The sequence below is a fragment of the Parasaccharibacter sp. TMW2.1890 genome (assembly GCF_023337645.1).
Taxonomy (GTDB): domain Bacteria; phylum Pseudomonadota; class Alphaproteobacteria; order Acetobacterales; family Acetobacteraceae; genus Bombella; species Bombella apis.
This window is the reverse complement of sequence record NZ_NWUV01000001.1, coordinates 461,372-519,042: the sequence shown is the minus strand read 5'-3', so window position 1 is coordinate 519,042 and position 57,671 is coordinate 461,372. Positions and strand designations below refer to the sequence as shown.

Sequence of the window (57,671 nt, the reverse complement as noted above, 5' to 3'; positions counted from 1 at the left end):
AACAGGCAGCCCTGCGGGTGAAACTTTCACACCGTGGCATCACACGCATGTTCCGTGTCGCCCGCACGATTGCCGATCTGGACGGCACGGAAACCGTGCAGAAACACCATGCGGCAGAAGCTCTCTCCTACCGCACCCCGCTCTGAAGATCAGGAAGACAGTCCATCCAGCCCACGGGCCAGATCAGCCTTCAAATCCGCCACGTCCTCCAGCCCGACCTGAATACGGAAGGCTGCGCCCTTCGGCAAACCCTCTTCATGATGTCGTGTCAGTCCCCCGGATGTCGGCAGGACAAGACTTTCATACCCCCCCCAACTGGCTCCAATGCTGAAGAGGTTCAGTCCGTTCAGCATGGCGACCATGGCTTCCTGCGTGATCCCTTCAACCAGCTCCACACCGAACAGACCACTGGCATCCGTGAAATCACGCTTCCATATCTCATGCCCCGGACAGCCCGGCAGGGCTGGATGCCGCACATGGGCGACCTCCGGGCGACTCTCCAGCCAGAGGGCCAGCTCATAAGCGGAGCGGGCCTGCTGGGCCAGACGGACAGCCATGGTCTTCAGGCCACGCAGGGTCAGCCAGCAGTCATCCGGGGCACCGCAGGCTCCCAGCTCGATGGCGGCACGGCGCAGGGCCTGCCAGTGTTCCTGCCGCTGGACCGTGATGGACCCGAGAATCACATCCGCATGGCCGCTGGGATATTTCGTCAGGGCCTGAATGGACACATCCACCCCATGCGTGAAAGGCTGGAACGCCCCGATCCCCCATGTATTGTCCAGCAGCAGCCGTGCCCCGGCTCCGTGTGCCAGACGGGCGATCCGGGGAACGTCCTGCACCTCGAACGTATGACTGCCCGGGCTTTCGGCAAAAACCACGGCCGTGTTGGGCCGGAGATGCGCCCGCAGGGTGGCTTCATCCGCACGGGGCGGATAAAAGCCGGTCTCAACCCCAAAACGGGCCAACATTCCCAACGCAAAACGCCGTGTCGGACCATAGACGGAATCTGGCAGAAGCAGATGGTCCCCGCTCTTCAGGAACGCCAGCAGAGCCACGCTACAGGCTGCCAGACCGGAATTGACAACCTGCGTATGGCTTCCGCCTTCCAGGGCTGCAATCACCTGTTCCAGCCTGTGCTGGACGGGGTTGCCCATGGCGCCATAAACAAGCCTGTGATCGTAGGCATGAACGCCCTGGGCCTCCATGTCCTCAACCGTCGGGAACACGACCGTTGAACCACGCTCAACCGGCATGTTGACAAATCCGCCTTCCCGACCCGGCTGCTGACGCCCGGCGTGGGTCAGAAACGTTGCAAATTTCTGCCAGCCCTCACCAATGACAGACCCTGCCCCTATGGTCCTGCTCCTGCTCTTCATACCTGTCACTCCTGCTATCCATGCGGGTCGGACAGACATTTTCCCTTCTTCACGAAGAGACGCAACCCCCCTTCATGAAGCCCCCTGCCGTACAGCTTTCTCCTGTAAAGAAGGCCGGTATCTGGCATGAAGGTTCCATGATGTTCTTTACCGCCAAAACGGTATAGACTGCCTTCTCCCTTTCAGGCCTGTGCAGATGGGTCTTGTTTCTGTTGATTATCAGGTCATTACAACAATGCAGGACCCGACATTGCCGTTTGCAGTCCCCCATGCCCTCCGGCTGGTGAGCTGGAACCTTTTTCATGAGGATGGTGCCACGCTGGAGGATATCCGCCTCCTGCTGCGGGTTACGAAGCCCGACATACTGCTCATGCAGGAATGCCGCCCCTTCATCAACCGTCTGCCCGACCTCATAGGGGGGCATTTCAGCCGTCTGGCTTCAGAGGGACGGGTCCATGGCACCGCCTGCTGGAGCCGCCATCCCTTTCTCTCCTCCCCACGGCTGCACATGCTGCCGCCCGGTCTGGCTGCCCACCGTTCTGCCCAGCTGCTGGAATTTGATACAGGGTTTGGGCCGTTCGGCCTCGCCAATGTCCATCTCTCCCACGGTCCCATCCTCAACCGGCGTCAGCTGCGGCTCATCCGGGAGGAACTGCCGGAACGGGCCATCATCATCGGAGACTTCAATCAGGTAGGCCCCGCCATGCTGCGGGGTTTCAGGGATGTGGGACCACGGGAGCAGACCCACCGGATGCTCGACAGGGTGCCCCTGCGGCTGGACCGCTGCCTTGTCCGCGGTTTCTCCCTGATGGAACGGCGGGTCTATCCCCGTTTCGGATCAGACCATCGCCCCATTGCCGTCACCCTGCAACCAGAGGCCGTAAGCAGCAGCCTCACCCTTCCTGATCAGAGATAAGGCAGGAAGAGACAGCAGGCCGCATTCCGCAAGCGGACCGGCAGGGACCATGAATCAATTTCAGCAAGCGTCAGCTGATGGCTGCAATGGCCAAGGATGAACTCTTCCAGATGACCTGCCGTCTCCGCACCATGCAGGGTCAGATTGCATTCGAAATTGAGACGCAGGGACCGTCGGTCCAGATTGGCACTGCCAACAAGGCTCCAGGCCCGGTCCACTGTCATGAGCTTGGAATGGTTGAAAGGCGGATCCCCCAGCCAGACCCGGCAACCCGCCAGCACCAGGTTCCTGAGGCGGGCATTGCGGGCATAATCCGTCACCGGATGGTTGCTGTGACGGGGAACAACAATATCCACCCGCACCCCACGCAGGGCAGCCAGCCCAAGCTCTGTGGCAAACCGGTTATCCGGGATGAAATAAGGGGTCATGAAGCAGACATGGCTGCGGGCCAGAATGACAGCCTGAAGAATGGTATATTCAATCTTCTCAACATCCATGTCCGGCCCTGACGTCACGACACGGGCCGGAATACTGCCACCCGCCACAGGCACCGGAAAATAACGCTCCCCTTCCAGGGTTTCCCCAGTCGTGAAGGCCCAGTCCCTCACGAAGACCTCGGAAAGCTGCTGGACCACGGGACCTTCCAGCTGGAAATGCGTATCCGCCACCGGGATGCGCCGCCCTCTGGGCTGGTTGAGCAGATTTTCCGCTCCAATATTCAACCCACCCATGAAGCCTGTCCGGCCATCCACCACCAATATCTTGCGATGGTCCCGCAGATTGATGAACGGCATCCGCCACGGCCAGAGAGAATGCATGAACCGGGCACAGGGTATGTTCTCCCGCTTCAACCTCTGGATGATCGGGCTGTAGAGATAGCCACTGCCGATACCATCCACCAGTACACGGACCTCCACCCCACGCTGCCGGGCCTCCGCCAGAGCTGCCACGAATTTCCTGCCGATTCCATCATCCCGAAAAATGTAGGAACAGAGCAGAATGGAGTGCTTTGCCCGGGCAATGCTTTCCAGCATCCTCGGATACGCATGGTCGCCATCATGCAGGCAGGTCACGCTGTTCCCCTTGAGCAGGGGCAGGCCAGTCAGTCCATCCAGCATCTTTACCAGAGGTGCCATGAAACTGTCGGCAGCATCATGGGTCCATGTCGCCAGAAAGGCCGTCTCCTCCGGGCTGACATCTTCCCGCAGCTTCTGCGCCCGGCGATGGACACGATTGATCCCCAGGCAGAGATAAAGCAGCGACCCCAGATAGGGCATGACCCAACAGAAACCTATCCAGCCAGCGGCAGCAGCCGTATCCCGTTTGGTGAGCAGGATATGGCCTGTTACCAGAAGGGAAAGACTGACATGCAGCAGCCCCAGCAGGAAGGTGTATGAAAAAAGCGCTGCCATGTCCTCTCCTCAGCATGGTCCCATTAATCAGCCCGCCCCCACCTGTAGGCGGAGACGGCCGGCAGGCTGTTTCAGGCTTGTCCCGCCTATCGGCGCAGCATCCATTGTGGTGCTGCCCGCCCGACAGCGCCCCGGCGGCCAACCAGCGGGGCCAGATCAGCCGGGGACCGGACCTTCTGCCCCTCCTGCCAGACGAGGCCCTCTTCCAGAGAGAAGAGACGGATATGGCTGATCGCCACGCCATCAGCCAGTTTCTGGAGGCTGACACCCCCTCCCTTCGCCACTTCGGCCACCTGCTCAAGCGGGAAGATGAGCGCACGTCTGGCTGTTGTCAGGCAGAGAACATGCGTCCCCTCAGCGGGCAGGGCAAGCCATACCTGCGCTCCATCCCGCACGTTGAACACCTGCCGCCCTGTTCTCTTCTCCGCTGCAAGATTGCTGGCGGCCACCTGCATCCCCCGGCCATCGGTACTGGCCAGAAAATACCGGGCATCATCCTCACCAAGAACAAACAGGGCCACAGCCTGATCATCCTGCGCCAGATCAGCCAGTGTCCGCACCGGCTGACCAAAGCCACGCCCCCGGGGCAGGTCCGCCACCTTCAGCGTGAAAGCTCGCCCCCCGGCTGCCATCAGACAGAGACGGTCCGTACTCTGACACTCGACATGCCAGGCCAGTCCGTCCCCTTCCTTGAAGCGATGGTTCTCCACATCATGCCCATGCCCCTTGACGGCACGAACCCAGCCCTCCTGTGAAAGAAGCACCGTGACAGGTTCCCGTTCCACCGCCAGAGCGGCAGAAGTATCAATGCTGACCGGGGCCTCACCCATGACCGTGCGACGCTGGCCATAGGGTCCACCTTCAAACAGGGCCTGCATCTTCTGGAGATCTTTCCCGATCCGGCTCCAGCGCCGCTTTTCAGACCCCAGCAGAGCCTCCAGTGACGCCTGCTCTTTGCCCAGACCGTCCCATTCCTTGCGGATTTCCATTTCTTCCAGCCGTCGAAGGGACCGCAGACGCATGTTCAGCACATGATCCGCCTGAAGCTCACTCAAGGAGAACGCTTTCATGAGGGCAGGCTTCGGCTCATCCTCTTCCCGGATGATGCGGATGACCTCATCAAGATTGAGATAGACCTTCAGGAAGCCATCCAGAATTTCCAGCCTTTTCAGGACGGCATCCAGACGATGCTGCGTGCGGCGGACCAGCACGTCATGCACATGCTCCAGCCAGGCCTTCAGGGCCTCCTTGAGGGACAGCACGCCGGGGATTTTCCCCTGGCTGAGAACGTTCATGTTCAGGCTGAAGCGGCTTTCCAGCATGGTGTGCCGGAAGAGCGTTTCCATCAGCACATCAGGCTCGCAACTGCGGGTTCTGGGTTCCAGAACCAACCGGATATCCGTTGTGCTTTCATCCCGTACATCAGCCAGGAGAGGAAGTTTCTTCTCTTCCATCTTCCTGGCGATATCTTCGATCAGTTTACCCTTCTGCACCTGATAGGGAATTTCCGAGACGATGATGGTCCATGCGCCACCACGGCCCTTCTCGACCGCCCAGCGTGCCCGGATGCGGAAGCTGCCACGCCCTGTCTCATAGGCCTGGGCGAGCGTCTGGCGGTCTTCAACCAGCAGGCCACCGGTAGGGAAATCCGGCCCCGGCACGACATCCAGCAGCTCCTCCGTGCTACAGTCCGGCTTCTCGATCAGTAACCGGGCCGCCTGATAGAGTTCGGCGGCATTATGAGGAGGGATGCTGGTGGCCATACCCACGGCAATCCCGGCCGCTCCATTGGCCAGAAGATTGGGGAAAAGCCCCGGCAGGACGACCGGTTCCTGATCCTCATTGTCGTAGGTCGGACGGAAATCGACCGCATCATCGCTGATTCCTTCCAGCATGATGCGGGCCGTTTCGGTCATGCGGCTTTCGGTGTACCGCATGGCAGCCGCACCATCGCCATCAATGGACCCGAAATTGCCCTGTCCTTCCACCAGCGGATAACGCACGGCAAAATCCTGCGCCAGACGCACCAGCGCATCATAGACGGATGCATCCCCATGGGGATGGAACTTACCGATGACATCACCCACCACACGGGCACATTTCTTGAAGCCGGAACTCGGGTCCAGCTTGAGCTGCTGCATGGCATAGAGCAAACGGCGATGCACCGGTTTGAGCCCATCCCGTACATCCGGCAGAGAGCGTGACGTGATGGTGGACATGGCGTAGGCCAGATAACGCTCACTCAGCGCCTCAGCCAGCCGTGTATCTTCGATATGCCCGGCGAGATCGCCCGTCATAAGGTCTCCTGCTTCATGTTCGCCTCTCTGATGGAGGCAGGTTAGACACGCTCTTCTTCCTCCTGTCCAGAGGCCGCATCCTCAGCCAGTCGGTACAGGGCTGTCATCAGCCGGTCCCGTGCAGCGGGCAAAGGACGATGGCAGGCAGCAAAAACAGCCCGCTGAAGAAAATGGCCACTCAGCCTTGCCCCAGCAAGCCAGTCTGCCGGCTTTCCTTCCTCTTCATCATCCAGAAGACAGGACGGCAGAGGAAGAAGACGATCCTTCCACTCCCCAGCTCCCTCCTCACTTACGGCACGCCCCGTGCGGGGAGACACATAGGCCAGCCCCTCCCGCACGCCCGTAACGGCACATTGGTCCAACGTCAGGCCATACCCCAGCTGCTCCAGAAGAAGCAGTTCCCAACGCAGATAAAGCGCCACGGGTGGCAGGGCGGCGGACACGCTCATCACCCCCATGAAATGGGCCAGAGACGCAAACAGCGCCTCATGTGGCTCCCTCTCTGGCAGGGCTTCACTACACAGGCCACAGGCACTCCCGAGCAGGGACAGAGATAGAGGATGGTCGAGGAGGAAAGACGCTGTGGGCCGCACAAGCTCCGCTGTCATGTAACCCAACTGTTCTGGCAGGCGGGCCTTCCAGCGGGCCACGACCAGACTGCCCTCCTGCCAGAGCGCCGCCTGCCGCCGGGACTGCCCGCCACGCACCAGAGCATGAAAAACCCCCCGATGCCGGGTCAGTGCACGGACCAGCAGACTGCTTTCCCCATGAGGAGAAAGCCGCAGGATGATGGCCGGATCTTCCCACTCCATACCGTTACCCTCAAGACAGAAAAAGGGGCCCCGCCATATTGGCGAAGCCCCTTTCTTCTAGCAAGAAACCGTTAAAGGCTTATTTCTTCTGGCCAGAAGCCGCAGCCACCTCGGCAGCAAAGTCCGTCTCAGCCTTCTCGATGCCTTCACCCAGCTTGTAGCGGGCAAAACCAACCAGCTTGGCACCAGCCTTCTTGACGACTTCCTTCACGCGGCTCTCACCGTCATGCACCCAGACCTGCTCCAGCAGAACCACTTCCTCGTAGAACTTGCGGATACGGCCTTCCACCATCTTCTCGATGATGGCTTCCGGCTTGCCGGAGGCACGGGCCTGGTCTTCCAGCACCTTGCGCTCGTGAGCAACGGACGCAGCGTCCACGCCATCCACATCCAGAGCCGTCGGGCTGGTGGCAGCAACGTGCATACCGATCTGACGGCCCAGTGTCAGCAGAGCTTCACTCTCGGAAGGAGCCTCGACAGCAGCCAGCACACCGATACGGCCTACGCTGGGGCGCAGGGCACCGTGAACGTAGCTGGCCACGACACCAGACGGCACGCTCAGCACGTCCACGCGACGCAGGCTCATGTTCTCACCAATGGTGGCGACCAGATGGGTCAGCTCATCAGCAACGGTGCGGCCAGACGGCATCTTGGCAGCCTTGACGGCCTCCAGATCACCACCAACCTGCAGAGCCACCTTGGCGATGTCTTCCACAGCCTGCTGGAAGGCATCATTGCGAGCCACGAAGTCCGTCTCGGCATTGACCTCAACCATGGCAGCCTTCTTGCCATCAACGGCCACACCCACCAGACCTTCAGCCGCAACGCGGCCAGACTTCTTGGCAGCCTGGGACAGACCCTTCTTGCGCAGCCAGTCGATGGCAGCCTGCATGTCGCCATTGGCTTCCGTCAGGGCCTTTTTACAGTCCATCATGCCTGCGCTTGTTGTATCGCGCAGCTCACGCACCATTGCAGCAGTAACTTCTGCCATATCTCTTCATCCCCGATAAAACACCCATGCAGCCGGAAAGTCTCCACGGCTGCATGAGCTGTTCATGTCACAATATCCACTGTCCGGCCACTCCATGAAAGACGGGCCGGACTGTCCGCATGGCCCTGTGGCCAAAAGCCGGAGAGGCTTATTCAGCCTTCTCTGCCACAACGGTTTCCTCAACCGGCAGCTCTGCGGAAGCGCCAATGTCCTGCCCGGACGCAGCCAGCTCGGCAGAAATGCCATCCAGCACGGCACCGGAGACCAGGTCGCAATATGTGGCGATGGCACGGATGGCATCATCATTGCCCGGGATCGGGAAAGTGACACCCTTCGGGTCGGAGTTGCTGTCCAGCACGGCAATCACGGGGATGCCCAGCTTGTTGGCTTCCTCAACAGCCAGCTTCTCCTTGTTCGTGTCGATCACGAACAGCAGGTCCGGCAGGCCACCCATATCCTTGATACCGCCGAGGGAGCGTTCCAGCTTTTCGCGGTCACGGGTGATGTCGAGGACTTCCTTCTTGGTCAGGCCGGTCGTGTCGCCAGCCAGCATTTCGTCAATGCCACGCAGACGCTTGATGGAGCCGGTGATGGTCTTCCAGTTCGTCAGCATCCCACCGAGCCAACGGTGATTGACGTAGTACTGGCCGCAACGCTGTGCTGCATCAGCCACCAGATCGGCAGCGGAGCGCTTCGTACCGACGAACAGAACACGTCCACCGGAAGCCACGGTGTCACGCACCTGCTTCAGGGCGCGGTCCAGCAGCGGAACGGTCTGCTGAAGGTCGATGATGTGCACCTGGTTGCGGACACCGAACAGGTACGGTGCCATGGCCGGGTTCCAGCGACGTGTGTGATGACCGAAATGAACACCAGCCTCGAGCAGCTGGCGCATCGTGAACTGTGGCATTGCCATAGTCTGAAACTTTCTTTCTCTGGTTTGTCCTCCGCATGGCAACGCCCCTTGGTGGCAAGGGACACCAGGCAATCCGGGCCATGCGTGCGAAATATACCTCCCGCCCCACATGGAAACGGCAAATACGGCCCTTCTCTAGAACAGGCCGGACGGAAACGCAAGTACTCCGACGACGCCTTTCAGACCCGTGCGAGCGGAAGTGTTTCCAGAAAATCAGCCATGGCCTGATGGGCACGGGCAGCATCACGCCCCAGGCCGATCAAGGCGCCAATCTGCACGGGATGCCTCAGGATGGACCCCAGCAAAGCCGGCACGTGGACCCGCCCGTCCTTCAGGCCTTCCCGGGCAGCGGGGGGAAGGTCCCTGCCCGCATCGTCACAGATCACCCGCAGAACCGCAAAGGGCAGGCCAGACCGGGCTACGAGACCACTCTCCATATCCACGGCGTGGCACCCCGTCCGGGAAAAAAGGTCAGCTTTCTCCCTGGCCGTGCCGATCATGACCGGGCTGTGCAGGATGCCACCCCGGACAGCCGCCTGGGCCGCACCGAAACGGGCACTCAGGGCGGGATCAGCCCTGTAATGCTCACCATCAGCCTGCACATATTCAGCCACCTGCACACTCCCCGGTGGCAGGACAGCATCCAGCGCCCCGGAGCAGCCAAAAGACAGCAATGCCGTCACACCTTCATCCTGAAGAGCCTGAAGAGCCTGCTGTGCCCCGGTCTCACAGGCATGGCTCAGGGCGATCTTCGCCCCGGGGAAAAAACGGCGGGCCAGCCGTGCTTCCTGCCTGAGCCCTGCCAGGACCCCCAGCATCAGAAACCGAACTCCACCTGCCCGGAATTGCTATCAGCCAGATTGCGGTACCGGGACAGCGCCATGAGCGGGAAGAACTGCTTGTAGCCATGATAGCGCAGGTAAAAAACCTTGGGGAAACCAACGGCATTATACGGCGCCTCGTGCCATTCACCCTGATCATCCTGCGCCTGCATCAGATAGGCCATGCCACGGCGGACAGCCTCACTATCGTGGCGACCAACAGCCATCAGCCCCAACGTTGCCCAGGCCGTCTGGGTCGGCAGGCTCTCCTTGTAGAGGCCCTGTGGGGCCCCCTCATAGCTGGCGCAGTCCTCACCCCAGCCGCCATCATCATTCTGTACGCTCTCCAGCCAGGCAACGGCCCGACGCACCATCGGGTCATCATGACTGATGCCAGCAATGTTCAGGGCACAGAGAACGGACCACGTGCCGTAAATGTAATTCGTCCCCCAGCGGCCGAACCAGCTGCCGGATTTTTCCTGCTCGGAGCGGATATAATCCAGCCCCTTGCGGATCACCTCACGATCTTCCGGATGACCCAACTGGGAGAGGAACGAAATGCAGCGTGCGGAGACATCCACCGTCGGTGGGTCCAGCAGCGCACCGTGGTCGGAGAATGGAATGTGGTTCAGCACCTCCATGTTGTTGTCAATGTCGAAGGCACCCCAACCACCATTGCTGCTCTGCATGCCAATGATCCATTCCCGGGCACGCTCGATGGCCGTACGGTTCTCTTCAGGGTCGATCCTGTGCAGCAACATGCCGACAACAGCCGTATCATCCACGTCCGGATAATAATCATTCTCGTACTGGAAAGCCCAACCTCCCGGACGCAGGGTCGGCGCATTGATGGCCCAGTCCCCTCTGACATCCAGAATCTGGCGCTCCCTGAGCCAGGCAGCGGCCTTCTTCAGGGCAATCGCCGTCTCGGCCGGCATCACGCCCCTGGCACCGGTCGAAGCCTCCAGCATGGCAAGACCGGAAAGCCCCGTATCCCACACAGGCGACACGCAGGGCTGGCAATAGGCCTCATCATCCTTCACTACCAGCAGGCCCTGTACCGCCTCCCATGCCTGGACAACCCGTGGATCATCATCCGGCACCCCCAGGGTCCGGTACATCATGATCACATTCGCCATGGCAGGATAAATGGCACCCAGTCCACCGCCACTCAGCCGCTTCTCGATAAAATCGATCGTGACACGGATGGCCTTCTCATGAACGGAACGGGGAATGAATGGAACCAGCGGCCGGATGAGCTTGTCCAGACCGGTAAATACCCGCCCCCAGACCGACCGGTACGGACCGCGTATCCAGTCCCTGATGGTGGCTGGCGGTCTCCTGAACAGCTCCTGCACCCGCACGCCACGGGGATTCAGGGCCAACGGCCTGTAAGCTGCCAGAATGAGCAGCGGCGCTATGACCGCCCTGGACCAGTAGGACATGTTCCAGACCGAGAAAAACGCCTTGCGGGGCAGCAGCATGAGCTCCACTGGCATGACGGGCACGGCATCCCACGGAACTTCCCCGTACAGGGCCAGCTGGATGCGGGTGAAGACGTTGCTCCGCTCTGCCCCGCCATGATGCAGGATGGCCGCACGGGCCTTGCGCATGTGGGGGGCTTCCGGATCATCCCCGATCATCTTCAGGGCGAAATAGGCCTTCACGCTGGCGGAAAGATCAAACCGGCCATCCGTATAGAGAGACCAGCCCCCATGCTCACCCTGTGTCCGTCGCAGATAGACTCCGATCTTCTGCTCAAGCTCCACATCAATGCAGTCAAGGAAATGGCGCAGCAGAACATATTCCGACGGGATGGTTGCATCGGCTTCCAGTTCAAAGACCCAATGACCGTCACTCTTCTGACGCTTGCCCAAGGCAGTATGGGAAGCCCTGACAGCCTGCTCCACCACCGTGGCATCCATGTTATGACGGAACAACGTCTTGTTCACTGACCTCTCCTCCAAAATCCTCGCACAGCAGGGCTTGTGCCTGTCCACATGTGCGGAGACCATAAACCAGTTCTTCAGGTACACGCCGCTCCGGCAGACGCCGTGCGAAAACCAAGCGCTCCCACCGCCACCAGCCCGGACTGTATGGCACCCTCGATCGTGGAAGGCAGACCAGTATCCGTCCAGTCCCCGGCAAGAGCAAGATTGGGATGAGCCGTTTTTGCTCCCGGCCGCTTTTTATCCTGTTCCGGTGTGGCTGCAAAGGTGGCCCGCTTCTCCCGGATCAACCGGGCAGCCGGCATGTCCTGCGGCAGCGGGGTCTCAACCAGCGGGTCCAGGGCCTGATGCAGTTCCGCCCATATGTGCGCCAGCATCTCGTCCTGGCGCCAGTCCGCATAGCGGTTGGCCGCACTGACCGTGACGGACAGGACCTCATCATGCAGGAAGACCCACTCCGCCACACCACCAACAAGCCCAAGAAAACCAGCCTGCTTCAGAGCACCACGAGGCCGCAGAGGCTGCTGGAGGCGATAATGGGCATTGGCAATGCTCTCGAACTCATCCGGCCCTTCCAGCCCCGGCAGCAACCCGACCGCCACCGGTGACGGAACGGCCAGGATGACCGCATCTTCTGCCCCCAGTCTCACAGGGCCACTGGATGTCTCCAGCGCACTCACACGCCCTGATCCATCCTCAAACGCAAGGGCAGAGACGCGCGTACCCGTAAGCACCTGAGCATGAAACTGCTCCAAGTAATGCAGTGCGGGGGTCACAAAACTTTCCGAAAGCCCTCTGGCGGCCATCCACGGGCAACAGGCCTGTCCCCCTTTGGCCAGCGTCCGCCGTACAATGTTACCCAGCAGACGGGCACTTCCCCGGTCTATGCCCGTATTGAGGCCGGAGACAGCCAGCGGCTCCAGCAGGCGCCGGGCAAACTGCCCCGGCAGGAGACAGTCTGCCACGCTGGCCTGATCACCAGCCTTCATCAGGCGGAACAGAGCCCTCACCTCCCCAAGGCGCATACCGGGCACACGGCTGCCCCGCCGCAGCAGCCAGAAAGGCAGACGCCCCGGCGAGAGGCGCAACGTCCAGGAAAGGCCCGCCTCCAGATCATGCCACGGGAAAACGGGAGCCCCCGGCCCCTGCAACGTATCCCGGGCACCCAGACGGTCGAGATAGCGGAACGTGGCAGGATTGGCGGAAAGGAGCAGATGATTGCCATTATCGATGACCGTGTCCAGCGCCCTGTCATGAAAGGACCGGGCCCGCCCCCCACAGGCCGGACCAGCCTCATAGACGGTCACCTGCGCCTGGGGTGCCAGCTCCACAGCAGCGGAAAGACCCGCAAGTCCTCCACCAATGACATGAACATGGCTCACAATGACACTCCAGCCGCCGCCAGCAGCATGGCCAGCTTCTTGCGGACGGAACAAACCCGCAGGGGGGCCTCCGGGTTGCGCCAGCCACGGCGACAGAGAGCGGCCAGCGTGACCCGGTAGGAGGCCGCCATGATCCGGGCCGGGCGCACCGTGGCTGCCGGGCACTGTTTCATCAGGGCCGTAGCCCGGCGGAAATGATCTTTTGCCCGTCCCGCGAGGATACGGCACAGCCCATCCAGCCCAACGGCATAGAGAGCCTCGGCGGGATCAGCCGGCACGCTGTAACGCCGCAGCAGTTCGGCTGGCAGGTACAGCCGTCCACGGGCTGCATCTTCGGCAATGTCACGCAGGATGTTCGTCAGCTGAAGGGCACGGCCCAGATGGTAGGCAAGCCTGTCTCCCTGCTCCTCCGGCGTGCCGAAGATGCGCACGGACAACCTGCCCACAGCAGACGCCACCCGGTCGCAGTACAGGTCCAGCGCAGCCTCATCAGGAGCCACGACCGGTTCACCACAATCCATGAGCATCCCATCAATGATGGCGATGAAATCATCCTGCCTGAGCCCGAACTGCCTGATGGCCTCAAGCAGGACACGCTCCAGCGCCGTATCGGCCTGCCCCTCATACAGGGCGGCAATACGACCTTTCCAGCTCTCCAGGGCGGAAGCAGGGTCATCATGAGGGGTGTCGCCATCGGCGATGTCATCCACGACACGACAGAAGGCATAGATGGCAAACATGCCATCCCGCCGCCCGGGAGGCAGGATTTTCATCCCCCGTCCAAACGACGTCCCTGACCGGTTGACGATCTCTTCCACCTGTCTCAGGTCAGACGGAGCACATGGCAGACCCTGAGACGTATTGTGACGAACAGAGACCATAACCTTCCTCATATCCCTTCAATGGCCGCAGCCAGAACCGTAACCACAGGCCGATCACAGCCTGCCCTCTTCTAGCGGCAAAGTCTGCCGTGGCAAAGGGCCAGCATGAAACCCGCCTCAGCGCAGGTAACGCATGGCCCGGCCCAACGCCCGCAGACCATCAGACTTTGTCAGCGCCACCCGTTCGGCTATCGGGTCCTGCCGGTGCAGACGCTCTGTCAGGCGGCGGCAGAGTGCCACGATCACGGCGGCCTCCAGCCTCATGCGACGGTCTTTCACAAGTGCGGGAAGACATGCGGCCTCCTCATTCAGGGCATCAACATGAGCCAGCATGCGATCAAACACGCGCCGTACACCCGGCTTGCTGCGGGCAAGGATGAGGTCCTTCAGGCGAACATTCTCTTCCTGCAACCACGGGAGAGGCACATAACAGCGGTTCAGCTGCTTCAGATCACTGCTGACATCCTGCATGTGATTGACAATCTGCAATGCCGTGCAGAGCGCATCCGACGGACCGAAGGTCTCTTCCCCTTCACCATGCAGCATCAGCAGGAAGCGCCCTACGGGATTGGCCGAATAGCGGCAGTAATGCAGCAGCTCCGACCAGTGTTCATAGCGTGTCTTTTCCGCATCCATGATGAAGGCCGTTATCAGGTCGCTTCCCAGCTCCAACGGCAGGTTGCGCTCCTGAAGAACCGTCCGGAGGATGACCGCACTCCAGGCATCAGCCCGGCCAGGCGGGGGCTTCCGCTCGCCGTGCAGGACCTCACGCAGGGCTTTCAGCCGGACCACCTTCTGAGCGGGAGACAGCCGGGTATTGTCCACCATGTCATCCGCCACACGGGCAAACCTGTAATAGGCATGGACGGCGGGCCTGTGTCCCGGAGATATCAGGAAAGACCCGACGGGGAAGTTCTCATCCTTCATGCCCTTGCTGGAAGAAACGTCCTGTTTTCCCCAGATATGGGCATCCTCCTGCGCCATGGCCCCACCAGACTGTGGCATCATGATTCTGCTCCTTCATACGACCGCCCGCGCCAGCTGACACCTTTGCCCCGATAATGATTCACTGCGGAGCCGACGGTTGCCATCATGTAGAAGGCAGCCACCAGCGGCAATGAGAGGACGCGCCACCATGACAGGTTGAACCAGCGCAGGGTCGGCATGAACGTAATGCAGCTGAGCGCATATGCACAGCCACCCACCACGCGGTTTTTACCACGGCCGAACAGAAGAAGGCGAACCGGCAGAAACCATATCAGAACCATGCCGGCCAAGGCTTTCAGAAGGTTCCAGGGGGAGAATTCGAGCTGGACATAAGCGTTGCGGGCGATCATGTGCCATATCTCGCCCAAGGTCTGATAGGTGCGGATGGACCATGCCTGTTCGCTGCACCCAAGATAAAGCCGCCCTCCGGCCTCCTTGACACGGGCACCGAGCGTACAGTCGTCGATCAAGGCATCCCTGAGGGTCTGTATTCCCCCTATCATCTCCAGCATCTTGCGGCGGATCAGCACCGTCCCCCCGGCAGCTCCAGCCACTGGAGACTGCGGGTCAGCGATCCTTCGAAAAGGATAGAGCATGGCAAAGAAATAGACGAAGGCCGGAACAAAAACCTTTTCCCAGAAACAGGCGCAGTTCAGCTTCACCATCTCGGAAACCATGTCGATATTTTCGCTCTGGGCTCTCTCCACCAGAGAGGAAACATGGTCTTCCTTATGGACAATATCGGCATCTGTCAGAAGGACATAGCCATCAGCAGGAAGGAACTCCAGAGCCTCTTCCTGCCCCTGCCCAACGGCCCAGAGTTTGCCGCTCCACCCCGCCGGGTGGGGCTTCCCATCCAGAACGGTCAGGCGTCCTTGCGGGTCTGGCACACGGCGGGCAATATCCCCCGTACCATCAGTACTTTCATCATCCACAAGGAAAACATGATAGCGCCCCTGATAATCCTGCCCCAGCAGGGAAGACAGGCAGGCACTGATGGAGGCTGCTTCATCACGGGCTGGAACGATGACAGCCACGGCTGGAAGGCCATTCTCCCAACGTCTGGCCTTCAGCCCCCTCCTGAGCCAGGGGCCACCAATCCAGAACTGACCATGAAAAAATGTCAGCCCCAGCCAGGCCAACAAGGAAAACAACGCCATCACAAAAACCATCACCGTGCCAGCCTGCTACTACCTCTCAAGATAAAAAATGTCCCCGCCCATGCTGGCGGAACCAGGCCACGGAATCGGCAACGGCCTGACGGGCCGGACGGGGGCGGTACCCCAGCTCCTGCTCCGCCTTGGCCGAAGAAAAAAACATCAACTTTTTGGACATGTCCAGCATCTCTTTCGTGACACGAGGCTGAATTCCAAAGCCTTTTGCCAACAGTTCAGAAAGATAGGCTACCGGATAAAGCCATGACTGCCTGAGCTGGATACGGGGCGGACGGCGATGGGCGACCTCCGCCACCATGCGAAAAAGATCACCCAGCATGAGATTTTCGCCGCCCAGAATATATTTTTCGCCAATCGTACCATGCTCAAAAGCAAGCACATGGCCTTCTGCCACATCATCAACATGGACAATATTCAGCCCAGTCTCGACATAAGCCGGCATACGGCCTGTCGCACAGTCCAGAATCATCTGCCCGGTCGGTGTCGGCTTGATGTCCCGTGGTCCCACCGGAGTCGATGGATTCACAATGACAGCCGGCAGGCCCTCCTCCCGGACAAGGCGCAGAACTTCCTGCTCCGCCCGATATTTGGACCGCTTGTAAACGCCCACGATCTGATCCTCCGTCACGGGGGAAGACTCCGTGGCCGGAATGCCATCATGGGCCGTGGCCAGTGCCGCAACGGAGGAACAATACACGATACGCTTTACACCCGCCTTCATGGCGGCGAGCATCAGGCGCCGGGTTCCCTCGACATTGGCCTTCATCATCACTTCAGGGTTTGGTACCCAAAGGCGATAATCCGCCGCTACATGGAAAAGATAGGTCACGCCCTCCAGCGCCTCAGCCAGGCTCTGAGGGTCTGCCAGGTCTCCGACAACAAATTCCACGGGCAGGTCGGCCACGTTGCGGCGATCCGATGTCTGCCGGACCAGAAGGCGCAGACGACGACCACGCTCCAGCAAAGCCCGTGCAACGGCCGATCCCACAAAACCGGTTGCCCCGGTCACTAGGGTCACATCTTCTGACATCTCCGCTCCTTCCTCACTTCAGCGCCTTGTTCTGCCGGATATAGGCCCCGTCATCATGGCGGGTAAAGCCCTGCTGATTGGACGTGCGCCACGGAGTGGCCTAGAAGGACATGAACATGAATTTAACACTATGGCGGGCACCTTGAAAAAAATACTTCCCTTTGTTCTTTCCCTTACAGGTGTCGTCCTTTTCTGTTTTCTGACCCTGCGTACTGGCATACACCCGATTTTGGCCTCACTTGCCAAGATCGGCCTCAGCGGGTTCATCCTGCTGATCCTCAGCCAGCTGGCCGTCAACATTCTCCTCGGCGTCGCCTGGAAAAGCAGCATCGCCAGCATCAGCTTCCTCCGCCTGACCTTTTCCCGGTTTGTCCGGGATGCTGCAGCAGCGTGCCTGCCTTTTTCCCAGCTTGGCGGAATGCTCATCGGCATACGGGCCACCACGGCGGGCCACCCCCGCCACACGACGGATGGACAGCCCATCAGCTGGACAGAGGGAGTTGCCGCCAACATTGTTGACATCACAACGGAAGTTCTGGGGCAGCTCGCTTTCATCATCATCGCCCTGCTCTGCCTTGTCGGTCAGGCCGATGCCGGGCGATTTGTCTGGCCGCTGGCCATTGGCATCGTTCTGCTGAGCGTCGGCATGGCGGGTTTCATCTGGACACAGCAGCGCAGCGGCAATGCCCTCCAGGCGCTGGCCCGTTTTCTTTCCAAGCACATCTCTGCCGACTGGCATGATGCGCTGGCTGAAAACAGCGAAAATTTCCAGAGCTATATTGAAAGCCTCTGGGACCAGCCGGTCCGCATCGGCCTGGGGGCAGCGCTGCATCTGCTCTGCTGGATTGGTAGCGCCCTGCTGACATGGCTGTCCCTTATCCTGCTGGGCGCACACTGTTCTTTTCTCAATGCACTGGCCATTGAAGGGGCCGTCTGTGGTATCATGTCCGCCGGTTTTCTGGTGCCCGGTGCCTTGGGGGTGCAGGAAGCAGGTTATGTGGCTCTGGGGCATCTGTTCGGCATCAGTGCCGACATTTCCATCAGCATCTCCCTGCTGCGACGGGGACGGGACATCGTCATCGGCGTGCCTGTCCTGTTGCTCTGGCAGCTCTATGAGTTCCGCCAGCTGCGCCGGTCCTGAACAACACACTGGCCCACATGCGCTTTACAGGATGAAACGGATATCTCCATGGCTGATGCCCCCCTCTTTGACACCCTGACCATCATCGGCCCGGGGCTGATCGGCTCTTCCATCCTCCGCCGTGCCCGACAGACAGGCACCCTTGCCCGCCGCCTCATCACAGCCGACAGCGCCCCGGCTGTTCTCCAGCGGGCAAGAGAGCTGGACCTGGCGGATGAAGTCACAGCCTCCCCGACAGAGGCAGCCGCAAAATCCGATGCTGTCATCCTCTGCATTCCCACGGGGGCCATCCGGCCGGTCGCTGCAGCCATCCTTCCCCACATGAGGCCCGGGAGCATCCTCAGTGACGTCGCCTCCGTCCGCAGCACATTGGGGCCGGACATCAGCGCTCTGCTGCCAGAAGATGTCAGCTATGTTCCGGCTCACCCCATGGCTGGTACGGAATATTCCGGCCCAGATGCCGGGTTCGCCACCCTGTTCGAGAATCGCTGGACCCTGCTCGTCCCCCCTGCGGGAACACCCTCTGAAGCCATCACCACGATGGAAACTTTCTGGCAGCGCTGTGGGGCCCGCACCCGACAGATTACCGACCAGTATCATGACCAGATATGCGCCATGGTCAGCCATCTCCCGCATCTTCTGGCCTTCACCATATGCGATACTGCGGACCGTCTTTCCGCCGACCTCCGGGCCGATGTGCTGGAATATGCCGCTTCGGGCTTTCGGGACTTCACCCGCATCGCTGCGTCCGACCCGACCATGTGGCGAGACATCTTCCTGACAAACAGGGATGTCCTGCTCGCCACGTTCGAGCGTTTCGAGAAGGATGCCCACCTCATGGTCGAGGCCATACGTAATGGCGATTCCGAGGCCATCACGGAGCGCATCAGGCGTGGACGCCGTATCCGGCAGGGGTTGATCGAGAACAAGCAGGCCTGACCGTTTCTTCTTCAACCCCATGCAAAAGGAGCCCGGCAGGTGATCAGCCTGCCGGGCTCCTTCTTTTCTCCCTGCGTCCCTGAAGGCCGAAGCCTCCAGGGATGCAGACAACGCATCAGCGAAGGATCAGACCTTGACGATGCGCAGGTTCTTGGAGCTGTCGAGCAGGACGACATGCTCACCGCCCTTGGCGAACTCGCCAACGGCCTTCACATCATCCTTGCTGGAAACAACCTTCGGGAACACGCCCCAGACCACACACAGGCGGCGGGAGGTCGTCTCGTTCGTCAGGGCCACGACCGGCTCATGCGGACGCTCCCGGGAAACCAGCACGGCACTGCGGCCATTCTCCGTATGCACGGCCAGAGCGGCTGCACGGGCGTTGCGGGCCACATCAAAGGCTGACTTGGCCTGTGCACCCTGGATCGTGTGCTCGGAGGCCGGGCGCATGCGGTCCATGCGGGCACGCCATTCCGGGTCCTGCTCCACACGGGCGGTGACACGGGCCATCGTGGCCACGGCTTCAGGCCCGAAGGAACCGGCAGCACTCTCAGCGGAGAGCATGACAGCATCAGCACCATCGTAAACAGCATTGGCCACGTCGGAGACTTCCGCACGGGTCGCCACCGGGCTGCTGATCATGCTTTCCATCATCTGCGTTGCCACGATGACCGGACGTCCCTGACGACGGGCCTCGGTGATGGCACGCTTCTGGATGACAGGAACATCCTCGGCCGGCAGCTCGACACCCAGGTCGCCACGGGCCACCATCAGCGCATCGGAGAGACGGATGATCTCATCGAGGCACTCAACAGCCTGCGGCTTCTCCAGCTTGGTGACGATCCATGCACGGCCCTTGACGATGTCACGGGCTTCCTGAATGTCTTCCGGACGCTGGACGAAGGACAGGGCGATCAGATCCACACCAATGGAGAGGGCGAACTGGAGATCCTTGTGGTCCTTCTCTGTCAGGGCCGGGATCGGCAGGGCAACGTCAGGAACGTTCACACCTTTGCGCTCGGAGAGCTTGCCCCCCACGAGAACTTCCGTCTCCAGCGCTTCCTTGTGCTTCTTCGTGACGCGCAGAGCCAGCTTGCCGTCATCCAGCAGGAGGCGGTGACCGACATCAACAGCGGCGATGATCTCCGGGTGCGGCAGGTTGACACGGTTGGCATCGCCGGGGGTCTTGTCCAGATCCAGCGTGAATTTCTGGCCGACCTTCAGCTGGACCGGGCCATCCTTGAACACGCCAACACGCAGCTTCGGCCCCTGGAAGTCGGCCAGGACGGCCAGAGGGCGGCCCAGCTTGGCTTCGGCCTCACGCACGGCCTTGTGACGGGCGGCGTGCTCATCATGGGCACCGTGGGAGAAGTTCAGGCGGAAAACATTCACACCGGTCTTGGCAAGATGGAGAATCTGCTCAGCGGTTTCTGATGCCGGCCCGAGGGTCGCAACAATCCGAGTGCGGCGATGATGGATGTTGGCTGTCATAACATTCCTCGACTTTTCATTTGTTCAGTCAGGCTGAATGATTTCACCGGGTTGCACCCCCCATAACAGGCGGCGTTCGATCCACCCGTCATAGCCCCTGACTGTGACATGACACCATGATGAGCCCTGTGGACAGGCCTTGATCTTTCCGATCGCCCCCGGCTCCAGCAGGGCGACGACGGTCCGATCCGGCTTGTCCGAACTCATCAGAGGGACGTCATGATTCTGGCCCCGTGCCACCTCCCCCGCCGGCACGTATGCCACAATGCGGGAATCAGCATGACCCGTGGTCGAAACTTTAGACGCATCCCCATCATAGGACACGGAACCGGGTATGATAAAGGAACGGCTGCCATGCAGCGTCACCTGATGTACCCAGCCCTTCTGGCCATCCTGGTCCTCCACAAGACGCCAGACCCCGAATTCCCGCTCGATCAGCACCGGATATCCACGGCGATGATAGACCCAGTCGATCGGATACCGCTCACCGGGGCCACGCCGCATGTAAACACGGTCCGCCCGCATGGCGGCATAGCGGGGCAGTGGCAGCTTTGTCTCCGTACCGACATTGTCGGGAACAGGAGGCGGAGCTGGCTGCGTCGTCGGAGCCGCAGGAGCGACCTTGTGAGGGGTGGTGCGCCCATGGTGGACACGCCCATGCGCTTTTGCCGCATGGGCTGGCTCATGCACGGCGGCGTGGTGCTTTTCATGCCGCTTACCATGATGATGGGAAGCATGAGACATAGCCTGCTCTCCCTCCGCCCCACGGGCGGGACAAGCTGCAAACAGGGCCATCACCACAATCGGTAACGCCCCCTGCACAGGCAGCCTACAGGAAAATGAAACAGGTACTCTCATCCCTTTATCCCTGCCAAGGGACAGCCATTTGGGCAAGCCGTATTCCCCCTCTCATGTCCAAAAAATCCGCTCATGTACAGCAACCCTGCCCTGCCAGAAAAGCGTGGCATGGTCACGCCACGCTTCTGTCCGCCCATACGAACCAGAACACACTCATACCACAAATCAGGACCAAACAATGAGGCATCAGGGAGTCCTGATCATGCCCCAGACCACCAGAGGCCGCCTCATGATCCTGTTTCTGGGGCGGCTGCTTTTCACGGCTTCATTCTCAGTCGATCTGACCCTGACAGGGATTGTCGGCTATCAGCTGACGCCTGACAAGACGCTGGGCACTCTCCCTTACTCCCTCATCACGCTCGTGGCCTGCCTGACAACTTTTGGAGCTTCGATCCTCATGGGCAGACTGGGGCGGAGGGTCGGCTTCATACTGGGAGCAATGGCTGGAACATCCTCTTTGTCTCCGGTTCAACTCTGCTTGTGAAAGCCATCCCTTACCCGGACTGCACACCACTCCTCCCAGGAAAGGAAGGAAATGCAATAAAATCCAACCGCCTGGCAGTCTCTATTCACTCATCTTTTCCCTCATAGGACATGCTTTCATATCTCATGACCTTTCTGTACAGACTGACATCTTCCTGACCATCATCAGGGCACAAAAAAGGCCTGCATTCCTGCAGGCCTTCCCCATCATTCCCCATAATGTTCTGCAGTCTCACTCCCACTCGATCGTGCCCGGCGGCTTGGAGGTGATGTCGTAGGTGACACGGTTGATGCCACGCACCTCGTTCACGATACGGCCAGCGACACGGTTGAGGAACTCGAAGGTGAAAGGATAGACCTCGGCGGTCATGCCGTCCGTGCTGGTGACAGCACGCAGGGCGCAGGCCTGATCGTAGGTACGGTCATCACCCATCACGCCCACCGTGCGGACGGGCAGGAGAACCGCAAAAGCCTGCCAGATTTCATCATACAGGCCAGCCCTGCGGATTTCCTCCAGATAGATGCTGTCCACCTTCCGCAGGAGGTCCAGCTTCTCCCGTGTGATGTCACCGGGGATACGGATGGCCAGCCCCGGCCCCGGGAATGGATGCCGCCCGACAATATGCTCCGGCACGCCGATCTCACGGCCCAGCGCACGGACCTCATCCTTGAAGAGCTCACGCAGCGGCTCGACCAGCTCCATGTTCATCCGTTCTGGCAGACCGCCCACATTGTGATGGGACTTGATGGTCACGGACGGCCCGCCATTGAAGCTGACACTCTCGATCACATCCGGATACAGCGTGCCCTGCGCCAGGAACTGCGCCCCGCCCAGCTTGGCCGCTTCCTGCTCGAAGACCTCAATGAAGAGGCGGCCAATGGTCTTGCGCTTCACCTCCGGGTCCGTCACCCCGGCCAGCTCGCCAAGGAACAGGTCGGAGGCATCACGATGGACCAGACGGATGTTGAAACGGTCACGGAAGGTCTTCACCACCTCGTCAGCCTCACCGGCACGCAGGATGCCCGGATCGACAAAGATGCAGGTCAGCTGGTCCCCGATGGCATCATGGATCAGCTTGGCCGCCACGGAGCTGTCCACCCCGCCGGAGAGACCACAGATCACCTTGCCATCACCCACCTGCTTGCGGATGCGGGCAATTTCCAGATCACGGAAACCGGCCATCGTCCACGTGCCGGAGCAGCCTGCCACGCCATGCGTGAAGTTGCGGATCAGCTCCGCCCCATGTGGCGTATGCACCACCTCCGGGTGGAACTGCACGCCATAGATGCGGCGTTCTTCATTGGCGATGATGGCAAACGGTGCCCCCTCGGAATAGGCCACGGCCCTGAAGCCCGGCGGCAGGGCCGCCACACGGTCACCGTGACTCATCCAGACCTGCTCACGCCCACCCTGTGCCCAGAGACCGTGGAACAGCGCACATTCCTCGGCGACATCAATATAGGCACGGCCAAATTCACGGTGGTCATGGGTTTCCACACGCCCGCCCAGCGTATGGCAGAGAACCTGCTGGCCGTAGCAGATACCCAGAATGGGGCGCTTCAGCTCCAGCAGCCCTTCCGGCAGGGTCGGCGCATTGTCGTCATGCACGCTGGCCGGACTGCCGGACAGGATGATGCCCCGCGGGTTGAACTCACGGATTTTCTCCAACGAGGAGGTGAACGGCCAGATCTCGCAATACACCCCGCTTTCCCGCACACGGCGGGCGATCAGCTGGGTCACCTGGCTGCCGAAATCCAGAATCAGGATACGGTCTTCATGGAGGGTTTCATCAAGCTGCTGAAGGGTGTCTGCGTTTTTCTGCGTCAAGTTCCGGGCCTCGCCTGCTGGATATGGCACAATGCTCAATTCGTGCTAGTCTCTATAGGACGATCGACCGCCAACGTCATCCTTATTCTCCACCGGTTTTTACCTTCCGGCAAAGATTTCCGCGGCGGCTCACATTACTCGAACATGTTTTTCAGGAACTGCGCAATGCGTCCCGCTTTTCTCACCTGTCTGGTCAGCCTCTGCACTCTGGGGGCCTGCTCCTCCCTTCCCGACCCGGCTTCCGACCCCTATGGCCTGTGGACAGGCAAGCTCGTTACCGAGCAGGGAATCTGCCCGACCAGGGACATATCCTCCCTTCGCATCCGTGGGCATGAGGTCGTTTTCAACCCCGGCATGAATACATCCACTCTCCGGGGCACCTATGAAAAAGGCCAGCAGCACTACCTGGCCGAACTGACCGACAAGGGAATGAACGATACCCCCTACAGGCAGACATTCAACGGCTATCCGGTTGGTACGGCCATCGGTGGGACCTACACGTCACCACGCTGCCGTGCCCATGTTTCGCTGATTCGCCGCTGAAAAACGCCGGGAACATCCCACTGGAAAATATTTAAAAAAACTTCTCCAGTGGGGTTGCACCACTGCCCCAGACCGGATAGAAGCCTCCTCAACACGGCGCACCCGTAGCTCAATTGGATAGAGCACCAGACTACGAATCTGGGGGTTAGAGGTTCGAGTCCTCTCGGGTGCACCATGTCATCATATACTCGGGTCTTCCGAGGTCTGCACCCGTAGCTCAATTGGATAGAGCACCAGACTACGAATCTGGGGGTTAGAGGTTCGAGTCCTCTCGGGTGCACCACATATCTCCTCATCCAGAATACATGATTGAAGCGCTTCCATAGCTGCTTGGGAAGAGCGTCAGGGTGTTCCGTACTGTCTGCGGCTGCGCCCCTGTTTCCTGCGGGTTACACCTTCCCATTTTGGCTGCTGGTCTGTAATCATGCGGTCATGACTTCGACACATCCCGACCCGACATTCCAGACCCTCCTGAACAACCACCCCAACCTGTCCTACGAAGGCAGACAGGGGCTGGTCATGGATGGCACCTCTCTCACGGATATTGCCAGAGAGCACGGAACACCCTGCTGGGTCATCAGCGCTGATACGCTACGCCAGCGTGCTCATGCCCTTCAGGATGCATTCAGGGCCCGCAATCTGCCCATCCATTGCCACTTTGCCGTCAAGGCACAGGATCATCAGGCCTGCCTGACCGTTCTGGCACATTGTGGCTTCGGGGCTGATGTCGTCAGCGGTGGAGAACTGCGTCGGGCTCTTGCGGCGGGCATCAGGGCCCGTGACATCGTCTTCTCAGGAATCGGCAAGACGGATGACGAGCTGGAGCTGGCAATTCATCATCAGATCGGTCAGATCAATGTCGAAAGTGTGGAAGAACTGCACCGGCTCAACGCTCTGGCACAAAACATGCAGCAGCGGGCCCGCATCGCCTTCCGGGTCAATCCCGATATTGACGCCCAGACACACAGCAAGATCACGACAGGGCGTGCCGAAGACAAATTCGGCATTGCCCATGACGCCATCCCGGCCCTCTACCGGAAGGCACAGACAGACATGCCCGGTGTGGAGCTGGTCGGTCTTGCCGTTCATCTCGGCAGCCAGATGGTGACGGCAGCTCCCTTCCGCAAAGGCTATGAGCGAATTGCCGCACTCGTCCGCACCCTGCGGGAAGATGGGCTGCATGTCAGCGACATTGACTGCGGCGGCGGCCTTGGTATCGCCTACCGGAACGAGCAGGCACCTCCCCCCGCCATGCTGGCTGATGTCATTGCCGAGACACTGGGAGACCTGGATGTGCAGCTGCATGTCGAGCCCGGCCGCTGGCTGGCGGCACCCGCCGGGGTTCTTCTGGCCCGTGTGATCGACGTGAAGGACGCTGCCCGCCGTTTCGTCATCATTGATGCTGGCATGAATGACCTCGTCCGCCCAGCCATGTATGATTCCTGGCATGGCATCCTCCCCCTGAACGAACCGGACACCACCACCGAAGAGTGCGTAGATGTGGTCGGTCCCATCTGTGAGAGCAGCGACATCTTTGCCCGCCAGCGTTCCCTGCCCCCTTTGAAGAAAGGAGATCTGGTTGCTCTGCTGGATGCCGGAGCCTATGGCACAGTCATGAGCTCCACCTACAATTCACGCCCCCTTGCTGCGCAGGTCATGATTGAAGGCGGCCGGAAAGCCATCATCCGCAGACGCCAGACACTTGAAGAGCTGCTGGCACAGGAAGCCGTCCCCGACTGGCTGGCCCGCCCCTGACCCCCGTGAAGCCCACACCCCTCCCTCCCCGGTTTGCCCACATCCAGCGGCAGGCCTACCGTCGGCTCCGGCTGGAACAGTGCTGGCATCATGCCCGCTGGCCCCTGCTGCTTGCTGGCCTGTGGGGCTGTGCGGCCCTGCTTCATCTCCCACAATCCCTGCCTGACAGCCTGCACCTCCTGCTGGAAGTCTCCTCCTTCGGAAGTGTGCTGTTCTTGGCAGCCCGGCGCCTCCACCGCCTGCCCCGTCCCTCCGCTGCACAGGTGGATCAGCGTATCGCCAGCGATTCCGGGCTTGCCTTTCCGCCCTTGGCAGCCCTGACAGACCGCCCCGCTCTGCCTGAAGGCCTCTCCGAGGAAGACATACGCCGGGAAGGGCAGCTCTGGACCATCCACCGGCAACGGCTTCTGGACTCGTTCGACTCTCTCCGCCTGCGTCTTCCACGGCTCTTTCCACACTGGGCAGGCAGGCTGACAACCGCTCTTGTCATGCTCTGCCTGTTCGTCCTTGGGGGGCTGGCGGGACCACAGGCCGGGCTGAGACTGAAGGCTGGCTTCATCCCCGGCATGGATGATGACGCCGCACCGCTCCCTGCCATGCAGGCATGGATCGACCAGCCCGCCTATTCACCCGGCCCACCCATTTTCCTGACGGCACACAGTCCCGCCCTCTCACTGCCGGAAGGAGCACGGCTCCACGCCGTGCTGGACGCCACATCAGGACGCCCCGCCCTGCATGGTACTGTCGAGCACAGCCAGACATCCCGGGAGAAAGGAAGCTGGCAGATTGAAGGAACCCTGCGAAAGAGCGGCACCATAAGTCTTTCTGTCCGGGGCCGCAGGCTGGGGCGCTGGCAGCTTCATGTCAGTGCCGACACACCGCCAGACATTCAATGGACCGCCAAAGCCGGTACCATATCGCAGGACTGGTATACCAGCTTTCCATGGTCAGTCAGCCAGCCCCATGGTGTCGCTTCCCTGGAAGCCAGACTGCACCCCATCATTCCACCAGCGCACACGCCGGACCCTGCTCATGGTCTGACCATTCCCCTGCCGCTGGAAAAACAGCCGACCAAAGCCACGGGCACCACCCGGCTCGACCTCTCCGACAGCCCCTTCGCCGGGCTGGAAGTTGCCGGGCAGCTCTGCGCCCGCAGCAGCTCTGGCAAAGAACGCTGCTCCAAACTCCAGACCTTCCGCCTGGGGCACCGTTCCTTTCACGATCCACTGAGCCGCGCACTGCTGGACCTGCGATTGGCTCTTGTTCTCAAGCGCACAACAGAAGCACAGGCAGCCCACCTGCTGGCCCTTCTGACGGACCTGCCTCTTCCGGCTGATCTCAGCCTGCCACTCGCCCTGCTACAGCGGCAGGCAACGACAGGCCTGCCCCTCCAGGCCCTGACTGAACAGCTCTGGTTCACAGCCCTTTATGCGGAAGACCGTTCACAATCCGGGCAGGCCATTGCGGCCTCCATGCTTCATGTACGGACCTTGCAGAACGGGATACGCCTGCATCTTCTCGCCCTCGGGCAGCATCCCGCTCCCCCGCCTCCAGCTGAACAGCAGGCGCTGCATGACGAACTGGAAAGCCTGAAAACTGCTCTGGACGGCCACATGGCCTTCATTTTCCAGAAGGCCAGCCAAAGCGGCCTCGTCATGCCCATGCCCGGTGGCCGGGGAATGCCCTGGATCCGCCTTGCCGGGCAGGTCCAGTCTGATGCGTTGGCCGGACGGACAGAACAGGCTCTGGAGCACCTGCGCAATATGGTGGAACCTGCCGAACAGCTCCGGCAGGCGACCCTGCCAGACATGCAGTCGCTGGCCGCCTCCATGCAGGCGCAGGCTGAAGCCCGTACCCAGCGCCTCGCCCTGCGGGATCTGATACGGCAGGAAACCGACCTTCTGAACCACGCCCAGAAACGTCTTGCCTCAGAGCGCCCCAAAACGGATGATCAGGACACCCAGCACAAGGATGTCTCCCAGATGTCCACAGCCGAACTGCTCAGCCAGCTTGGCATGGTTTCCGCCTCAACAGACAGTTCTTCCACAACATCACAGTTGGATCAGGAGGCCGTTCTCCTCCATGCTGATGAACGGCAAAAGGACCATGCAACCCAATATGCCCTGCGCCTTCTGGCCAGCACGCTCAACCATCGTGGGGAAACCCTGACAAAGAAAAAAATGTCCAATCTGCTAAAAGCGGAAAAAGATATGGGAGCTGTCCTGAAGAGCCTCGCCAACCGTCAGGACGAAGAAAGCGTGAAGAACATCCAGACCGTCCTGAATGATCTGTCACAGTCCCGTCATGAGATGAGCCGGAACCAGTCTGCATCCAGTCAGGAAAGCAAGGGGCATCTTGGCTTCATTCCTCCTCCTTCTGCCTCCTCATCGCCAGATGAGCAGAACGGCACCCCCTCTGCCTCCCCCGATGACGACCCGAACAGCGGGCAGGATGAGGACACACATGATGATGAGGAAAAACAGCCGGAGAATCAGGACCCGCTGGGCCGGAAACTGGATGACAGTCCGGACTCTGATGCCCACATCCCGGACCATGAACGCAACCGTGCCCATGACATCGAGCGTGAACTGCAACGTCGTGCCTCTGACCGCACCCGCCCCCAGAGTGAGCTGGATTATCTCAACCGGCTTCTTGCCCCCCTCCGTCAGTCGCACTGACCCTGTCAGATGGCGGGAGCCAGCCGGCAGAAACCCGTCATATCGGGTGGAATGGAGAAAAAGCTGAACCGTCTGACATGCCCCCTGAAGGACGACAAAACGTCTGGGAATAGGACCAGGCCCGCAAGATCATGTCAGATTAAAAAAAGAGCCAGCCATCCTATCGGGGATGCTGGCTCTTTGTACAGAAAACAGCCGCCTGTCAGCGCAGGGACGGTTTCATCCCCAGCGCCTCGGCCAGGCGTTCCAGCTGACGGGAAATGGCGCTGCCACCAGAACGCAGTCGACTGCCATGCAGGCTGAGCACCAGCTTGTCATCCTTCATGGCCAGGTGTGTTCTTTCCAGAAGAACCTCTGTCCCAGCACATAATGTATAGACCAGACGCAGCACCAGCCCGAGCTGCACGGCCGCCTCGTAGCGTCCCTTGCTCAGCAGACGGCGGGACGGCTCCAGAACGGGATCATCCCTGTTGATCTCGTACCGCACGGCCAGCACGAGGGCCAGAAAGGCCCGCGATTCATGGGAAAAACCAACACCATGACAGTACAGGACCCGTCGATAGGTCTGCTCTGCCCGATATTGCGGATGGTCATATGACCCGATATCGGAGATGGTACAGGCCAGCCGGAGCTGTGCTGCCAGAAAAGAATCTTCTACCCAGTCCAGTCCGGTCAGGAAGACAGGAGACACCCATGTAATAAGGGGCTCGGCCAAGGAGGCATTACGGCCAAGCCGCCCTGCCATCTCCCGAGCCAGAGCCTCCATAGGGTCTTCCTCAGCGACAGAGGAGGCAACCTCACGCATGTACCAGCCTTCCCGCAGACCCTCCGCACTGAAAACGACCTCCTGCGCATCCGTCTGGGCCAGCAGGGCGAGCAGAACCTGGGCTGCAAATGGCGCATCCACCATCCGCTTGCGTGGGACATTGCCGATCTTTTCCATCTGCTTGCGGCTGGCCCCGATGACCCAGCCTGCCATTTCCTCTGCCTCTGCCCGGCTGAGCCGGAAGAGATGGACCATGTTCAGAGGATACTCCATACGGGCCACATGCAGGCGGGCCAGCGCCCGGAAGGCCCCACCCACCAGATAAAGCGGCTTGCCGGCCGCCGTTTCCAGCCATGAGACATCTGCCAGCGTCTTTCTGGCAATCTTGCTGGCCTCTCCCAGGTCCTCCTGCGAACGCTCCCGCAACCGGATCACTCCAAGCGGTGTCGTCCCAGCCTCGAAATAGGCCCCGTTCCTGACACGGATCAGCTCCAGCGAGCCCCCTCCAATATCGGCAACCACACCATCAGCATCCGGCAGGGCACACAGCACCCCTGCGGCGGAATAATCCGCTTCTTCCTCTCCATTCAGCACACGGAAGCGGGCTTCCGGCATGCGGGCTTTGGCCGCTTTCACAAAGTCAGCCCCATTATGGGCATCCCTCACGGCAGCCGTGGCAAGAACATCGAACGGTTCCACCTTCATGGCCTGACCAATGGCCTGATAACGGGCAAGGACCTCCAACGCGCGGTTGATGCCTTCCTCGCTCAGCATCCCTGTGGCCTCCAGCCCTGCGCCAAGACGCAGAGTGGCCTTTTCGTTGAAGATGGGAACGGGATTGCGGGCAACCCCCTCATAGACCACCATCCGCACGGAGTTGGAGCCCAGGTCCACGATTGCAGCCCGGCGGGACTCCCGTCCCCCCCACTGCGCTGCCGTATACACCATTCTTACGCCTCCTTCGCAGGCCCTTCCCCATCCTCGGAGTCCAGCCGGGGATTCGCTGGAGTGTCTGCTTCTTTAGCCGACGCAGAGGCTTTTTCCATAAAATACTCATGCGCGGAAAGGGGAGATTCGCCGGGTTCGACACGTTTCCAGCGGCCATCAGGCAGCATTACCCAGCTCTGCAACGTATCATGAACATTCACCACCATGATCTCGCCCAGGATACGGTCATGAGACTCCGTATCCGTAATGGGCACCATGGCCTCAATGCGGCGGTCCATGTTCCGTTTCATCCAGTCAGCCGATGCAATGTACAGCTTTGCCTGGCGGGAAGGCAGCTCACACCCGTTGCCAAAGGCAAAGACACGGGCATGCTCCAGATACCGCCCCACGATGGACCGTACCTCAATCCCTTCAGAAAGACCCGGCACACCCGGCCGCAGGCTGCACATCCCCCTCACCACAATGGTGATCTTCACACCGGCCTGTGATGCCTCGTAGAGAAGCTCGATCAGCTTCCTGTCCACAAGGCTGTTCATCTTCAGCCATATCTGCCCGGGCCGTCCGGCGCTGACATGCTCCATCTCTTCCCGCACCAGCTTTTCCAGCGTCGGGCGAATGGTAAGAGGCGAAAAAGCCACCGCATGAAGCTCCGGCACCGCAGCGCCGGTAATACAGTTGAAGAGCCGGGCACAGTCATCAACCAGGACGGGATTACAGGTAAAATAGGAAATGTCCGTATAGATCTTAGCTGTATTGGGATGATAGTTGCCCGTCCCGTAATGGGCATAGGACTGGAGGTGATCGCCTTCACGCCGTACCACCAGGATCATCTTGGCATGGGTCTTGTAAGCCGCCAGACCATACACGACCTGCACGCCTCTGGTCTCCAGTGCCCGGGCAAGACGGATATTGGCTTCTTCGTCAAACCTGGCCCGCAGCTCCACCTCTACCGTAACGGATTTACCCGCCTCAACAGCCTCGATCAGCGCATCCACGATCGGGCTGTCATGCGATGTCCGGTAGATGGACTGCTTGATGGACAGGACATCCGGATCCCGTGCTGCCTGCTGGAGGAAATGAACAACCGTATCAAAACTCTCATACGGATGATGGACGACAAGGTCAGCCTCCCGGATCGTGGCGAAATAATCGCCGTCATGCTTCAGGACACGCTGCGGAATACTGGGATGATACGGTCTGAAAAGAAGCTCCGGCCGGTCGGACACGATGAGCTGCTTGACATCGCCCACACCGACCATGGTCGGCAGATGGACAACATCATCCTTGGCCACGCCCAGCTTGCGGATAAGATGCCCGGGCAGGCGACCATCCACCTCCAGATGGATGCAGGCCCCACGCCGCCGTTCCTTCACAGCCTTCTCGAAGCTGTTCAGCAGGTCTTCAGCATCTTCTTCCAGCTCCACATCCAGGTCACGCACAAGGCGCAACATGCCTGAACGGCTGGCATGAAGCCCCGGATACAGACGTTTGGCAAAGCGGAAGATCACATCCTCCAGCAATACGAAGCGGATCGTGTCATCCTGGTCCGGCAGACGGATGAAACGAGGCAGCTGCTCTGGCAGGACAACCATGCCATCCATCATGTGATGATCCGTCTTCGGGTCCTTGAGACAGAGCACCAGCGCCTGCCCGCCACTGAAGATGAACGGCAGGGGATGGGTGGGATTCAGGGTCAGCGGCGTCAGTACAGGAAAAAGCTGGCTGTCAAAATATTTGGAAAGCCACTCCTGATCGTGATGATGGAGCTTCTCAACATTCCTGATGAGAATATTCTCGTCCCGCAGCTCCTTCAGCATGTCACCCCAGATGCGCTGCTGCTCTCCCTGGAGATGCCATGCCTGGTGCCGTACCGTTTCAAGCTGCTGGGCCGAGGTCAGCCCGTCGGGGCTTTTCTTGCCGGAACCATCCTTCAGCTGGTGCACCAGCCCAGCGACACGGACGGCGTAGAATTCATCCATGTTGCCCGCACTGATGGAGAGAAAGCGCAGCCGCTCCAGCAGGGGCGCTGCCGGATTTTCAGCTTCATCCAGAACACGCTGGTTGAAATCCAGCCAACCAAGCTCACGATTGATGAAACGGGTCTGATGTTTCTTTGTCATGGCTTCACTCGCCATGTTTGTCTCAACAAACGCCATATTCCCTATGTTGGACATGACAGTCTCCTCACCTGGCTGGTCAGCAGGCATAATCCCGCTTCTTTATTGCTTCAATAAGACAGAGGTTCCGTCAATATGACAATTATTAAGATAGTATTTCAGCCTTGCAGGTAACAAATGCAATTGGGACTGGACAGTTCCTGATCTGGCAGAAAACCGCCGCTTATTTCTTCCCCTGGACCATGCAAGGCTCCATCAGTCTTCTTCTTTGAGAAGATCGGCCAGCACCTCCATGGCCAGAGCACGGCTGATGGCGCTGCCCCGTTTCATGGCAGCATCATCCAGTCTGTTCACCGCCCGGACCAGTGCCTCCCCTGTCCGGGGCAGCTGACGCCAGAGCCAGTCCGTGACGGACTGTGGCACGACAAGCTGCCGCTCAGCCATGAGAGACAGCAGCAGGGTTGCCCGCAACTCATCCTCTGGCTCTTCCAGCCCCGCTGTCATGGTCGCCCTGAGCCGACTCGCAAGGTCTGGCAGATGGAAAAAACGGCGTGCCGGTGGATGCCGGGATGCCATGAGCACCCGCCTGCCCGCCGCATGAGCACGGTTGAGCAGATGCAGCAGCGCCACTTCCTGTTCCTGCTCCAGCCCTTCCAGATGGTCGATCACGAACGGGGTCACGCCCGGCTCCAACTTCTGCCCCGCCACCAGCAGGGCCCCATCTGCATCACAGGACAGTGCCGCAGCCTCGAACTGCACAGCCCCATTCTGCTGCGCCCAGACATGCAGCAGATGGCTTTTGCCTGTACCCGCAGGCCCCCACAGCCAGAGCCTCCCTTCCGGCCAGCGGGCCCGTGCCAGCCATGCACGCGCCGACGCATTGGACGAACCAGCAATGAACCGTTCCGCCGAGAAAGGACGGTCCTGCTGAAGATCCAACACCAGCTGTACCCGTGCGTCTGTCATCCCCGCTTCATCCGCCCCCTTGCCTCAGCCTGCCTGCCCCTGTCATCGGGGAGCAGAAGGTTTCCCATTCTTTCACAAAACCGAAATGATTTGACAGTCCTGCACATTCCGTCTTCACGCAGGATGCTCTATAAAGGCACCAGCATCAACCAGCAGGGACATCATACCCCCATGACCAAGACATCCTCCTCCCCCAGTGCCAGTTACGCCGCAGCCGGTGTGGACATCGAAGCCGGAGATGCCTTGGTCGATGCCATCAAGCCGGCGGCCAAGGCCACGACACGCCCCGGTGTCATGGGCGGGCTTGGAGGGTTCGGTGCCCTGTTCGACCCCAAGGCAGCGGGCCTGAAAGACCCCGTGCTCGTCAGCTGCACGGATGGTGTGGGCACGAAGCTCCTGCTCGCCATCGAAAGCGGCCTGCATGATGAGATCGGCATCGACCTCGTGGCCATGTGCGTCAATGACCTGATCGTGCAGGGTGCCCAGCCGCTCTTCTTCCTAGACTACATGGCAACGGGCAGCCTTTCCGTCGCCGTGGCGGAACGGATCATCAAGGGCATTGCCAACGCCTGCAAGGAAAGCGGCTGCGCCCTGGTGGGGGGTGAAACGGCTGAAATGCCGGGACTCTATGGCAAGGGCCATTACGACCTTGCAGGCTTCAGCGTTGGTGCCGTGGAACGTGATGCCATGCTGCCCGCCACCATCCATGAAGGCGACAGCCTGATCGCCCTGCCATCCTCCGGTGTCCATTCCAACGGCTTCTCCCTCGTCCGCCACATCGTGGGAGCCTCCGGCCTGAGCTGGAACGACCCTGCCCCCTTCTCCCCGAAGCAGACGCTGGCCGAAGCCTTCCTGACGCCCACACGCCTCTATGTCAGCACCGTTCTTGCCCTGCATGAGAAGAAGCTGATCAATGGCTGCGCCCATATCACCGGTGGCGGCCTGCCCGGGAACCTGCCCCGTGTCCTGCCTGAAGGGCTGGGTGTGGAAGTGGACGGGCAGAGCTGGCCGATCCCCGGCATTTTCTCATGGCTTGCCGAACAGGGACCTGTCAGCGAGGATGAAATGCTGAAGGTCTTCAACTGCGGCATCGGCATGGTGCTGGTCACCAGCGAGCCGGAGAAGGTCATGGCAGAGCTGGAACAGCGTGATGAAGAAGCCATGCTGATTGGCCGTGTCGTCCGCAGCAGCACGCCGTTCCGCCTCACCTCCCCGCTGAATCTGGGCTGAGGAACCAATGGTGAAGAAGACCCCCATCGCCGTTTTCATCAGCGGTCGTGGCAGCAACATGGTCGCCCTGATGGAAGCCTGTGCCCGGCCAGACTTTCCTGCCGAGATCGTTCTTGTCCTCAGCAACCGGGCCGATGCGGCCGGGCTGGAAACGGCCAGCAGGGCTGGAATAAAAACACTCTGCATTCCCCACAAGGAATACGGCAAGGATCGTGAAGCTCATGAGCGGGCACTGGACGAGGCCGTCCGGGCCTCTGGTGCGAAGCTGATCTGCCTTGCAGGCTACATGCGGGTGCTGACCCCCTGGCTTGTCCAGCAGTGGCAGGGCTGCATGATCAACATCCATCCCAGCCTGCTGCCCGCCTTCCCCGGCCTGCATACGCATGAGGCCGCCCTTAAGGCGGGAGCCAAGGAGCACGGCTGCACCATCCATCTCGTAACGGATGGTGTGGATGAAGGCCCCATTCTGGCCCAGGCCCATGTCCCCGTCCTGCCCGGCGATGATGCTGACACTCTGGCAGCCCGTGTTCTGGAGCAGGAACACCGCCTCTACCCGGAAACACTGCGCCGGTTCATCGAGGGACGGCAGATTTCCTGAACAGGATCCACCAGCTGGATACAGAAAAGGGAGCCGTCTCCGGCTCCCTTTCTTATAGGGGCCGATGCCCCATGCCGCTCTCCATTCAGAGAGGGATCAGGGCAGGATTTCCGTCTCGCCAAAGAAGAAAGAAATCTCACGCTTTGCATTCTCGAGGCTGTCAGAGCCATGAACGGAATTCTCGCCAATGCTCTGGGCATAAAGCTTGCGGACGGTTCCCTCTGCGGCTTCGGCCGGGTTGGTGGCACCCATCACGTCACGATGGTGGGCAACAGCATTCTCGCCCTCCAGAACCTGCACGACCACCGGAGCGGAGCACATGAAGGACACCAGCTCACCAAAGAAGGGGCGGTCCTTGTGGACTTCGTAGAAAGCACCAGCCTGCTTCTCTGTCAGCTGGATGCGCTTCTGGGCCACGATGCGCAGGCCTGCATTCTCGAATACAGTATTCACCTTGCCGGTCAGGTTGCGACGTGTGGCATCAGGCTTGATGATGGACAGTGTACGTTCCAGAGCCATAAGACCCTCCTCAGTAATAGACGTCTATAGTCAGCCTCCCCTAGAGGAAAAAACCTGTTTCTGGTAGTGTTCGGGGCATCTTTTTTCATATTTTCATCGTCCGAGGGCCTGCGTGAGTCTGCTTTCCATTACCGATCTTACCTTGCGCATCGCAGGCCGTACCCTGCTCGATCAGGCCTCCCTCACCATCGAACCCGGGCGGCGCATCGGGCTGATCGGTCATAACGGGGCAGGAAAATCCACCCTTCTGGCCGCCATTGCCGGGGACATCTCTCCCGATGGCGGCAGCATCACCCTTTCCGGCCGTGCCACGATGGGCCGGGTGAAGCAGGAAACACCCTCCGGCCACCTCTCTCTTCTGGACACGGTCCTGAACAGCCATGAGGAACGCACCCGCCTTCTGGCAGAGGCCGACAGCACGACGGACCCGACCCGTCTGGCGGACGTGCATGAACGCCTGCTCGCCATCGATGCCCACAGTGCGCCAGCCCGGGCCAGCACCATTCTTGCGGGTCTGGGGTTCGATCAGGCGGCGCAGCAGCGTCCCGTCAATGATTTCTCGGGCGGATGGCGGATGCGTGTGGCCCTGGCCAGTGCGCTCTTTCTGGCCCCCGACCTCCTGCTGCTGGACGAGCCGACGAACCATCTGGACATCGAGGCCACGCTCTGGCTGGAGAACTGGCTGGCCCGCTTCCCCGGTGCGGCCCTGATCGTCAGCCATGACCGTGCGCTGCTGGACAACAGCGTCCAGGCCATTGCCCATCTGGACCAGAAAAAACTCTCTCTCACCCCCGGCGGCTATGAACGCTTCGTGCAGATACGCACGGAACAGAGGCTCCAGCAGAACCGGCAGGCCGAAAAGCTGGCGGACCAGCGGGCAAAGATGGAGGCCTTCGTGGCCCGCTTCCGGGCCAAGGCCACGAAAGCCAAGCAGGCCCAGTCCCGCCTGAAGGCTCTGGCCCGCCTCCCGCAGATTGATGCGGTGGTGGAAGACACCCCCACCCATTTCTCCTTCCCGGCCCCCGGTGCCCTGCCCCCCCCCATGCTGAAACTGGATGACGTGTCCGTCGGCTATGGTGAGACGGCCATCCTGCGCCGCCTCTCCCTCCGGCTGGACAGTGAGGACAGGATAGCCCTGCTGGGGCGCAACGGGCACGGCAAATCCACCTTCGCCAAACTTCTGGCAGGGCAGCTGTCTCCCATGTCCGGCGAGGTGCAGGCCTCCTCCCGCCTGCGGGTTGGCTATTTTGCCCAGCATCAGACGGATGAGCTGGTTCTGGATGAAACCCCCGTCCAGCACATGGCCCGTACGCTGAAGGAGGCCACCCCGCCACAGGTCCGTGCCCAGCTGGCCCGTTTCGGGCTGGATGCAGAACGGGCGGAAACCCCTGTCAGCAGCCTCTCCGGTGGCGAGAAGGCTCGCCTGCTTCTGGCTCTGGCCACCCGCCACGCTCCCCATCTGCTGCTGCTGGACGAACCGACCAACCATCTGGACCTTGATGCCCGTGATGCGCTCATCCGTGCCCTCGGTGAGTTTGAAGGGGCCGTCATTCTCATCAGCCATGACAGCCATCTGGTGGAATCCGTCGCTGACCAGCTCTGGATTGCCGAAAACGGAACGATCACGCCTTTTGACGGCGACATGGACGATTACCGCACATGGCTGGACGAACGGGCCAGACAGGCCACGCAGGAAAACCAGCGTCAGGCAGCCCGATCCCGGAAAGATACGGATGACGACATCCCGCAGCCGGACAGGAACCAGCAGCGTGCCCAGCGCAAGGAGCAGACCCGCCAGCTCGCTCCACTCCGCCGCAAGATCCGTGATCTGGAAACACGGCTGGAACGTCTGGAAAAAGCCAAAGCCCAGCTGGAAGCCAAACTGGCCGACCCAGACCTTTATCAGTCCAGCCGTGCAGAAGATATTGCCACGCTGAACAGCGATCTCGCCCTCGTCAGCCAGAAACAGGACGAAACAGAAATGCACTGGCTGGAAGCGCAGGATGAACTTGAAAAAGCCACAAATTGACCTGCCATGAAATAAGCCACATTATCTCTTTCGTCATCTTCGCCGCCCCTCACAGGAACTGCCCCGCCCGATGTCTTTTTTCTTCAACCGCCCTCCCATTCCTGCGGCACAGCAGACTCCCGCCAATGCGCTGGACCGTATCTACGGCATCATTCGCCTGACGTTATGGCTTTCCCTCATCATGCTGGCCATCTGGCTCATGGGCGAGGTACTGGCGGTCCTGTTTGCTGCTACGCTGATGGCCATTGTTCTGCACGGGCTGGCCCGCATCCTGCGGCGACACATGAAATTCATTCCCTATCCGGTTGCTGTCAGCCTTGTCGCCCTCGCTGTCATTGGCATCATGACGGCTCTGGTCTGGAGCAACGGCCCGGCCATCGGGGAACAGTTCATTGCCCTCAAGAACGCCCTGGTTGCACAGTCCGGTGACATGCACCAGCATCTCTCCCAGACAACCATCGGGCAGATGGTGCTGGACCACCTGCCCGTCTCGCTGGGCGGCAATGATGCAACAACCCCCCTCAGCAGCTTTGGCTTTGGTCTTGCCGGGTCCGTCACCGGCCTGCTGGGCAGCGCTTTCGGTCTGGTTGGTACGCTCTTTGTCGTGCTGATTTCAGCCTTCTATTTTGCCGTCTCCCCGTCCCTCTACATCAACGGCTTTCTTCGGCTCGTACCGCCCGACCAGCGGGAAACCGCCCGCAACCTCCTCTACAGTGCAGGCAACACTCTCTGGGCATGGACCGCCGGACAGGCTCTGGACATGCTGGCTGTCGGTCTTTTCTCCGGCCTCGGCCTGTATCTGATCGGCATTCCGCTGGCCCTTGCTCTGGGTGTCGTGGCCGGGCTCTGCAACTTCATACCCTATATCGGGGCCATCCTGGGGGCTGTGCCCGCCCTGCTCATCAGCCTGTCCCTCGGCACACGAGAGGCTTTCTTCGTGGCCATTCTCTACAGCATCATCCAGTTCTGCGAAGGGAACATCCTGGCCCCCCTCATCCAGCGGCGGGCCGTTCACATGCCGCCTGCTCTGGCCATCCTGTCACAGAGTGTTTTCGGCTCCATCCTTGGTGTGCCAGGGCTTGTGCTGGCGTCCCCCATCACGGCCGCTCTGCTGGCCGTGTTTGACAAGGCGACTCCACCACTGGCGGATGCTACAAAAACCCAGCTGGAAACCAGTGAGCTGACCCAGCTGGAAATGGCCAGAAACAGGCAGGAACAATCTGACAGCACAAAAAAGGAGACGGATGGCTCAACCTCTCCGCCTAGGAAATGAGCGACTTTCCCCCTCAGGGAAGATCAGGCAGATGGAGTGTCCCACGTTCGAAAGAACGCATCCGGTACGCCCCACCTGCCTTTGTCTGGATACCCACCACATCGGCACCATGCCGGAAGTGCCAGGCTGACAGAATGACGGCCTGACCATCGGCACTGGAAAGCTGATAAACAGCCTCCGCCGGTGTATCCTTGGGGGGGACCTCGCCAGAAATTCCCCAGCCTGTCTGGTGCTGGTGCAGCCACTGGTTCATGGCCGTGATCTCATCGGCCATGAGGTTCCGCTCTTCTCCAGCTTCCTGCACTGTCCCACGGGCAATGTCCGGCAGGGACCAGGGGCGCAGAATGGGCCACGCCACCGTCCAGATCAGCACGACCGGCACGATCACCGCCACCGCAAAAACCAGAAGAAACTTATTGTTGCGGCTCATCCTGCTCCTCCGCCCATGTTCCAGTCACAGCCAGCACATGCGCAACCGCCTCATCAGAAAGATCAGGATGGATCGGCAGGGCCAGCACATGCTCTCCTATCCTCTCTGCCACAGGCAGGGCAACGCCATCATGCACCGCCCGGTACGCTGGCTGCTGATGCAACGGCATGGGATAATAGATGGCCGTGGCGATTTCCGCCTCGGCAAGGCGGGCCCGCAGACTGTCCCGCAGGGCACGGGATGGCAGGGTCACGCAATAGACAGCCCAAGCGCTCTGGCTTTCCGGCACCCGTGCTGGCGGACGGACCAGCGACGGCAGACCAGCATCATAAGCACAGGCCACAGCCTCACGCCTCTTCAGCTCCTCATCAAAAACATCCATCTTGGCCAACAGAACAGCTGCCTGAAGACTGTCCAGCCGGGCATTCAGCCCGATGCGCTGCACGTCATAACGCTGCGGCCCTTCCCCATGGCTTCTCAGAGAGCGATAAAGTGCGGCCCTGTCGTCATCGTCCGTCAGGACGGCCCCGCCATCGCCATAACATCCCAACGGTTTGGAAGGGAAAAAGGACAAAGTCGTGGCTCTGGCCTCATGCCCCAGCCGGCGCCCCCTGTAAGAAGCGCCAAAAGACTGGGCGCAGTCCGCAACAAGAAAAAGCCCTTCCCGGGTGGCAAGGTCGTTCAGCTCATCCCATGGGGCTGGCTGCCCGAACAGATCCACCCCCATGATGGCTACAGGTTTCAGACGACCATCCTGCCGGACATCCGCCAGACGCTGCTCCAGAGATGGCAGGCTGATCTGGAAGGTATGCGGGTCCACATCCACAAAAACTGGCACCGCCCCCAGCAGAAGCACCACCTCCGCAGTGGCCGTGTAGGTAAAGGCTGGCAGAAAAACCGCCATGCCGGGGCCAATGCCCTCCGCCATCAGAACCATCAGCAGAGCATCCGTCCCGGAGGACACGCCGACAGCATGTCTGGCACCACCATGACGGGCCAGACGCTCCTCCAGCTCCGCCACTTCCGGCCCCATTACGAAACGGCAATGAGCCAGAACCCGATCCAGCCGCTCCCGCAGGGCCGCCCCAAGACGCCTCTGCTGGGCGGGCAGGTCGAGAAAAGAGACAGGCCCGGACAAGAAATCAGCCAGCCCGACGGGTCTGGAGAGACGCCACGGATGAAAGAACAGGCGCACGGACAACCACATCATCAGCGCAGGCTTCTTCCATCACGCCACGCAGGTCCCGCAAATAGGCCGAGCCTTTCAGGGTTCGCTGAACAAGAATGGAACGACGGTCCAGCGGGTCCACCTTGCGGCGGGCCAGATCAAGCTCGCTCAATCGGTCCAGCGCACGGGTAATAGCTGGTTTGGACACATTGAGAGACTGGGCAAGGCCCCGCACCGTATGGGCGCCATCTTCCAGATAGCAGCTCAGAAACACAGCCAGCTGACGGGCAGAAAGATCCGGCCCCTCACCACGTACTGTGGAAACGATCGTATCACGCAGCAACTGAAGCATGCGATTATCAGCATTCCGACTCATAACAAAAGCCCCATCGTTTCCCGGTTTCACACACCCTATCATCCTGCCGGCCCAGCAAGCCTTCCGGCTGTGGTATCAGACGCACCTGTATAGGGATTTCATTCTACCATCCATTCTGTGACGTTTTCACATCGAAATGACAAGCACTCTCAGCGCAAGGCAGCCATTCCAAAACCCGTTTCCCTTGCAAAAGGCAAGAAAAAACAGGTTGCTGCACACAAGATTACAAATTGTTTCTTTTCAGAAACTTTCCGAGAACGCACGGAAAAGTGCCCTCAGGGCCAGCACCTCCCCGCCTGCGGGACGACCGGGCCGGGCCGTGTCATTCCACGCATAGGTATCCACATGCGCCCATCTCTGCCCTTCCGGAACGAAACGCTGGAGGAACAGGGCTGCCGTGATCGCCCCGGCCATCGGGCGGGATGACAGGTTGTTGCAGTCCGCAATGGAGCTGTCCATCCAGCCGTCATAATCTGCCCAGAGCGGCAGCTGCCAGAGCGGGTCGTGAGCTTCCCTGCCGGAGGCCAGGATATGGTCCGCCAGCTCCTCGTCATTGCTGAAAAGGGCGGGCAGGTCAGGCCCCAGAGCCACACGGGCAGCCCCCGTCAGCGTCGCCGCATCCAGCAGGACGTCAGGCTGGCTCTCGGCAGCCTCTGCCAGAAGGTCTGCCAGAACGAGACGCCCCTCCGCATCCGTGTTGCCCACCTCGACACGCAGCCCCCTGCGGGTTGTCAGCACGTCCCCCGGGCGCATGGCATGGCCGGAGACGCTGTTCTCCACACAGCCGAGGCGGATTTCCAGCGCAATGTCGGTTCCGGCATCCAGCAGGGCACAGGCCAGTGCCAGCATCAGGGCAGCCCCGCCCATGTCCTTCTTCATCTTCGCCATTGAGGAGCCGGGCTTGATGTCATACCCGCCCGTATCGAAGCAGACGCCCTTCCCCACGAGGGACAGGCGGGGAGCATCCTTGCTCCGGCCATCCCGGCGGCCGATCACGACCACGGCTGGTCTGTCCGACCCGGCACCCACCGCCGCCAGACAGGGATAGGCTTTCTCCAGAGCCTCACCTTCCACCAGCTCAACCGCAACCTTCCGCTCCTCCAGCATCCTGCGGGCAGCAGTAGCCAGCTCCGCCGGTCCCATGAGATTGGCGGGCGTGTTGATAAGGTCCCGCCCCAGCCAGGCAGCCCGGGCCAGAATCCGGGCCTCTCTCCCGAGGCTGGCCGGAATGCAGAGTTTTGGCCCCGTCTTCTGGTCTTTGCCTCCCTCATGCTTCAGCGAATAATCATACGCCCCAAGGCAGAACCCCAAAACCAGCTCCTCCAGCATGGCGTCGTGAGCGGCGTCCTCCTGCCCTTCAGGCTGCGGCTGCCAGCATCCTTCCTTCAGATGGGCAGGCAGGGCACCATAAGGCATGGGGCCTCGCCCCTCCTCCACGCAGAACACGGCCCCGGCCACACCGGAACCACCCGGCAGGAAGGTGAACTGCCCCGCACGCCCTTCGAAGCCCTGCTGCCGCAGGAAGGCCTCATGCTCCCCCAGCAGGTGGGCAAGGGTCGCCTCATCACCTGCCTTGACCAGATGGAGGGGGAGAGCCACCCCACCATCGCCAGAGGTACAGAGGGGCAAAAACGGAGCGTCAGACATATGGATACCGTCCCATCATCCAGAGCGTGACTCTGGCCTTCCTGAAAAACTGCATGGAATGTCTTGCTTTTATCCGATTCAGGCAAGATCATTCCAGCCATGACGGGACCACATCCAGCCTTTGCCCCAGCCACTTCCCGGCAATCGGGGGTGATCCATGCCGTACTTGGCCCCACCAACACCGGCAAGACCCATTACGCCCTGACCCGCATGATGGCGCACCAGAGCGGCATCATCGGCTTTCCCCTCCGCCTGCTGGCCCGGGAGAATTACGAGCGCCTTGTGAAGCTGAAAGGCGAGCGCCATGTCGCCCTGCTGACAGGGGAAGAAAAAATCATTCCACCGGGGGCCCGCTGGTTCTCCTGCACGGTGGAGGCCATGCCGCTGGACCGGAAGGTGGATTTTGTCGGCATTGACGAGATACAGCTCGCCGCAGACCCGGACCGTGGCCACATCTTCACCGACCGGCTCCTCCATGCCCGTGGCAAGGGAGAAACGCTCTTTCTGGGGGCTGAGACCATCCGGGGGCTGCTCCGGCAGCTGGTTCCCGGCATCACGATCGAGACCCGGGAACGCCTCTCCCGGCTGACGAACATCGGGCCGGTCAACCTCACCCGTCTGCCACCACGCTCGGCCATCGTGGCCTTCTCCGCCACGGAGGTATATGCCATTGCCGAGGCCATCCGGCAGAAACGGGGTGGCTGTGCCATCATCATGGGCCGTCTCAGCCCCCGTACCCGCAATGCACAGGTCGCCCTCTACCAGAACCGGGATGTGGACTATCTCGTGGCTACCGACGCCATCGGAATGGGGCTGAACATGGATGTGGACCATGTCGCCCTCGCCGCCCTGCACAAGTTTGACGGCCAGAACTCCCGTGCCCTCACGCCGCAGGAAGTCGCCCAGATCACCGGTCGGGCTGGCCGGGGCATGAGGGATGGTACCTTCGGCACGACGGCCTCCTGCCCGCCCATGAGCCAGCAGCTCGTCAAGGCAGTGGAAGACCATGAGTTCGAGGCCATCAAGGCCGTCTACTGGCGGCAGACGGCTCTGGATTACACCTCGCCCGAGACGCTTCTCAACAGCCTGATGCGCAAGCCTCCCCGCCCCGGCCTGATCACCGGGCGTACGGCCTCCGATCTGGATGTCCTGACCGGCCTCATGCAGATGGACGACATCCGGGAGGTGGCCCGTGGCCACAGGGCAACGGAACTGCTCTGGGATGTCTGCCAGATTCCGGACTTCCGCAAGCTGGGCGATGGCAGCCATACACGCCTCTGTGCCCGCCTGTTCCTTGACCTCCTGAAACATCGCCGCATCCCTCCAGCGTGGATGGAAGGCCAGCTGAGAGGGCTGGACAGGCTGGATGGCGACATGGACACACTGATGCACCGGCTCTCCGGCGTGCGGGTCTGCGCCTATGTGGCTGCCCGGACGGGCTGGATGCACCAGAGCCGCCAGTGGCAGGAACGCTGCCGTGCCGTGGAGGACCGCCTCTCCGACACGCTGCATGAACGGCTGAAGGAACGCTTCGTCAACAGGCGGGCCACCGCCCTGCTCCGCCGTCCTGAACCCGGGGCGGCCTCCGAGGCTCTCCATGCCGTCACCCCCCAGAACCGCATCATCGTGGAAGGGCACGAGGTCGGGCAGATTGTGGGCTTCACCATGCAGATCGACACGCCCGCCGACAGCCGGGAGGGTGACCTGCTGCGCCGGGCAGGCAGGCGTGCCCTGCGGCAGGCCATGCCCGCCCGGATACGCCATTTCCTCACACAGGACATCAGCCGGTTCACCCTGACCGATGACAGGCAGATTCACTGGGAAGGTGCCCCCATTGCCACCCTCGTGCGGGGCGATGACCTGTTTCACCCCCTCATCCAGCTTCTGCCCGGTGAGTTTCAGGACAACCACCAGAGCCGACAGGTACAGACCCATCTTCAGGCCCTGATGACGGAGCGGATCAGCACCGTTCTGGAATTCTTTTTCCGTCTGGAAGACAAGCTGCAGGACAGTCCCACCCTGCGTGGCCTCTATTACCGCCTGCGGGAGGATGGCGGCACCACCCCTACCCTGCCCGAAGACCGCACCCTTACCCCTGCCGAGAGAAAACGCCTGCACCGCAGCGGGGTTCGCATCGGCTGGCGGCAGGTCTACTGCCCGCAGCTGTTCCGCCCGGCCTGCCTGCCGATGATGGTCCTGCTGCACAACATCTGGCATGACCGCCAGCAGGCCACACCCGATGCCGCCCGCATCTGTCTCACAAGCGATGGCCATCCCATCCCCCCGCCGGGCTGGGAAAAGGCCGGCCCCGTGCATGTCCGTCTGGACAGGCTGGATGCCCTGCTCTCCACCCTTCGCCCTCATGGCAGGCAGCCCGGCCGCAATATCATGGCTCCCGACACACTGGCTTCATCCCTCGGGATAAAGGCGACCCTGCTGCCCGCCCTGCTCAAGAGCCTGAACATTCCCCATCATGCGCCACAGCCGCTTTCGGCCGGGCAGTATGGCGTCGCCTCGCCCCTCATCATTCTGGGTCGGACGGGCCGCAGGGACACACGGCCTTCCGGCCGCCAGAAAGGCACCGAACGGCGCAGGAACCGGCAACAGAAACCGTCTGCTGGCCGCAGGGAACAGAAAGCCGCCCAGAAGCAGGCCGACTCACCATTCGCAGCCCTCCGGAACTGGTCATCTGGCAGATCATCATGATGGACGGACAGCGGCTTGATCTCTGGCTCTATTACACCCGCCTGGCCAAAACCCGTGGTCTCTGCGCCGCCTTCATCCGCAAGGGACGGGTTCGCATCAACGGACAGCGGACCCACAAGACCCATGCCCGCCTCCGGTTGGGAGACATCGTCAGCTTCGCCTCTCCCCACCGTCAGGGGGAGGTCTGCGTATGGCGTGTCATGCAGCTGGGAGAGCGACGTGGTCCTGCCAGAGAGGCCGCCCTCCTTTATGAACGGATCGAGGAAAAGACGGCCAATTTCTGACAATAGGCTTGCAAAAGGCCCTCCGCTTTCGGCATATCAGTGCTGGAATCTTTGAAATGGGCCGTTTGGCTGGCCTGCAACACCAAACCGGAGACGGCAATAATGGCCTATGTGGTCACAGAAAACTGTGTTCGCTGCAAGTTCATGGACTGTGTGGAAGTCTGCCCCGTTGACTGCTTCTACGCTGGTGAGAACTTCCTCGTCATCAATCCTGATGAATGCATTGACTGCGGCGTGTGCGAGCCTGAGTGCCCGGCAGAAGCCATCTTCCCCGACAGTGATGCCCGTGCCGCTGACTGGATGGAGATCAATGCCAAATATTCAGCCATCTGGCCGAACATGAGCCAGAAGGGCACGCCCCCGGCCGACCGTGAGGAATGGAACGGCAAGGAAGGCAAGCGTGAGATGCTCTCCGAAGAGCCACACAAGGACTGACGCCAGCCTTCTTCCTGCTGGAACGGAACAGAACCCCCGGGGGAATTGTCCCTCCGGGGGTTTTTCTTTGCATGGCCGCCACGGCTGCATCACACATAAAAAAACCGGTGGAGGTTTCCCCCCACCGGTTTCTTCATGTCGCTGACATGATGGGCCGGTCTATCAACCAGCCATCATGTTCGCCTGAGCGTCCCAGAGAACGAACAGATACCCGGCAACCACGATCAGGACCATCAGGGCCGTCACGATGAAAGCTGCCAGATTCTGCCGCTGGGAGAGGCTCTTCGTACCCATGTGCAGGAAGAAGATCAGATGGACGACCATCTGGACCGCAGCCAGCACACCGAGAATGGCAATCGTCTGCCAGAAGGAGAAGGCCTTGCTGAGAACAGTGGCAAAGGATGCCACTGTCAGGACCACGGCAAGGATGAACCCTACAATGTAGGAGCCATAGGAGCCGTGATTTTCACCTTCGTGCGATGTCGTATGATTCCCGCTCATTAGACAACACTCCCCAGGTAAACGAAGGAAAAGACGCAGATCCAGACGATGTCAAGGAAATGCCAGAACAGGCTCAGGCACGTCAGTTTCGTCTGCATCCGGGTGCTAAGCCCCTGTTTGCCCATGATCTGGAAGAACAGGACCAGCATCCAGATCAGACCGATCGTGACATGCAGCCCATGTGTCCCTACCAGCGTGAAGAAAGAAGACAGGAAGGCGGACTTGTCCGGCCCTGCGCCGTGAGCCACGAGCTCGTGGAACTCGTTGATCTCCAGAACGACGAAGGACACGCCGAGCACGAAGGTCAGCAGCAGCCAACCCAGCACGGCACCCTTGTTCTTCTTGTGGGCGTTGATGGAAGCAAAGCCGTAGGTGATGGAGGAGAAAAGCAGGATGGCTGTTTCGATCTCAACATTCTTGATATCGAACAGGTCCTTCCCCGTCGGCCCACCAGCAAAGTGATGGCAGAGTGTAGCAAAGACGGCAAACAGCGTGCCGAAAATGATACAGTCTGTCATCAGGTAGATCCAGAAACCAAAGATCGTGGTTTCCTGCTGATGATGCTCATGCTCATCGTGATGAGCAGAGGGCGCGTGCATTACGTCATAAGACATGGTTTTCATCGCCTCCCTTTACTCTGCTGCCTTGGCAGCGGCAAGCCGCCGGGCAAAAGCTTCTTCATCAGCACGGATCTCTTCCACGGTGACGTAGAAATCAACATCCAGGTTCGCACTGCGGTGAACGATGGTGAAGAAGGCTACGACCAGCCCTACGATCACAGCCCACCAGATGTGCCAGACCAGCGCAAAGCCGATCAGCAGCCCGCAGGCACCCAGCATCGGGCCAACCGCCGAATATTTCGGCATGTGGATCGGCTCCAGCTCGGAGACCGGTGCCGGGCGACCCAGCTCCTTCTCGATATGGAACGTATCCAGGCCACGGATGACCGGCAGACGTGCGAAGTTGTAGTGCGGAACCGGAGATGGAAGGGACCATTCCAGCGTACGGCCAGAACCCCAGTTGTCACCCGTCAGATCCAGAGCATCCGGCTTCTTGTTGACGGCGTCAAACGCAGCCAGCACGAACTGGATGACCTGGCAGGCCAGACCGGCAGCCAGAACGAACACGCCAACACAGGCCACGAGCAGCCAAGGGTGCCAGTTCGGGTTGTCGTAATGGTTCATACGACGGGTCATGCCCTCCAGACCAACAGCATAGAGCGGGATGAAGGAGAGGTAGAAACCGACGAACCAGAAACGGAACGCCCATTTACCCCAGACATCGCGCATCTTGTAGCCGAAAGCCTTCGGGAACCAGTAGCTCAGACCAGCCACGTAACCGAAGAACACACCACCAATAATCACGTTATGGAAGTGCGCCACCAGGAACAGGGAGTTGTGGATCACCCAGTCTGCTGCCGGCATGGCCATCATGACACCGGTCATACCACCGATGGAGAAGGTGATCATGAAGCCGACGATCCAGTGCATCGGACCTTCGAAGCGGACACGCCCCTTGTACATGGTGAAGAGCCAGTTGAAGATCTTCACACCCGTCGGCACGGCGATGAACATCGTCATGATACCGAAGAAAGTGTTCACATCAGCACCAGCACCCATCGTGAAGAAGTGGTGAACCCACACGATGCTGCCCAGGAAGGTGATGATACCCGTTGCGATGACCATCGTGGCATAACCGAAGAGCGGCTTGCCGGAGAAGGTCGCTGCAATTTCGGAGAACACACCGAAGGCAGGCAGGATGAGGATGTAAACTTCCGGATGACCCCAGGACCAGATCAGGTTCAGGTAGAGCATGACGCTACCGCCACCATCATTGGTAAAGAAGTGCATGCCGAGGTAACGATCCAGAGCCAGCAGAGCCATGGAAACCGTCAGAACCGGGAAGGTCGTCAGGATCATGATGCAGGCAAAGAAAGCCGTCCATGTGAAGACGGGAATGTGCATCCACTTCATGCCGGGGGCACGCAGCTTGATGATCGTCGTCAGGAAGTTCATCCCTGTCAGCAGAGTACCGATACCGGAGATCTGCACCGACCAGATGTAGTAATCCACACCGACGCCGGGATTGAACTGCAGTTCGGAGATCGGCGGGTAGCCGAGCCAGCCAACATTGGAGAACTCACCAATGAAGAGGGAGATGTTGATGAGAATGGCACTGACGAGCGTCATGTAGAAGCTGATCGAGTTGATCAGCGGGAACGCAACGTCGCGCGCACCAATCTGCAATGGCACCACGAAGTTGAACAGGGCCTGCATCATCACCATGGCCATGAAGAAGATCATGATCGTACCATGGGCCGAGAAGACCTGGTCATAATGGTGCGGAGGCAGATAACCGGGGTTACCTGCGTAGGCAAGGGCAAGCTGTGTACGCATCATCAGCGCATCGGCAAAGCCACGCACAAGCATGACGAGACCGAGAACAACATACATGATGGCGAGCTTCTTGTGGTCGACCGTGGTCAGCCACTCGCGCCACAGATAACCCCATTTTTTGAAATAGGTGACCGCCGCAAGAACGGCAATCCCGATTACAGCCACACCGATGAATGTACCGACAAGAATCGGCACATCATACGGTATGGACGAAAGGGTAAGTTTTCCGAGCATCTTTAGATCAGTCCTCACATGCCGGTATTGGAAGGTGCAGCCGTATGAGACTCAGCAGGCATGTCCATGGACTTGTCGCCCATGCTCGTGCCGTGGTTCTCATGGGTCATGCCGACATTGTATTTCGCAACAATGCTCTCAAACAGCCCAGACTGTACGTTGGAGAAATACACGACCGGAGCCGGCTTGGGTGCCTCAGCATGCGGGGCAGCCGGTGCGGCGTGATATTTCGGGTACGTCTGTGCATCCAGGGCTTCCTTGGCTGCGAGCGGATTGTCGCCACTGCGTACATTCTGTACCCAGGCGTCAAACTGCTCCTGCGGCATGGCAATCGTGCGGAAGCGCATGTCGGAGAAGCCCGGCCCCGTGTACTGGGCGGCCTCACCCTGGAAATTGCCCGGGCGGCTTGCCATCAGGTGGAGCTGTGTTTCCATCCCGGCCATGCTGTAGATCTGTGACCCCAGCTGCGGAATGAAGAACGATGTCATCACACTGTCAGACGTAATCCGGAAATCCAGAGGTGTCTTTGTGGGGACATCCAGCTCGTTGATGGTTGCAATCCCAAGGTCTGGGTAAATGAACAGCCACTTCCAGTCCAGGGAAACAACTTCCACATGGAGCGGCTTTGCATCGGGCGCACCAACTTTTACCTGCATCTCTTTGGAGATGGGCTTGTACGGGTCGTAATAATGCGTGCTCCAGTAATTGAAGCCACTCAGAACAAGAATGATCAGAATGGGGACACCCCAGATGAACACTTCAATCTTGTTTGAATGTGACCAGTTCCGCAGATATTCCGCCTTCGTATTGGAAGCCCGGTATTTCCAGGCAAATACGAGTGTCGCAATAATCACCGGAACCACAACGCACATCATGACGGCCCATTCAAGCACCATCATGTCGCGATTACCTTCCCCGATCGGGCCGGCTGGCTGAAGAAGATCAACCGTACAGCCCGACAGCATCAATGCAGGCAACGCCGGGAAAAATCGCCAGAGTTTTTTCATGGATCCTGCCTCTATCTGTTGTTCCGCCATAAAAAGGCCGGAACACTTTCTGACACAGTCAGGACAGCGCGATCGCCACCGAACGTTGTCATCTTATTTGTGCCTTTCCCGTTCGTATCCTGACAACAGAAGGGAACTCCCTCCGTACTCAATATGAAATATGGAGCCCTGAGACCCCAGTGCCGCCCACTTTATTCTTCCCGAATAACGGAGATTACAAGGGGGCAAGCCTCATAAAAAAAAGGAACCCCGTCGGTCTTTTTAAAAAAAAGACCGGTTATCTGCCATTTCTGAGAAAACATCATATTTTCATCAAAAACAAGAAGATGATCGCTTAATTTTCCATTTTCCTTTCAACCGCAAAAAATCGCAACAAAAAAGGAGCCCGGAGGCTCCTCTTCCTGTACTGACCCGACTCATCAGTGGATCAATCGCGCCCACCAGATCTTGTCCCTGTAAACTGCAGCAGGAACTGAAAGAGATTTACAAAATTCAGATACATCGTCAGGGCATCATAGATCCCCATCTTCCCCGTCTCTTCAGCCGGAAGGACAGACGCATACTGCTGATAGGAAAGCTTGATGCGCTGGGTGTCATAAGCTGTCAGCCCCGTGAACAGCAGCACCCCGATGAAAGATATGGCCACTGTCAGCCCATGGGCCGGGATGAACATGTTGACCAGAGAAGCGATCACCAGACCTATCAGCCCCATCGTCAGGAACGACCCCATCCCCATGAGGGACCGGTTCGTCACATACCCCCAGAGAGACATGACGCCATACAGGGAGGCGGCAATAAAGAATGTCCGGACAACAGAAGACCCTGTGTAGGCCAGAAGCAGCGATGCCATGCTGACGCCCATGGCCACGCTGAACAGCACAAACAGAAGCTGCACTGTCGAACGGGAGAGACGGTTCACACCAAAGGACAGCACCATGACAAAGGCCAGAGGGGCGAAAACACTCACCATCCCCAGTCCGGTCGGAGCCAGCGCAAAAGCATCCCCTCTCTGCACGACATGAAAGAACAGCGCCCGGAGCGACGTATGGACCACGGCATAGGCCGTCACCCCCGTTATCCCCAGAGCAAGAGCCATCCAGTTGTAGACACGCAGCATGTAAGCCCGCAGACCCGCATCAAAAGCGGCAGCCGCCTGTCCTCGTGTTGTCTCGTAATCGGAATGGAAAGCCATGATATCCACTTGCTGCGATAAGTCTTCAGGGGGGACTCACTGGGCCCGCCCCTATCGTTCCCGTAGAATGTGGGGTAGTTTCTTCCCAAGTCAAGAATTCAGGACAAGACCCTGACTTTCTTTTTGTTAATCTCCCTGATTTGCGGGAGGCCCCATGAATCTTTCCCTCGCCCTCACGCTGTCCCCCACCATACAGGCAGAACTTGGCCTGCTGCGTGGCAGTCTGGATGATGTCCGCTGGTCACCGGCAGAACAGTGTCTGATCCCCCTCCAGCCCCTTGGCCACCTAAACAGCCGCCACGAGATGAAGGAGCTGGACATGACCCTGTCCCACCTGCGATGGGAACCTTTCTCTCTGGCCCTCCATCAGGTCGGCCATCAGATGGGAGAGATGGAAGACCGGCTGACAGTCAGCCTAACTCCGCAGGCCCCGCTACTTGCCTTGCAGAAGCGGCTTGCCAGCACCCTCCGCCGCGCAGGCCTCTCCCTGCCCCGCCGTGCCGTCGTCCCGGAAGTGACCATTGCCTGGCTGGAACCGGCCTCCCCGACCGATCTCATCCCATGGATACAGCGGCACAACCTCTTTCACAGCTCTGAAATGACAGTAGACCACATCAGTCTGGTAGAGCATCTGCCTTCTGGCACCGGCCCCCATCTCCAGATTCTGGAAGCCTACCCGGCCCAGCCGGGGCTTGCCCTGCCGCACGTCAGCCCTCTTCTGACTGATGAGGAAAACGGGTTTTTCTAAAGGCCCAGCAGCAGCTTCAGGGCGTGATAATCTTCCGGCCGGCAGACAAGAAACCATCCCTCGTCGCCTTCAAGAGAAAAAAGACCAAGGCCGAAAGAGGCGTAGATGTCCGCCTGCCGTGCTCCCTGCTGAAGGACGGCCAGCTGGCACCCTTCCTGCACGGCGTAATCCCGCAGCCGCCAGACAGCACCGCCCCGCTGTCCCCGTGCTCCCACGGCTCCGCCCAGACACAGGAGCACTGGCTCCGACAGCAGGAAAGGCTTCAGCCGGACCACCGCGCAGGCAGCCTTCCCCGTTGCATCCGACAACATGCCATCAGGCACGAAAAGGCGCTCACACGGCAGGGAAAGAGCCTCTGCTGAATCCTGAAGGCAGGCGTACTGCACCCGGGCATCCATGTTCCATGGGAGAAGATGCAGCCGTGCTTTCCTCAGGGCAAACCACAGCCCCAGCAGACAGCACACGGCCGCACCACCGAGAAACCAGCGCCCGACCGCCGTATGGGCATCATGAACCATAGAACGCCACCAGACATGCCCGAGATGCCGCTGACGGGCGATCCAGCTGACACCGGCCAACCCGCACAGCCAGAGCGAGAATGGCGCCAGAACAAAAGGAGAAAACGGCTCTACCCGCCAGTAAGCCTGCCTGTAATAGGTCTTGCGGAATGGCAGCAAAACGAACAGCACGGCCAGCACGACAAGAAAAGCCACCCAATGGGCCTGCCTTACGGTCAGGATCACCAGCGTGATGGACAGAGCCCCGACAGAAAGCCGCCAGGCCAACGCCACCCGCTGGGACAGCCCCAGAGACAGGCCGACGAGCATCACCCCGATGAGGGTCAGCAGAAAAGCGGCGCCCTGAAGAAGGACCGCACTCCAGAAAGAATGGAACGGAGGCAATGGTGCCAGAAGGGCATAAACCACGATGACGATGCCCAGCACGGCCTGACTGCCCGTGGCAACGATCGTGGCGAAATCCGCTTCAGATGAACGCAGACTCTGGCTGTGCTCCACGGTCCTGCCAAACCGGGCCAGCAGAGGTGCCCCTTTTATGAACAGCTCATGCCCGGCAAACATGGCACCCGCCAGAAGCAGGGGAATGATGTAATAGAACAGGCGAAAAACCAGAATCCCTGCCATGATGTGCGGCACGGAAAACCACGGGGACAGCGCCAGCAGCATGGTGCTGTCGAACACTCCCAGCCCACCCGGAACATTGGCCAGCAGACCGGCCGTGTAAGCCCCGATATAGATGGCCAGAAACCCGCCAAATGTCAGGCCGCTCCCATTGGGCAGCGTATCCAGCACACACCAGGCGATCAGGGCGGTAGCAGACATGTCCGCCATGCTGGACAGGATCTGCCCCAGCCCGATCCGCCAGTCTGGAAACCGCAATGTCCACCTGCCAATATGCACTTCCTGCTTCCAGCAGGGCAGAAGCACATAGGCCAGCAGGACAGAGAAACAGGCTGCTCCCCCAAGATCAGTTACCCAGGGCGGCAGATGACGGACATAAGGAATAATGCCCGGCTGGGCCAGCAGGATGAACCCCACAAGCCCCAGCATCCCCAGCCAGTAGGTGACGGAACAGAACGCCACGATGGCCGCAATCTTGATCCCCGGCACACCCCAGTTACGATAGAGCCTGTAGCGCACAGCCGTGCCCGAAATGGCTGCGCACCCAAGATTATGGGACAGGACATAGGAACAGAACGCCACAAAGGCTGACCGCCGCCACGAAATGCCCGCCTGCACATGATGACAGGCCAGACCATCGTAGAAAGACAGGATGGCATAAGAAAGAATGGTTGCCCCGGCCCCCTTCCACAAGGCGGCGGCAGGAATGGCATGAAGCCCCGCCATCACCTGCTGGAGGGACAGATGCTGAAGCTCCCGCCAGATCACCAGCCCCGCAAAAATGAGCAGGACCAGCCCCACCATGGCCGGCAGACGCGTCAGAAAACGCCGCAGCCGTCCGTCAGCAAGTGACGGAGAGGCATCCGCACCATCTGGCATACCGGAGGGAGCCGTCATGCCTCAGCCTCTGGTTTCCTCCGTTGCCCCGGCAGGCTCAACAGGACGTGCCAGAGCCTCATCAATGAGGGCAACAGTCTCCTTCAGGCCAAACAAAGCCGCAAAAATGCCGAAGCGGGGGCCCTCTTTCTGCCCCAGCAGCACCTCATACAGGCACCCGAACCAGGACCGCAGCTCCGGCTTGGCAAAGTAACGCTTGCCGACCTCAAATACGACATTCTGCACATCATCCGGGGTCGCATTGTCCGGCACCGTCTTCAGCGTTGCTGCGAGGTCTTCCAGACCTTTGCGCTCTATCTCCGTCGGAGCACGGAACACCTTGGTCGGACGGACACGCTCATTGAAGTAATCCAGAGCGTGCTGCACCAGCTGTGCCACATAAGGATGTGTCTCTGGCGACAGGCTGGAATCATAACGCCGCAGGAACTTCCAGAGTGTCTCCACTTCCCGGGCATTGGCCACACTGGCCAGATTCAGCAGGGCTGTGAAGGAAACCGGGCTGGTATCCTGCGGGCGCAGTTTCCCTTCATGGATGAACCATACCGGGTTGGAAAGAAACTCCTCTGCGCTCTGCTGCTCACCCTTCTGCACGAGGGCCAGATATTCATCCGTGGCTCTGGGGATCATGTCCGTATAGAGCCTTTTGGCACGGGTCGGCTGCTGGAACATGTAATGAGCCAGACTCTCCGACGGGCCGTACCGCAGCCATTCCTCCACGGAGAGGCCATTTCCCTTGGACTTGCTGATCTTCTGCCCATTGGCATCGAGGAACAGCTCATAGGTCAGGTTCAGCGGTGGCTCACTGCCAAGAATGCGGCATATCCTGGAGGAAAGCTTCACGCTGTCGATGAGGTCCTTGCCGGACATCTCATAATCGACACCCAGAGCATACCAGCGCATGGCCCAGTCGGCCTTCCACTGCATCTTGGCCTGTCCGCCATAGACGGATGTCTCAAAGCTCTTCCCGTCCTCGTCCTTCCAGACGACTGTCCCGGCTTCCGGGTTCACGCTGATGATGGGCACCTGCATGACACGGCCCGTCTCGGGATGGATCGGCAGCACGGGGGAATAGGTCGCCCGCCGTTCCTTGCCCAGCGTGGGAGCGATCACCTCGATGATGCGGTCATGCTCTTCCAGAACACGCTTCAGCGCCGCATCGAAGATGCCGGACGTGTAGTAATCGGTTGCAGAAGCAAATTCATAATCGAACCCGAACGCATCAAGGAACTGGCGCAGGCGGGCATTGTTGTGCGCCGCAAAACTCTCATGCGTGCCAAACGGATCGGGAATACGGGAGAGCGGCAGGCCAAGATGCTCAGCCAGCATCTCCTGCTGGGGGACATTGCCCGGCACCTTGCGCAGGGCATCCATGTCATCAGAAAAGGCCAGAAGACGGGTCTGGCGACCTGTCAGCTTCTCAAAAGCCTGCCGGACCCATGTCGTCCGGGCCACTTCGCCGAACGTACCGATATGCGGCAGGCCGGAAGGCCCGTAGCCTGTCTCCATCAGAACCGGTTTGCTGGGGTCCCTGTCTGCCACACGGGCGGCCAGTTTACGGGCTTCCTCAAACGGCCAGAGCTTGGGGAAAGACGAATCATTCTGGGGAGAAGGCGTTTTGTTCTGCATAGGACTACGTTAATTATGAACCCTCCCCCCTCTGGTCAAGTATGCAGGCGGGGCGTGCACTGCTTTCCCCTCGCAGAAGGGGGACTTCCTGTGTATGAGTTGGAGCATGCCCAGCCTGTTCCGCTCCCACCTTGATGCGCCAGCCCTGATCGCACGACATGGCCTCTCCTCCCTCATCACGCCTGATGGTGAGGTGCTGGACATTCCCCTTGCCGAAGTCCGGGACATGCTCCGCCAGCTGCCGCCGCCGCTGCTCATCCACGGGCCTGCCACGCTCCGCCTGCTGGAACTGCCCCCGGAACCTCTTCCCGCTCCCTGGCTGGACCTGCTGGAACTCTTCCTTCTCGTCCATCCGGCCCGGAGCGTGACCCCGACAGCCCGTGGCCTCGCCCTGGAGCTGGGCCTTGCAGAACCGACGGATACAGCTCCCCTACAGGCCGACAGTCTCTACCGTATTGCCCAGCACCTTCTGGATGAGCTGTCGGGACAGCCTCCCCAGAAAATCGCGACGCTCCACCTTCTGCTGCCCACTCTGGACCAGGCCGGATGGAGCTGGCATGACATCGTGAAAGAAGCCCTGCCTCCTCCCTCTGCATCTTCGGGACGATCCAGAGAAATTGATGCCCTGAAAATATGGCGGCGCCTGCCCCAGTGGGAAGAGCGTGCGCCCCGTCCCCCTGCTGGCAGCCAGCCAGTCAGCCAGCAGGAAGCCCGCAGGCGTCTTTCCGCCCTGCTGGGCAGGCATGCAGAACCCCGCCCCGGTCAGGCCGATTTTGCCTCGGCCACCAGCTACGCCTTCACCCCCCGGGATGTCGCCAATGCCCCCAATATCATGCTGGCCGAGGCGGGTACCGGCACGGGCAAGACAATGGGCTACATCGCCCCGGCCAGCCTCTGGGCCGAAAAGAATGACGGAGCTGTCTGGGTCAGTACCTATACCCGCCATCTGCAACGGCAGATCGAACAGGAACTGACCCGTCTTTACCCCGATCCGACAGAACGGCATGAGCTTGCCGTCATCCGCAAGGGGCGGGAAAACTATCTCTGCCTCCTGAACCTGGAAGATATCACCACCGCCCTTCTCAACCGCCAGCCACAGGCGCAGCCTGGCCTCATCCCGCTGGTCTTTCTCGCTCTCTGGGCCGAGACCACGGAAGATGGCGACCTGATGGGGGGCGACCTTCCCGGCTGGTTCGGGGACCTGTTCCAGCCCGGGCTGCTGAACATGATTGCCGACCGGCGGGGCGAGTGCATCCATTCCGCCTGCCCGCATTATCAGAGCTGCTTCATCGAACATGGCATACGCCGTGCACAACATGCCCGGTTCGTCATCGCCAACCATGCGCTCGTCCTGTCCCAGGCAGCGTGGAACGCCATGCTGCCGCAGGACATGGCACCCGGCAATCTGGCAGACGAAAATGGCGTCCCCACCCGTTATGTCTTTGATGAAGGCCATCACATCCCTGATGCAGCAGACAGTGCCTTCTCTCTGGTCTTCTCCGGGCTGGAAGCAGCCGACCTGCGCCGCTGGATACTCGGGGCTGAGGGGAGCCGCTCCCGTGCCCGTGGCCTGATGCGCCGCATGGAAGACCTGATGGAGCGCCTGCCAGCCCTCAAGGATGCCCTTCAGGAGCTTGTCCTTGCCACACAGAAAGGCCTGCCACGCCCCGGCTGGAGCGGACGCCTGCACGAGGCCCGGCAGGCCCGCATGGCCCCGCCGCCACCAGACGTCCCCCCGCTGGAAGACAGGCCTGCCACCCCGCCTGATGACGATGAGG

Annotated in this window: 48 protein-coding genes and 2 tRNA genes (2 of these 50 running past the window's edge); 19 read left to right on the top strand and 31 right to left on the bottom strand. The window is 60.2% G+C overall.

Features of this window, described 5'->3' with window-relative positions:
* On the top strand, positions 1-146 hold the final stretch of the coding sequence (locus tag CPA54_RS02285; RefSeq protein WP_249085462.1) for a YifB family Mg chelatase-like AAA ATPase. The gene continues 1,351 nt to the left of window position 1, outside the view; 146 of the gene's 1,497 nt are visible here — the last part of the coding sequence; its start codon lies off the left edge, out of view; its stop codon occupies positions 144-146.
* Positions 147-149: 3 nt separating this feature from the next.
* On the opposite strand, the gene metC is transcribed toward CPA54_RS02285, so the two are convergent.
* A complete protein-coding gene (gene metC, locus CPA54_RS02280; RefSeq protein WP_086431046.1) occupies positions 150-1,376 on the bottom strand; it encodes a cystathionine beta-lyase in 1,227 nt (408 codons plus the stop codon).
* Positions 1,377-1,572: 196 nt separating this feature from the next.
* Between metC and CPA54_RS02275 the strand changes: the two genes are divergently transcribed.
* Positions 1,573-2,292 carry an endonuclease/exonuclease/phosphatase family protein gene (locus tag CPA54_RS02275; protein WP_227431353.1) on the top strand — a complete coding sequence of 240 codons (720 nt, stop codon included), beginning with the start codon at positions 1,573-1,575 and terminating at the stop codon, positions 2,290-2,292.
* Here the strand turns inward: CPA54_RS02275 and CPA54_RS02270 are convergent.
* The 12 genes from CPA54_RS02270 to hpnA form a co-directional block, all read right to left on the bottom strand.
* A complete protein-coding gene (locus CPA54_RS02270) occupies positions 2,283-3,704 on the bottom strand; it encodes a phospholipase D-like domain-containing protein (RefSeq protein WP_086431047.1) in 1,422 nt (473 codons plus the stop codon). The genes CPA54_RS02275 and CPA54_RS02270 overlap by 10 nt on opposite strands.
* 86 nt (positions 3,705-3,790) lie before the next feature.
* Positions 3,791-6,001: a DNA topoisomerase IV subunit A gene (parC, locus tag CPA54_RS02265; protein WP_249085461.1), complete on the bottom strand. Its 2,211-nt coding sequence runs from the start codon at positions 5,999-6,001 to the stop codon at positions 3,791-3,793.
* A 41-nt stretch (positions 6,002-6,042) separates the two neighbouring features.
* The gene (gene recO / locus CPA54_RS02260) at positions 6,043-6,813 is read right to left on the bottom strand and encodes a DNA repair protein RecO (RefSeq protein ID WP_043560446.1); all 771 of its coding nucleotides are present in this window, start codon (positions 6,811-6,813) and stop codon (positions 6,043-6,045) included.
* A gap of 79 nt (positions 6,814-6,892) precedes the next feature.
* Positions 6,893-7,804: a translation elongation factor Ts gene (gene tsf / locus CPA54_RS02255; RefSeq protein WP_086441176.1), complete on the bottom strand. Its 912-nt coding sequence runs from the start codon at positions 7,802-7,804 to the stop codon at positions 6,893-6,895.
* 148 nt (positions 7,805-7,952) lie between these two features.
* Complete coding sequence (rpsB, locus tag CPA54_RS02250) at positions 7,953-8,720, bottom strand: 30S ribosomal protein S2 (RefSeq protein ID WP_043560449.1); 768 nt, start codon at positions 8,718-8,720, stop codon at positions 7,953-7,955.
* Between the two features lie 179 nt (positions 8,721-8,899).
* Positions 8,900-9,538, bottom strand: a complete 639-nt coding sequence (locus CPA54_RS02245) for a hypothetical protein (RefSeq protein WP_249085460.1) — start codon at positions 9,536-9,538, stop codon at positions 8,900-8,902.
* On the bottom strand, positions 9,538-11,466 hold the full coding sequence (gene shc, locus CPA54_RS02240; RefSeq protein WP_249079732.1) for a squalene--hopene cyclase: 1,929 nt from the start codon (positions 11,464-11,466) through the stop codon (positions 9,538-9,540). Before shc ends, CPA54_RS02245 begins: the two co-directional genes overlap by 1 nt.
* A 101-nt stretch (positions 11,467-11,567) precedes the next feature.
* Positions 11,568-12,872, bottom strand: coding sequence for a hydroxysqualene dehydroxylase HpnE (gene hpnE, locus CPA54_RS02235; RefSeq protein ID WP_043560457.1), 1,305 nt, complete (start codon positions 12,870-12,872; stop codon positions 11,568-11,570).
* Positions 12,869-13,753, bottom strand: a complete 885-nt coding sequence (gene hpnD / locus CPA54_RS02230) for a presqualene diphosphate synthase HpnD (RefSeq protein ID WP_249085459.1) — start codon at positions 13,751-13,753, stop codon at positions 12,869-12,871. Before hpnD ends, hpnE begins: the two co-directional genes overlap by 4 nt.
* Before the next feature lie 117 nt (positions 13,754-13,870).
* Positions 13,871-14,761: a squalene synthase HpnC gene (gene hpnC, locus CPA54_RS02225; RefSeq protein ID WP_249085458.1), complete on the bottom strand. Its 891-nt coding sequence runs from the start codon at positions 14,759-14,761 to the stop codon at positions 13,871-13,873.
* Complete coding sequence (locus CPA54_RS02220; RefSeq protein ID WP_249085694.1) at positions 14,758-15,912, bottom strand: glycosyltransferase; 1,155 nt, start codon at positions 15,910-15,912, stop codon at positions 14,758-14,760. The genes hpnC and CPA54_RS02220 overlap by 4 nt, the downstream gene beginning before the upstream one ends.
* A 25-nt stretch (positions 15,913-15,937) precedes the next feature.
* Positions 15,938-16,945 carry a hopanoid-associated sugar epimerase gene (hpnA, locus tag CPA54_RS02215; protein WP_043560468.1) on the bottom strand — a complete coding sequence of 336 codons (1,008 nt, stop codon included), beginning with the start codon at positions 16,943-16,945 and terminating at the stop codon, positions 15,938-15,940.
* A 130-nt stretch (positions 16,946-17,075) separates the two neighbouring features.
* On the opposite strand from hpnA, the gene CPA54_RS02210 reads away from it, so the two are divergent.
* Positions 17,076-18,086 carry a lysylphosphatidylglycerol synthase domain-containing protein gene (locus CPA54_RS02210; protein WP_249085457.1) on the top strand — a complete coding sequence of 337 codons (1,011 nt, stop codon included), beginning with the start codon at positions 17,076-17,078 and terminating at the stop codon, positions 18,084-18,086.
* A 48-nt stretch (positions 18,087-18,134) separates the two neighbouring features.
* On the top strand, positions 18,135-19,025 hold the full coding sequence (locus CPA54_RS02205) for a prephenate dehydrogenase/arogenate dehydrogenase family protein (protein ID WP_249085456.1): 891 nt from the start codon (positions 18,135-18,137) through the stop codon (positions 19,023-19,025).
* Between the two features lie 126 nt (positions 19,026-19,151).
* Here the strand turns inward: CPA54_RS02205 and pyk are convergent, their stop codons facing one another.
* Together pyk and CPA54_RS02195 are read right to left on the bottom strand one after the other, a co-directional pair.
* Entirely contained in the window at positions 19,152-20,516 is a 1,365-nt protein-coding gene (gene pyk, locus CPA54_RS02200) for a pyruvate kinase (RefSeq protein ID WP_154981558.1), read from the bottom strand.
* Between the two features lie 24 nt (positions 20,517-20,540).
* Entirely contained in the window at positions 20,541-21,260 is a 720-nt protein-coding gene (locus CPA54_RS02195; RefSeq protein ID WP_227431355.1) for an SH3 domain-containing protein, read from the bottom strand.
* Positions 21,261-21,576: 316 nt separating this feature from the next.
* Between CPA54_RS02195 and CPA54_RS02190 the strand changes: the two genes are divergently transcribed.
* Complete coding sequence (locus CPA54_RS02190; protein WP_249085455.1) at positions 21,577-21,858, top strand: hypothetical protein; 282 nt, start codon at positions 21,577-21,579, stop codon at positions 21,856-21,858.
* Positions 21,859-22,089: 231 nt separating this feature from the next.
* On the opposite strand, the gene guaA is transcribed toward CPA54_RS02190, so the two are convergent.
* Positions 22,090-23,685: a glutamine-hydrolyzing GMP synthase gene (gene guaA / locus CPA54_RS02185; RefSeq protein WP_249085454.1), complete on the bottom strand. Its 1,596-nt coding sequence runs from the start codon at positions 23,683-23,685 to the stop codon at positions 22,090-22,092.
* 165 nt (positions 23,686-23,850) lie between these two features.
* On the opposite strand from guaA, the gene CPA54_RS02180 reads away from it, so the two are divergent.
* The 5 genes from CPA54_RS02180 (at position 23,851) to CPA54_RS02160 (ending at position 28,661) form a co-directional block, all read left to right on the top strand.
* The gene (locus tag CPA54_RS02180; RefSeq protein ID WP_043560483.1) at positions 23,851-24,228 is read left to right on the top strand and encodes a hypothetical protein; all 378 of its coding nucleotides are present in this window, start codon (positions 23,851-23,853) and stop codon (positions 24,226-24,228) included.
* Between the two features lie 98 nt (positions 24,229-24,326).
* Positions 24,327-24,403: transfer RNA gene (locus tag CPA54_RS02175), tRNA-Arg, on the top strand.
* A gap of 31 nt (positions 24,404-24,434) precedes the next feature.
* Positions 24,435-24,511, top strand: a tRNA-Arg gene (locus CPA54_RS02170).
* A 149-nt stretch (positions 24,512-24,660) separates the two neighbouring features.
* A complete protein-coding gene (gene lysA, locus CPA54_RS02165) occupies positions 24,661-25,983 on the top strand; it encodes a diaminopimelate decarboxylase (RefSeq protein WP_249085453.1) in 1,323 nt (440 codons plus the stop codon).
* Positions 25,984-25,988: 5 nt separating this feature from the next.
* On the top strand, positions 25,989-28,661 hold the full coding sequence (locus CPA54_RS02160) for a DUF4175 family protein (RefSeq protein WP_249085452.1): 2,673 nt from the start codon (positions 25,989-25,991) through the stop codon (positions 28,659-28,661).
* A gap of 202 nt (positions 28,662-28,863) precedes the next feature.
* On the opposite strand, the gene CPA54_RS02155 is transcribed toward CPA54_RS02160, so the two are convergent.
* The 3 genes from CPA54_RS02155 to CPA54_RS02145 all read right to left on the bottom strand — a co-directional run bounded on the left by CPA54_RS02155 (position 28,864) and on the right by CPA54_RS02145 (position 33,458).
* Positions 28,864-30,375: a Ppx/GppA family phosphatase gene (locus CPA54_RS02155; protein WP_086431069.1), complete on the bottom strand. Its 1,512-nt coding sequence runs from the start codon at positions 30,373-30,375 to the stop codon at positions 28,864-28,866.
* 2 nt (positions 30,376-30,377) lie between these two features.
* The gene (locus CPA54_RS02150) at positions 30,378-32,495 is read right to left on the bottom strand and encodes an RNA degradosome polyphosphate kinase (protein WP_249085451.1); all 2,118 of its coding nucleotides are present in this window, start codon (positions 32,493-32,495) and stop codon (positions 30,378-30,380) included.
* A 252-nt stretch (positions 32,496-32,747) separates the two neighbouring features.
* Positions 32,748-33,458, bottom strand: coding sequence for a DnaA ATPase domain-containing protein (locus CPA54_RS02145; RefSeq protein ID WP_043560490.1), 711 nt, complete (start codon positions 33,456-33,458; stop codon positions 32,748-32,750).
* A gap of 171 nt (positions 33,459-33,629) precedes the next feature.
* On the opposite strand from CPA54_RS02145, the gene purM reads away from it, so the two are divergent.
* Together purM and purN are read left to right on the top strand one after the other, a co-directional pair.
* Positions 33,630-34,688, top strand: coding sequence for a phosphoribosylformylglycinamidine cyclo-ligase (gene purM, locus CPA54_RS02140; protein WP_043561347.1), 1,059 nt, complete (start codon positions 33,630-33,632; stop codon positions 34,686-34,688).
* 7 nt (positions 34,689-34,695) lie between these two features.
* Positions 34,696-35,286, top strand: coding sequence for a phosphoribosylglycinamide formyltransferase (gene purN / locus CPA54_RS02135; RefSeq protein ID WP_249085450.1), 591 nt, complete (start codon positions 34,696-34,698; stop codon positions 35,284-35,286).
* A 96-nt stretch (positions 35,287-35,382) separates the two neighbouring features.
* Here purN and ndk read toward each other — a convergent pair whose 3' ends face one another.
* Positions 35,383-35,805: a nucleoside-diphosphate kinase gene (gene ndk, locus CPA54_RS02130; RefSeq protein WP_249085449.1), complete on the bottom strand. Its 423-nt coding sequence runs from the start codon at positions 35,803-35,805 to the stop codon at positions 35,383-35,385.
* Positions 35,806-35,917: 112 nt separating this feature from the next.
* Between ndk and CPA54_RS02125 the strand changes: the two genes are divergently transcribed.
* Positions 35,918-37,834, top strand: coding sequence for an ABC-F family ATP-binding cassette domain-containing protein (locus CPA54_RS02125; RefSeq protein WP_086431071.1), 1,917 nt, complete (start codon positions 35,918-35,920; stop codon positions 37,832-37,834).
* Positions 37,835-37,904: 70 nt separating this feature from the next.
* Positions 37,905-39,107 (top strand): AI-2E family transporter, encoded by a 1,203-nt coding sequence (locus CPA54_RS02120; RefSeq protein WP_249085448.1) that lies wholly within the window; start codon positions 37,905-37,907, stop codon positions 39,105-39,107.
* Between the two features lie 13 nt (positions 39,108-39,120).
* Here CPA54_RS02120 and CPA54_RS02115 read toward each other — a convergent pair whose 3' ends face one another.
* The 4 genes from CPA54_RS02115 to CPA54_RS02100 all read right to left on the bottom strand — a co-directional run bounded on the left by CPA54_RS02115 (position 39,121) and on the right by CPA54_RS02100 (position 42,728).
* On the bottom strand, positions 39,121-39,537 hold the full coding sequence (locus CPA54_RS02115; protein ID WP_043560501.1) for a hypothetical protein: 417 nt from the start codon (positions 39,535-39,537) through the stop codon (positions 39,121-39,123).
* Entirely contained in the window at positions 39,521-40,675 is a 1,155-nt protein-coding gene (locus CPA54_RS02110; RefSeq protein WP_227656582.1) for a DegT/DnrJ/EryC1/StrS aminotransferase family protein, read from the bottom strand. Before CPA54_RS02110 ends, CPA54_RS02115 begins: the two co-directional genes overlap by 17 nt.
* A 4-nt stretch (positions 40,676-40,679) precedes the next feature.
* Positions 40,680-41,081 (bottom strand): MarR family transcriptional regulator, encoded by a 402-nt coding sequence (locus tag CPA54_RS02105; RefSeq protein WP_043561353.1) that lies wholly within the window; start codon positions 41,079-41,081, stop codon positions 40,680-40,682.
* 240 nt (positions 41,082-41,321) lie between these two features.
* Entirely contained in the window at positions 41,322-42,728 is a 1,407-nt protein-coding gene (locus tag CPA54_RS02100) for a M17 family metallopeptidase (protein WP_249085447.1), read from the bottom strand.
* Positions 42,729-42,827: 99 nt separating this feature from the next.
* Here CPA54_RS02100 and CPA54_RS02095 point away from each other — a divergent pair, with 99 nt between their 5' ends.
* The 3 genes from CPA54_RS02095 to fdxA all read left to right on the top strand — a co-directional run bounded on the left by CPA54_RS02095 (position 42,828) and on the right by fdxA (position 46,153).
* The gene (locus CPA54_RS02095; protein WP_249085446.1) at positions 42,828-45,434 is read left to right on the top strand and encodes a helicase-related protein; all 2,607 of its coding nucleotides are present in this window, start codon (positions 42,828-42,830) and stop codon (positions 45,432-45,434) included.
* Positions 45,431-45,718: an RNA-binding S4 domain-containing protein gene (locus tag CPA54_RS02090; RefSeq protein ID WP_043560508.1), complete on the top strand. Its 288-nt coding sequence runs from the start codon at positions 45,431-45,433 to the stop codon at positions 45,716-45,718. Before CPA54_RS02095 ends, CPA54_RS02090 begins: the two co-directional genes overlap by 4 nt.
* A 102-nt stretch (positions 45,719-45,820) precedes the next feature.
* Positions 45,821-46,153 (top strand): ferredoxin FdxA, encoded by a 333-nt coding sequence (gene fdxA, locus CPA54_RS02085; RefSeq protein WP_043561359.1) that lies wholly within the window; start codon positions 45,821-45,823, stop codon positions 46,151-46,153.
* A gap of 162 nt (positions 46,154-46,315) precedes the next feature.
* Here fdxA and cyoD read toward each other — a convergent pair whose 3' ends face one another.
* From cyoD to CPA54_RS02060, 5 genes are all read right to left on the bottom strand, one after another.
* A complete protein-coding gene (cyoD, locus tag CPA54_RS02080; RefSeq protein WP_043560511.1) occupies positions 46,316-46,654 on the bottom strand; it encodes a cytochrome o ubiquinol oxidase subunit IV in 339 nt (112 codons plus the stop codon).
* Entirely contained in the window at positions 46,654-47,268 is a 615-nt protein-coding gene (cyoC, locus tag CPA54_RS02075; RefSeq protein ID WP_043561362.1) for a cytochrome o ubiquinol oxidase subunit III, read from the bottom strand. The genes cyoD and cyoC overlap by 1 nt, the downstream gene beginning before the upstream one ends.
* Before the next feature lie 18 nt (positions 47,269-47,286).
* Positions 47,287-49,284: a cbb3-type cytochrome c oxidase subunit I gene (locus CPA54_RS02070; protein WP_043560513.1), complete on the bottom strand. Its 1,998-nt coding sequence runs from the start codon at positions 49,282-49,284 to the stop codon at positions 47,287-47,289.
* A gap of 14 nt (positions 49,285-49,298) precedes the next feature.
* Positions 49,299-50,291, bottom strand: a complete 993-nt coding sequence (gene cyoA, locus CPA54_RS02065) for a ubiquinol oxidase subunit II (RefSeq protein WP_249085445.1) — start codon at positions 50,289-50,291, stop codon at positions 49,299-49,301.
* A gap of 427 nt (positions 50,292-50,718) precedes the next feature.
* Complete coding sequence (locus tag CPA54_RS02060) at positions 50,719-51,483, bottom strand: Bax inhibitor-1/YccA family protein (RefSeq protein ID WP_043560517.1); 765 nt, start codon at positions 51,481-51,483, stop codon at positions 50,719-50,721.
* Positions 51,484-51,637: 154 nt separating this feature from the next.
* Between CPA54_RS02060 and CPA54_RS02055 the strand changes: the two genes are divergently transcribed.
* A complete protein-coding gene (locus tag CPA54_RS02055) occupies positions 51,638-52,231 on the top strand; it encodes a 2'-5' RNA ligase family protein (protein ID WP_249085444.1) in 594 nt (197 codons plus the stop codon).
* Here the strand turns inward: CPA54_RS02055 and CPA54_RS02050 are convergent.
* Both CPA54_RS02050 and CPA54_RS02045 read right to left on the bottom strand, forming a co-directional pair.
* Positions 52,228-54,267: a lysylphosphatidylglycerol synthase domain-containing protein gene (locus tag CPA54_RS02050; RefSeq protein WP_232086317.1), complete on the bottom strand. Its 2,040-nt coding sequence runs from the start codon at positions 54,265-54,267 to the stop codon at positions 52,228-52,230. The two genes, CPA54_RS02055 and CPA54_RS02050, sit on opposite strands and share 4 nt — an antisense overlap.
* A gap of 3 nt (positions 54,268-54,270) precedes the next feature.
* Entirely contained in the window at positions 54,271-55,893 is a 1,623-nt protein-coding gene (locus CPA54_RS02045) for a lysine--tRNA ligase (protein WP_249085443.1), read from the bottom strand.
* 106 nt (positions 55,894-55,999) lie between these two features.
* Between CPA54_RS02045 and CPA54_RS02040 the strand changes: the two genes are divergently transcribed.
* Positions 56,000-57,671, top strand: the 5' portion of a protein-coding gene (locus CPA54_RS02040) for an ATP-dependent DNA helicase (RefSeq protein ID WP_408902143.1). It continues 1,322 nt past the right edge of the window; 1,672 of the gene's 2,994 nt are visible here — the first part of the coding sequence; the start codon lies at positions 56,000-56,002; the stop codon falls past the right edge of the window.

Excerpts from the sequence above, each read along its gene's own strand:
- recO (WP_043560446.1), bottom strand. The coding sequence starts at position 6,813 with ATGGAGTGGGAAGATCCGGCCATCATCCTGCGGCTTTCTCCTCATGGG.
- CPA54_RS02120 (WP_249085448.1), top strand. The coding sequence starts at position 37,905 with ATGTCTTTTTTCTTCAACCGCCCTCCCATTCCTGCGGCACAGCAGACT.
- hpnA (WP_043560468.1), bottom strand. The coding sequence starts at position 16,945 with ATGTCAGAAGATGTGACCCTAGTGACCGGGGCAACCGGTTTTGTGGGA.
- lysA (WP_249085453.1), top strand. The coding sequence starts at position 24,661 with ATGACTTCGACACATCCCGACCCGACATTCCAGACCCTCCTGAACAAC.
- cyoD (WP_043560511.1), bottom strand. The coding sequence starts at position 46,654 with ATGAGCGGGAATCATACGACATCGCACGAAGGTGAAAATCACGGCTCC.
- CPA54_RS02155 (WP_086431069.1), bottom strand. The coding sequence starts at position 30,375 with ATGGTGTATACGGCAGCGCAGTGGGGGGGACGGGAGTCCCGCCGGGCT.
- pyk (WP_154981558.1), bottom strand. The coding sequence starts at position 20,516 with ATGACAGCCAACATCCATCATCGCCGCACTCGGATTGTTGCGACCCTC.
- CPA54_RS02095 (WP_249085446.1), top strand. The coding sequence starts at position 42,828 with ATGACGGGACCACATCCAGCCTTTGCCCCAGCCACTTCCCGGCAATCG.
- shc (WP_249079732.1), bottom strand. The coding sequence starts at position 11,466 with ATGGATGCCACGGTGGTGGAGCAGGCTGTCAGGGCTTCCCATACTGCC.
- rpsB (WP_043560449.1), bottom strand. The coding sequence starts at position 8,720 with ATGGCAATGCCACAGTTCACGATGCGCCAGCTGCTCGAGGCTGGTGTT.
- CPA54_RS02195 (WP_227431355.1), bottom strand. The coding sequence starts at position 21,260 with ATGTCTCATGCTTCCCATCATCATGGTAAGCGGCATGAAAAGCACCAC.
- CPA54_RS02180 (WP_043560483.1), top strand. The coding sequence starts at position 23,851 with ATGCGTCCCGCTTTTCTCACCTGTCTGGTCAGCCTCTGCACTCTGGGG.
- CPA54_RS02205 (WP_249085456.1), top strand. The coding sequence starts at position 18,135 with ATGGCTGATGCCCCCCTCTTTGACACCCTGACCATCATCGGCCCGGGG.
- hpnD (WP_249085459.1), bottom strand. The coding sequence starts at position 13,753 with ATGGTCTCTGTTCGTCACAATACGTCTCAGGGTCTGCCATGTGCTCCG.
- CPA54_RS02100 (WP_249085447.1), bottom strand. The coding sequence starts at position 42,728 with ATGTCTGACGCTCCGTTTTTGCCCCTCTGTACCTCTGGCGATGGTGGG.
- CPA54_RS02245 (WP_249085460.1), bottom strand. The coding sequence starts at position 9,538 with ATGCTGGGGGTCCTGGCAGGGCTCAGGCAGGAAGCACGGCTGGCCCGC.
- CPA54_RS02070 (WP_043560513.1), bottom strand. The coding sequence starts at position 49,284 with ATGCTCGGAAAACTTACCCTTTCGTCCATACCGTATGATGTGCCGATT.
- CPA54_RS02055 (WP_249085444.1), top strand. The coding sequence starts at position 51,638 with ATGAATCTTTCCCTCGCCCTCACGCTGTCCCCCACCATACAGGCAGAA.
- purM (WP_043561347.1), top strand. The coding sequence starts at position 33,630 with ATGACCAAGACATCCTCCTCCCCCAGTGCCAGTTACGCCGCAGCCGGT.
- fdxA (WP_043561359.1), top strand. The coding sequence starts at position 45,821 with ATGGCCTATGTGGTCACAGAAAACTGTGTTCGCTGCAAGTTCATGGAC.
- CPA54_RS02060 (WP_043560517.1), bottom strand. The coding sequence starts at position 51,483 with ATGGCTTTCCATTCCGATTACGAGACAACACGAGGACAGGCGGCTGCC.
- cyoA (WP_249085445.1), bottom strand. The coding sequence starts at position 50,291 with ATGAAAAAACTCTGGCGATTTTTCCCGGCGTTGCCTGCATTGATGCTG.
- CPA54_RS02275 (WP_227431353.1), top strand. The coding sequence starts at position 1,573 with ATGGGTCTTGTTTCTGTTGATTATCAGGTCATTACAACAATGCAGGAC.
- cyoC (WP_043561362.1), bottom strand. The coding sequence starts at position 47,268 with ATGTCTTATGACGTAATGCACGCGCCCTCTGCTCATCACGATGAGCAT.
- CPA54_RS02090 (WP_043560508.1), top strand. The coding sequence starts at position 45,431 with ATGATGGACGGACAGCGGCTTGATCTCTGGCTCTATTACACCCGCCTG.
- CPA54_RS02270 (WP_086431047.1), bottom strand. The coding sequence starts at position 3,704 with ATGGCAGCGCTTTTTTCATACACCTTCCTGCTGGGGCTGCTGCATGTC.
- ndk (WP_249085449.1), bottom strand. The coding sequence starts at position 35,805 with ATGGCTCTGGAACGTACACTGTCCATCATCAAGCCTGATGCCACACGT.
- CPA54_RS02210 (WP_249085457.1), top strand. The coding sequence starts at position 17,076 with ATGGCGGGCACCTTGAAAAAAATACTTCCCTTTGTTCTTTCCCTTACA.
- CPA54_RS02190 (WP_249085455.1), top strand. The coding sequence starts at position 21,577 with ATGCCCCAGACCACCAGAGGCCGCCTCATGATCCTGTTTCTGGGGCGG.
- tsf (WP_086441176.1), bottom strand. The coding sequence starts at position 7,804 with ATGGCAGAAGTTACTGCTGCAATGGTGCGTGAGCTGCGCGATACAACA.
- CPA54_RS02220 (WP_249085694.1), bottom strand. The coding sequence starts at position 15,912 with ATGGTTTTTGTGATGGCGTTGTTTTCCTTGTTGGCCTGGCTGGGGCTG.
- CPA54_RS02115 (WP_043560501.1), bottom strand. The coding sequence starts at position 39,537 with ATGAGCCGCAACAATAAGTTTCTTCTGGTTTTTGCGGTGGCGGTGATC.
- purN (WP_249085450.1), top strand. The coding sequence starts at position 34,696 with ATGGTGAAGAAGACCCCCATCGCCGTTTTCATCAGCGGTCGTGGCAGC.
- metC (WP_086431046.1), bottom strand. The coding sequence starts at position 1,376 with ATGAAGAGCAGGAGCAGGACCATAGGGGCAGGGTCTGTCATTGGTGAG.
- parC (WP_249085461.1), bottom strand. The coding sequence starts at position 6,001 with ATGACGGGCGATCTCGCCGGGCATATCGAAGATACACGGCTGGCTGAG.
- hpnC (WP_249085458.1), bottom strand. The coding sequence starts at position 14,761 with ATGATGCCACAGTCTGGTGGGGCCATGGCGCAGGAGGATGCCCATATC.
- CPA54_RS02105 (WP_043561353.1), bottom strand. The coding sequence starts at position 41,081 with ATGAGTCGGAATGCTGATAATCGCATGCTTCAGTTGCTGCGTGATACG.
- CPA54_RS02050 (WP_232086317.1), bottom strand. The coding sequence starts at position 54,267 with ATGACGGCTCCCTCCGGTATGCCAGATGGTGCGGATGCCTCTCCGTCA.
- CPA54_RS02145 (WP_043560490.1), bottom strand. The coding sequence starts at position 33,458 with ATGACAGACGCACGGGTACAGCTGGTGTTGGATCTTCAGCAGGACCGT.
- CPA54_RS02045 (WP_249085443.1), bottom strand. The coding sequence starts at position 55,893 with ATGCAGAACAAAACGCCTTCTCCCCAGAATGATTCGTCTTTCCCCAAG.
- CPA54_RS02150 (WP_249085451.1), bottom strand. The coding sequence starts at position 32,495 with ATGACAAAGAAACATCAGACCCGTTTCATCAATCGTGAGCTTGGTTGG.